The organism is Streptomyces sp. NPDC046900 (genome assembly GCF_040644975.1).
Lineage (GTDB): Bacteria > Actinomycetota > Actinomycetes > Streptomycetales > Streptomycetaceae > Streptomyces.
In genome coordinates, this window is record NZ_JBEYXD010000061.1 from 1 (window position 1) to 53,549 (window position 53,549).

At 71.3% G+C, this 53,549-nt stretch carries 44 protein-coding genes and 2 pseudogenes; 21 read left to right on the forward strand and 25 right to left on the reverse strand.

Annotated features, from left to right (window positions below):
* Positions 1 to 117: 117 nt before the first annotated feature.
* Entirely contained in the window at positions 118 to 1,020 is a 903-nt protein-coding gene (locus ABZ904_RS36660) for a D-alanyl-D-alanine carboxypeptidase (RefSeq protein WP_359390288.1), read from the reverse strand.
* 204 nt (positions 1,021 to 1,224) lie between these two features.
* On the opposite strand from ABZ904_RS36660, the gene ABZ904_RS36665 reads away from it, so the two are divergent.
* Together ABZ904_RS36665 and ABZ904_RS36670 are read left to right on the forward strand one after the other, a co-directional pair.
* Positions 1,225 to 1,908 carry a GntR family transcriptional regulator gene (locus tag ABZ904_RS36665; RefSeq protein WP_360991167.1) on the forward strand — a complete coding sequence of 228 codons (684 nt, stop codon included), beginning with the start codon at positions 1,225 to 1,227 and terminating at the stop codon, positions 1,906 to 1,908.
* Entirely contained in the window at positions 1,905 to 3,215 is a 1,311-nt protein-coding gene (locus ABZ904_RS36670) for an MFS transporter (RefSeq protein ID WP_360991170.1), read from the forward strand. Before ABZ904_RS36665 ends, ABZ904_RS36670 begins: the two co-directional genes overlap by 4 nt.
* A gap of 49 nt (positions 3,216 to 3,264) precedes the next feature.
* Here ABZ904_RS36670 and ABZ904_RS36675 read toward each other — a convergent pair whose 3' ends face one another.
* The gene (locus ABZ904_RS36675) at positions 3,265 to 4,065 is read right to left on the reverse strand and encodes a carbon-nitrogen family hydrolase (protein ID WP_361828437.1); all 801 of its coding nucleotides are present in this window, start codon (positions 4,063 to 4,065) and stop codon (positions 3,265 to 3,267) included.
* Positions 4,066 to 4,243: 178 nt separating this feature from the next.
* Between ABZ904_RS36675 and ABZ904_RS36680 the strand changes: the two genes are divergently transcribed.
* Complete coding sequence (locus ABZ904_RS36680; protein WP_361828440.1) at positions 4,244 to 5,068, forward strand: maleylpyruvate isomerase family mycothiol-dependent enzyme; 825 nt, start codon at positions 4,244 to 4,246, stop codon at positions 5,066 to 5,068.
* Between the two features lie 330 nt (positions 5,069 to 5,398).
* On the opposite strand, the gene ABZ904_RS36685 is transcribed toward ABZ904_RS36680, so the two are convergent.
* Positions 5,399 to 5,893, reverse strand: a complete 495-nt coding sequence (locus ABZ904_RS36685) for an LURP-one-related family protein (protein ID WP_359390272.1) — start codon at positions 5,891 to 5,893, stop codon at positions 5,399 to 5,401.
* A pseudogene (locus ABZ904_RS36690) lies at positions 5,890 to 6,886 on the reverse strand (helix-turn-helix domain-containing protein). The gene ABZ904_RS36685 and the pseudogene ABZ904_RS36690 overlap by 4 nt, the downstream one beginning before the upstream one ends.
* 51 nt (positions 6,887 to 6,937) lie before the next feature.
* Here ABZ904_RS36690 and ABZ904_RS36695 point away from each other — a divergent pair.
* Complete coding sequence (locus ABZ904_RS36695; RefSeq protein WP_359402962.1) at positions 6,938 to 7,351, forward strand: cupin domain-containing protein; 414 nt, start codon at positions 6,938 to 6,940, stop codon at positions 7,349 to 7,351.
* A 277-nt stretch (positions 7,352 to 7,628) separates the two neighbouring features.
* Here the strand turns inward: ABZ904_RS36695 and ABZ904_RS36700 are convergent, their stop codons facing one another.
* The gene (locus tag ABZ904_RS36700) at positions 7,629 to 7,838 is read right to left on the reverse strand and encodes a hypothetical protein (RefSeq protein ID WP_360991183.1); all 210 of its coding nucleotides are present in this window, start codon (positions 7,836 to 7,838) and stop codon (positions 7,629 to 7,631) included.
* A 150-nt stretch (positions 7,839 to 7,988) separates the two neighbouring features.
* On the opposite strand from ABZ904_RS36700, the gene ABZ904_RS36705 reads away from it, so the two are divergent.
* Positions 7,989 to 9,815, forward strand: coding sequence for a thioredoxin-like domain-containing protein (locus ABZ904_RS36705; RefSeq protein WP_359402956.1), 1,827 nt, complete (start codon positions 7,989 to 7,991; stop codon positions 9,813 to 9,815).
* Between the two features lie 619 nt (positions 9,816 to 10,434).
* On the opposite strand, the gene ABZ904_RS36710 is transcribed toward ABZ904_RS36705, so the two are convergent.
* From ABZ904_RS36710 to ABZ904_RS36720, 3 genes are all read right to left on the reverse strand, one after another.
* A complete protein-coding gene (locus tag ABZ904_RS36710) occupies positions 10,435 to 10,674 on the reverse strand; it encodes a DUF6458 family protein (RefSeq protein WP_359402953.1) in 240 nt (79 codons plus the stop codon).
* Positions 10,675 to 10,817: 143 nt separating this feature from the next.
* Positions 10,818 to 12,167: a M18 family aminopeptidase gene (locus tag ABZ904_RS36715; protein ID WP_360991188.1), complete on the reverse strand. Its 1,350-nt coding sequence runs from the start codon at positions 12,165 to 12,167 to the stop codon at positions 10,818 to 10,820.
* Positions 12,168 to 12,325: 158 nt separating this feature from the next.
* On the reverse strand, positions 12,326 to 14,152 hold the full coding sequence (locus tag ABZ904_RS36720; RefSeq protein ID WP_360991283.1) for an acyl-CoA dehydrogenase: 1,827 nt from the start codon (positions 14,150 to 14,152) through the stop codon (positions 12,326 to 12,328).
* 142 nt (positions 14,153 to 14,294) lie between these two features.
* Between ABZ904_RS36720 and ABZ904_RS36725 the strand changes: the two genes are divergently transcribed.
* From ABZ904_RS36725 to ABZ904_RS36740, 4 genes are all read left to right on the forward strand, one after another.
* Positions 14,295 to 14,798, forward strand: coding sequence for an SseB family protein (locus ABZ904_RS36725; protein WP_360991191.1), 504 nt, complete (start codon positions 14,295 to 14,297; stop codon positions 14,796 to 14,798).
* 298 nt (positions 14,799 to 15,096) lie between these two features.
* Positions 15,097 to 17,037 (forward strand): Ig-like domain repeat protein, encoded by a 1,941-nt coding sequence (locus ABZ904_RS36730; protein WP_361828446.1) that lies wholly within the window; start codon positions 15,097 to 15,099, stop codon positions 17,035 to 17,037.
* Positions 17,038 to 17,159: 122 nt separating this feature from the next.
* The gene (locus tag ABZ904_RS36735) at positions 17,160 to 18,140 is read left to right on the forward strand and encodes a pirin family protein (RefSeq protein WP_361828449.1); all 981 of its coding nucleotides are present in this window, start codon (positions 17,160 to 17,162) and stop codon (positions 18,138 to 18,140) included.
* Between the two features lie 91 nt (positions 18,141 to 18,231).
* Positions 18,232 to 19,320: an AI-2E family transporter gene (locus ABZ904_RS36740; RefSeq protein WP_360991198.1), complete on the forward strand. Its 1,089-nt coding sequence runs from the start codon at positions 18,232 to 18,234 to the stop codon at positions 19,318 to 19,320.
* Between the two features lie 294 nt (positions 19,321 to 19,614).
* Here ABZ904_RS36740 and ABZ904_RS36745 read toward each other — a convergent pair whose 3' ends face one another.
* Positions 19,615 to 21,783 (reverse strand): SpoIIE family protein phosphatase, encoded by a 2,169-nt coding sequence (locus ABZ904_RS36745; protein ID WP_361828452.1) that lies wholly within the window; start codon positions 21,781 to 21,783, stop codon positions 19,615 to 19,617.
* Between the two features lie 285 nt (positions 21,784 to 22,068).
* On the opposite strand from ABZ904_RS36745, the gene aspS reads away from it, so the two are divergent.
* Complete coding sequence (gene aspS / locus ABZ904_RS36750) at positions 22,069 to 23,832, forward strand: aspartate--tRNA ligase (RefSeq protein WP_361828455.1); 1,764 nt, start codon at positions 22,069 to 22,071, stop codon at positions 23,830 to 23,832.
* Between the two features lie 232 nt (positions 23,833 to 24,064).
* On the opposite strand, the gene metG is transcribed toward aspS, so the two are convergent.
* On the reverse strand, positions 24,065 to 25,780 hold the full coding sequence (gene metG / locus ABZ904_RS36755) for a methionine--tRNA ligase (RefSeq protein ID WP_361828458.1): 1,716 nt from the start codon (positions 25,778 to 25,780) through the stop codon (positions 24,065 to 24,067).
* Between the two features lie 179 nt (positions 25,781 to 25,959).
* On the reverse strand, positions 25,960 to 27,873 hold the full coding sequence (locus ABZ904_RS36760; protein WP_361828461.1) for a VWA domain-containing protein: 1,914 nt from the start codon (positions 27,871 to 27,873) through the stop codon (positions 25,960 to 25,962).
* A 323-nt stretch (positions 27,874 to 28,196) separates the two neighbouring features.
* On the opposite strand from ABZ904_RS36760, the pseudogene ABZ904_RS36765 reads away from it, so the two are divergent.
* Positions 28,197 to 30,268 (forward strand): annotated as a pseudogene (locus ABZ904_RS36765) (PhoX family protein).
* Between the two features lie 182 nt (positions 30,269 to 30,450).
* On the opposite strand, the gene ABZ904_RS36770 reads toward ABZ904_RS36765, so the two are convergent.
* Positions 30,451 to 30,624 carry a hypothetical protein gene (locus ABZ904_RS36770; RefSeq protein WP_359402919.1) on the reverse strand — a complete coding sequence of 58 codons (174 nt, stop codon included), beginning with the start codon at positions 30,622 to 30,624 and terminating at the stop codon, positions 30,451 to 30,453.
* A 627-nt stretch (positions 30,625 to 31,251) separates the two neighbouring features.
* Here ABZ904_RS36770 and ABZ904_RS36775 point away from each other — a divergent pair.
* Complete coding sequence (locus ABZ904_RS36775; RefSeq protein ID WP_359402916.1) at positions 31,252 to 31,497, forward strand: winged helix-turn-helix domain-containing protein; 246 nt, start codon at positions 31,252 to 31,254, stop codon at positions 31,495 to 31,497.
* Between the two features lie 258 nt (positions 31,498 to 31,755).
* Here the strand turns inward: ABZ904_RS36775 and ABZ904_RS36780 are convergent, their stop codons facing one another.
* The 4 genes from ABZ904_RS36780 to ABZ904_RS36795 form a co-directional block, all read right to left on the reverse strand.
* A complete protein-coding gene (locus ABZ904_RS36780) occupies positions 31,756 to 32,649 on the reverse strand; it encodes a replication-relaxation family protein (RefSeq protein WP_361828466.1) in 894 nt (297 codons plus the stop codon).
* A 779-nt stretch (positions 32,650 to 33,428) separates the two neighbouring features.
* Complete coding sequence (locus tag ABZ904_RS36785; RefSeq protein WP_359402911.1) at positions 33,429 to 34,439, reverse strand: endonuclease/exonuclease/phosphatase family protein; 1,011 nt, start codon at positions 34,437 to 34,439, stop codon at positions 33,429 to 33,431.
* Positions 34,440 to 34,557: 118 nt separating this feature from the next.
* Positions 34,558 to 34,980 carry a hypothetical protein gene (locus ABZ904_RS36790; RefSeq protein WP_361828469.1) on the reverse strand — a complete coding sequence of 141 codons (423 nt, stop codon included), beginning with the start codon at positions 34,978 to 34,980 and terminating at the stop codon, positions 34,558 to 34,560.
* A 106-nt stretch (positions 34,981 to 35,086) separates the two neighbouring features.
* On the reverse strand, positions 35,087 to 35,866 hold the full coding sequence (locus tag ABZ904_RS36795) for an alpha/beta hydrolase (RefSeq protein ID WP_359402905.1): 780 nt from the start codon (positions 35,864 to 35,866) through the stop codon (positions 35,087 to 35,089).
* Positions 35,867 to 35,945: 79 nt separating this feature from the next.
* Here ABZ904_RS36795 and ABZ904_RS36800 point away from each other — a divergent pair, with 79 nt between their 5' ends.
* Complete coding sequence (locus ABZ904_RS36800) at positions 35,946 to 37,286, forward strand: PLP-dependent aminotransferase family protein (protein ID WP_361828472.1); 1,341 nt, start codon at positions 35,946 to 35,948, stop codon at positions 37,284 to 37,286.
* Here the strand turns inward: ABZ904_RS36800 and ABZ904_RS36805 are convergent.
* Both ABZ904_RS36805 and ABZ904_RS36810 read right to left on the reverse strand, forming a co-directional pair.
* Positions 37,201 to 38,100 (reverse strand): hypothetical protein, encoded by a 900-nt coding sequence (locus tag ABZ904_RS36805; protein WP_359402899.1) that lies wholly within the window; start codon positions 38,098 to 38,100, stop codon positions 37,201 to 37,203. The two genes, ABZ904_RS36800 and ABZ904_RS36805, sit on opposite strands and share 86 nt — an antisense overlap.
* A gap of 311 nt (positions 38,101 to 38,411) precedes the next feature.
* A complete protein-coding gene (locus ABZ904_RS36810; RefSeq protein WP_359402896.1) occupies positions 38,412 to 38,885 on the reverse strand; it encodes a hypothetical protein in 474 nt (157 codons plus the stop codon).
* 103 nt (positions 38,886 to 38,988) lie between these two features.
* Here ABZ904_RS36810 and ABZ904_RS36815 point away from each other — a divergent pair, with 103 nt between their 5' ends.
* The 3 genes from ABZ904_RS36815 (at position 38,989) to ABZ904_RS36825 (ending at position 42,219) form a co-directional block, all read left to right on the forward strand.
* On the forward strand, positions 38,989 to 39,423 hold the full coding sequence (locus tag ABZ904_RS36815; RefSeq protein ID WP_361828476.1) for a hypothetical protein: 435 nt from the start codon (positions 38,989 to 38,991) through the stop codon (positions 39,421 to 39,423).
* Positions 39,424 to 39,878: 455 nt separating this feature from the next.
* The gene (locus tag ABZ904_RS36820) at positions 39,879 to 40,982 is read left to right on the forward strand and encodes a PP2C family protein-serine/threonine phosphatase (protein WP_359402968.1); all 1,104 of its coding nucleotides are present in this window, start codon (positions 39,879 to 39,881) and stop codon (positions 40,980 to 40,982) included.
* A 94-nt stretch (positions 40,983 to 41,076) separates the two neighbouring features.
* Positions 41,077 to 42,219 (forward strand): hypothetical protein, encoded by a 1,143-nt coding sequence (locus tag ABZ904_RS36825; protein WP_360991227.1) that lies wholly within the window; start codon positions 41,077 to 41,079, stop codon positions 42,217 to 42,219.
* Positions 42,220 to 42,282: 63 nt separating this feature from the next.
* Here the strand turns inward: ABZ904_RS36825 and ABZ904_RS36830 are convergent, their stop codons facing one another.
* Together ABZ904_RS36830 and ABZ904_RS36835 are read right to left on the reverse strand one after the other, a co-directional pair.
* Complete coding sequence (locus ABZ904_RS36830; protein WP_360991230.1) at positions 42,283 to 43,524, reverse strand: amidohydrolase; 1,242 nt, start codon at positions 43,522 to 43,524, stop codon at positions 42,283 to 42,285.
* Between the two features lie 49 nt (positions 43,525 to 43,573).
* On the reverse strand, positions 43,574 to 43,741 hold the full coding sequence (locus ABZ904_RS36835) for a hypothetical protein (protein WP_359402884.1): 168 nt from the start codon (positions 43,739 to 43,741) through the stop codon (positions 43,574 to 43,576).
* Positions 43,742 to 43,915: 174 nt separating this feature from the next.
* Here ABZ904_RS36835 and ABZ904_RS36840 point away from each other — a divergent pair, with 174 nt between their 5' ends.
* Positions 43,916 to 45,259 (forward strand): helix-turn-helix domain-containing protein, encoded by a 1,344-nt coding sequence (locus ABZ904_RS36840; RefSeq protein ID WP_359402881.1) that lies wholly within the window; start codon positions 43,916 to 43,918, stop codon positions 45,257 to 45,259.
* A 46-nt stretch (positions 45,260 to 45,305) separates the two neighbouring features.
* Here ABZ904_RS36840 and ABZ904_RS36845 read toward each other — a convergent pair whose 3' ends face one another.
* Positions 45,306 to 47,150: an alkyl sulfatase dimerization domain-containing protein gene (locus tag ABZ904_RS36845; protein WP_360991235.1), complete on the reverse strand. Its 1,845-nt coding sequence runs from the start codon at positions 47,148 to 47,150 to the stop codon at positions 45,306 to 45,308.
* Positions 47,151 to 47,226: 76 nt separating this feature from the next.
* Entirely contained in the window at positions 47,227 to 48,171 is a 945-nt protein-coding gene (locus ABZ904_RS36850; protein WP_360991238.1) for a L,D-transpeptidase, read from the reverse strand.
* 137 nt (positions 48,172 to 48,308) lie between these two features.
* Here ABZ904_RS36850 and ABZ904_RS36855 point away from each other — a divergent pair, with 137 nt between their 5' ends.
* Together ABZ904_RS36855 and ABZ904_RS36860 are read left to right on the forward strand one after the other, a co-directional pair.
* Complete coding sequence (locus ABZ904_RS36855) at positions 48,309 to 48,812, forward strand: SigE family RNA polymerase sigma factor (RefSeq protein WP_360991241.1); 504 nt, start codon at positions 48,309 to 48,311, stop codon at positions 48,810 to 48,812.
* Positions 48,802 to 49,542 (forward strand): L,D-transpeptidase, encoded by a 741-nt coding sequence (locus ABZ904_RS36860; RefSeq protein WP_359402869.1) that lies wholly within the window; start codon positions 48,802 to 48,804, stop codon positions 49,540 to 49,542. Before ABZ904_RS36855 ends, ABZ904_RS36860 begins: the two co-directional genes overlap by 11 nt.
* Before the next feature lie 127 nt (positions 49,543 to 49,669).
* On the opposite strand, the gene ABZ904_RS36865 is transcribed toward ABZ904_RS36860, so the two are convergent.
* Positions 49,670 to 50,092 carry a MarR family transcriptional regulator gene (locus ABZ904_RS36865; RefSeq protein WP_360991245.1) on the reverse strand — a complete coding sequence of 141 codons (423 nt, stop codon included), beginning with the start codon at positions 50,090 to 50,092 and terminating at the stop codon, positions 49,670 to 49,672.
* 62 nt (positions 50,093 to 50,154) lie between these two features.
* Here ABZ904_RS36865 and ABZ904_RS36870 point away from each other — a divergent pair, with 62 nt between their 5' ends.
* On the forward strand, positions 50,155 to 50,925 hold the full coding sequence (locus ABZ904_RS36870) for an alpha/beta hydrolase (RefSeq protein WP_359402863.1): 771 nt from the start codon (positions 50,155 to 50,157) through the stop codon (positions 50,923 to 50,925).
* Between the two features lie 93 nt (positions 50,926 to 51,018).
* Complete coding sequence (locus tag ABZ904_RS36875; protein ID WP_359402860.1) at positions 51,019 to 51,303, forward strand: ribosomal protein L7/L12; 285 nt, start codon at positions 51,019 to 51,021, stop codon at positions 51,301 to 51,303.
* Here ABZ904_RS36875 and ABZ904_RS36880 read toward each other — a convergent pair.
* Positions 51,300 to 52,316 (reverse strand): sporulation protein, encoded by a 1,017-nt coding sequence (locus ABZ904_RS36880; RefSeq protein WP_360991250.1) that lies wholly within the window; start codon positions 52,314 to 52,316, stop codon positions 51,300 to 51,302. The two genes, ABZ904_RS36875 and ABZ904_RS36880, sit on opposite strands and share 4 nt — an antisense overlap.
* A 213-nt stretch (positions 52,317 to 52,529) precedes the next feature.
* A complete protein-coding gene (locus ABZ904_RS36885) occupies positions 52,530 to 53,273 on the reverse strand; it encodes a DUF4142 domain-containing protein (RefSeq protein WP_360991253.1) in 744 nt (247 codons plus the stop codon).
* Positions 53,274 to 53,549: the final 276 nt, after the last annotated feature.

Consider the following 53,549-nt stretch of genomic DNA (forward strand, 5'->3'; position numbering starts at 1 on the left):
GGCCGGCCGGGGCCGCACATCGCCGACGGCGCACTACGACGGTCTGTGCCTCGCCGCCTGACCGGCACCCGGCCCGCCGGGGTCAGACGAGCGCCCCCTTCTGCGTGAGCGTGGGTGTCAGCCCAGCTTCGCGAAGCCGTAGTTCAGGAGCTTCGTCGCGTCCGTGGCGCGCTGCGCGTACGTGGACGAGGCCAGAACCGTGCCGATGACGGTCTTCCCGTTGCGGGTGGCCGCGAAGACGAGGCAGGCGCCGGCCTCGGGGCCGGAGCCGGTCTTCACACCGATCGCGCCGCTGTAGCTGCTGAGCAGCGTGTTGGTGTTGGTCCACGGCGCCATGGTCCGGGTGGTGCCCGACTTGGTGATGGTCTTCGCCGTGTACGACTTCGTCTTCACGATCGTGCGGAACGTGGAGTTCTTCATCGCGCTGCTCGCGATCTTCGTCAGGTCGCGCGGCGTCGAGTAGTTGCTTCCGTTGCCGATGCCGTCGAACGAGTCGAAATGCGTGTTCGTCAGGCCGAGGCTCTTGGCGGCGCTGTTCATCTTGCCGATGAACGACTTCACGCGGGCGGCACGCGTCGTGCCGGAACCGAACTTGTCCGCGAGTGCGTAGGCCGCGTCGCAGCCGGAGGGCAGCATCAGCCCGTACATCAACTGGCGGACGGTGACCTTGTCGCCGACGATCAGGTGGGCGGACGAGGCGTTGTTGGCAACGATGTAGTCGCTGTACGCCTTCTGGATCGTCACCTTGGCGTCAAGGTTGAGGTTCGACTGGGCGAGCACGACCTTCGCAGTCATGATCTTCGTGGTGGAGCCGGTGGAACGCCTGGTGTCCGCGGCCTTCGTGTACAGCGTCGAGCCGTTGGCGTTGTTCATCACGTAGCCGCCCTTGGCCACGATCGAGGGCGCTGTGACGGCCTGCGCGGGCGCCGCAGTGAGGGCTCCGGTGGTGAGCACGGCTCCGGTGGTGACCACTGCCGCGACTGCCCTGCGAACTCGCGTGCCCTTAATACCGGTAATCAAGTTAAACGCTCCGATGCGTCTCTTATGCGCCTGAAAGCATCCAAATGCCCCTGGAGTGCGGCCAGATGGCAAGGCCGCCTTCCCCTGAGACTCGTAAGTGGCAGAAATGGATGTGCGGTTTTCGGGGGAAATTTTGAGGCGGCCGTGCGGTCCGCATCGTGGACGTTCATCGGCATGCGTACGCGTTGTATCTATGATGTGCGCATGTCTTCACCGCCCTCGCCCGCCCCCGCTCCCGAGAAGCCGTCGGTCAAGCAGCCGCCTGCCGCCGACCGTGTGTACGCCCACGTCAAGCAGGGTGTCCTCGGACGCCGTTACGAAGGCGGGACGCTGCTCACCGAGGGCGAGCTGGCCGACGAGGTCGGCGTCTCCCGGACGCCGGTGCGCGAGGCGCTGCTGCGGCTGGAGGCCGAAGGGCTGATCCGGCTCTACCCGAAGAAGGGAGCGCTCGTCCTGCCCGTCTCCGCCCAGGAGATCGCGGACGTGGTCGAGACGCGTCAGCTCGTGGAGGAGTATGCGGCCCGCAAGGCGGTGCCCGCCCCGCACGCCTTGATCTCCCGTCTCGAGGAGCTTCTCGCCCGGCAGAAGGAGCAGGCCGCGGCCGGGGACCTGGCCGGGGCGGCGGTCACCGACCGCACCTTCCACGCCGAGATCGTGCGCAGTGGCGGCAACGAGATCCTCTCCCGCCTCTACGACCAGCTCAGGGACCGGCAACTGCGGATGGGCGTCGCGGTCATGCACTCGCATCCCGACCGGATCGCCAAGACGCTCACCGAACACGCGGAGATCCTGCACGCCCTGCGGTCCGGCGACGCCGAGGCGGCGGTCGAGATCGTCCACCGGCACGTCAGCTGGTTCTCCCACCTGGCGCGGGGTGAGGTGCGATGAGTGCCGAGGCCCGTTCCGTGTCCCTGCCCGGCGATCCGCCCGGCGGCCGTCGCGCCGTCGCCGTGTGGGCCGTCGGCGTCTCGGTCTACTTCGTCGCCGTCATCTTCCGAACGTCCCTGGGCGTCGCCGGACTCGACGCCGCGGACCGCTTCCACGTCGGCGCGTCGGCGCTGTCCACCTTCTCCATCCTCCAGCTCCTCGTGTACGCGGGCATGCAGATACCCGTCGGCCTGCTGGTGGACCGCCTCGGCACCAAGAAGGTGCTGGCCATCGGAGTGGTCCTTTTCACAGCCGGTCAGCTGGGGTTCGCCTTCGCCTCCTCGTACGGCACGGCGCTCGCCTCGCGTGCGCTGCTCGGCTGCGGTGACGCGATGACGTTCATCAGCGTGCTGCGCCTCGGCACCCGCTGGTTCCCGGCCCGGCGCAGCCCGCTGGTCGCCCAGCTCGCCGGTCTGGTGGGCATGGCCGGCAACCTGATCTCGACGCTCGTGCTGGCCCGGCTGCTGCACGGGGTCGGCTGGACCGCGGCGTTCGGCGGCAGCTCGCTCGCCGGCGTCGTCGTGTTGCTCCTGCTCCTGTTCTTCCTGAAGGACCACCCCGAGGGGCACGAGCCCGAGCCGTTCCCGCACCACGGAGCGGCCTATGTGCGGCGGCAGATCGTGGCGTCCTGGAAGGAGCCCGGGACGCGGCTCGGCATGTGGGTGCACTTCACCACACAGTTCCCGGCGATGGTGTTCCTGCTGCTGTGGGGACTTCCGTTCCTGGTGCAGGCGCAGGGCCTGTCGCGGGCGACGGCCGGTGAGCTCCTCACGCTCGTGGTGCTGTCGAACATGGTCGTCGGCCTGGTGTACGGGCAGATCGTCGCCCGCCACCACACGGCGCGGCTGCCGCTGGCGCTCGGCACGGTCACGGCCACGGCGGTGGTGTGGGCGGCCACGCTCGTCTACCCGGGCGCGCACGCGCCGATGTGGCTGCTGATCGTGCTGTGCACGGTGCTCGGCGCCTGCGGTCCGGCCTCGATGATCGGCTTCGACTTCGCGCGTCCGGCGAACCCGCCCGAGCGTCAGGGCACCGCCTCGGGCATCACCAACATGGGCGGTTTCGTCGCTTCCATGACGACACTGCTGGCGATCGGCCTGCTCCTGGACGCGACGGGAGACGACTACACCGTGGCGTTCTGCGCGGTGTTCGTGCTCCAGGCGCTGGGGCTGAGCCAGATCCTGCGCCTGCGCGAGCAGGCGGCGCGCAGGGAGCGGGAGCGGCTGGTCGCGAGCCGGGTGGAGACGGTGCACGTGCCGGCGGCGTAGATGCCGGCGCCGTGTCCCGTGGCTTCGCCGTCGCCGTCGCCGTCGCCGGTTACGGACGGCGGCGCGGCCGCTCCAGGCCCAGTACACGGTCCTTCAGCGCCGGGAACTGCTCCCGGGTGGCCGCGACCCTCGCCGGATCGAACTCCACCGCGAGGACCTCCTCGTCGGCGTCCGCCTCGGCGAGGACGTCGCCCCAGGGATCTACCACGATCGAGTGACCCGCCTGCGGAACCCCGGCGTGCGTCCCGGCCGTTCCACAGGCAAGGACGTACGCCTGGTTCTCGACCGCCCGCGCCTGGGCCAGCAGCGTCCAGTGGGACCGGCGGCGCTCCGGCCAGCCCGCCGGGATCACGATCGTCTCGGCCCCCGCGTCCACGAGCGAGCGGAAGAGCTCGGGGAAGCGGAGGTCGTAGCAGGTGGCCACGCCGACGGTCGTCTCCGGCAGAGGCACCGTCACCGGCTCGGTCCCCGCGCCCATCAGGACGGCCTCGCCCTTGTCGAAGCCGAAGCGGTGGATCTTGCGGTAGAAGGCGGCCAGGTCACCGGAGGGGGAGAAGATGAGAGACGTGTTGTAGATCGGGCCTTCGGGGTCGCGCTCGGGGATCGACCCGGCGTGCAGCCACACGCCCGCGTCGCTCGCCGCCTTGGCCATGGCCTCGTAGGTCGGCCCTTCGAGCGGCTCCGCCTCGGACCCGAACTGCTCGTAGGCGAACGCCCCGGTCGTCCAGAGCTCGGGCAGCACCACCAGATCGACTTCGGCTTGATCCCGTACCAGTGAGGCCGCCCGTCGGCGGCGTGAATCAACCGATTCGTTGTCTTCTACCCGGAATTGGATGAGGGAGGCGCGCACACTACCACCGTCCTGGCATTCGAGCCGTCTTTTCGGGCCTACGATCGTCACACGAAAGCCCTGCCGGGGTGCCTCAGAGCAGCGTAACTTAACGTTCCAAGACACCCGCGACAGTCGCCGCCCATCGCCACTGCCGTCACAACCGCCCGTGCACCGACCGCCCGAGGGGCCCCGTTCTGTGAGCCTGCATCCCACTCTTCAGCCCTACGCCAACGCCTGGACCCACTCCATCGAAGCGATATCCGAGCTGGTGCAGCCGCTCGCGGACAGCGAGTGGAACCGGCGCACGCCCTGCCCCGGCTGGTCGCTGCGCGACGTGGTGTCCCACGTCATCGGCATGGACTGCGAAATGCTCGGGGATCCCCGGCCGATCCACACGCTCCCGCGCGACCTGTTCCACGTCAAGACCGAGCACCAGCGCTACATGGAGATGCAGGTCGACGTCCGCCGCCACCACACGGCGCCCGAGATGACGTCCGAGCTGGAGTACACGATCATCCGCCGCAACCGCCAGCTGCGGAACGAGTCGCGGGACCCGGGCACCAAGATCCGCGGCCCGATCGGCACCGAGCAGACCCTCGAAGAGGCCATGCGGTACCGCGCGTTCGACGTGTGGGTGCACGAGCAGGACCTCCGCACGGCGTTGCGTCGGCCGGGGAACCTGGACTCGCCCGGCGCGTACATCGCGCGGGACGAGCTGGTGGCCGCGCTGCCGAAGGTCGTCGCCGAGGACGCGAAGGCGCCCGCCGGTTCGGCGATCGTCTTCGATGTGCACGGCCCCGTCGAGTTCATGCGCACGGTGCGGGTCGACGCGGAGGGCCGCGGTTCGGTCGACGGCACGCCCTCGCTGGGCCCGAGGGTGGCGCTCACGCTCGACTGGGAGACCTATGTGGGTCTCGCCTGCGGCCGGATCACCGCGGACCTGGTCGCGGACCGGATCAAGGCGGAGGGCGACCCGGAGCTGACGGCGGCGATCCTGATGGCGTTCGCCGTGACGAAGTAGACCCGGGCCCACGGGAGCGGTCCCAGCGTCGGCCGGGCACGGGGAGAGCTGGGAACAGCCAGGGCCGGGCACGGATAGGGACGTGCCGGGCCCTGACAACGCACGGGCCGGTACACCGTGGTGGCCGCACATCGGCGGGGCCTGCACATCAGGCGGGCCGGTCTTCGTGTCGCCCGATCGCTGTGAGGGCCTGATCGCTGTGTGGGCCCGAATACAGCATGGGCCCGGACGCCGTGTGGGCGCGGCTCCGGGCCGTGGGAGATCGCGTGAACTCAGGCGCCCACGGCCGAGCGGCTCAGTCCCCCTCCGGCTCGCCCACGGCCGTGCGGCTCAGTCCTCCTCCCGCTCCTTCTCCGCCAGGTGGATCACGCACACCGCCACCGCGATCATCAGGGCCGGGTCGGCGTCGTCGCGCACGATGTCGAGGCCGTACGTCTCGCGGACGTGCAGCCAGCGGCGGGAGATCTGCGCGAGCAGCTCCCCGTCGTAGTCGATGGCGAACTCGCGGTCGAGGATCTTGCCGCTGACGTCGAGTTCCGTCCCGTCCACCAGCGAGACGCGGTAGTGGTTGCGCAGCAGGGACAGGCGCTTGCGCTTGATCGTGGCCAGCGGGTCGCCGTTGCGTTCGATGATCATCGTGTCGCGCAGGGCGAACATCTTCTGATGGATGTCGATCAGGACCCGCCCCTGCGTGTCCTTGAGCTCGAAGGTGTCCCGCAGCCGCATCGCCTTGCCGTCGACCAGGAACACCTTGTTGCCGTGCTGGTCCTCGATCCAGTAGTCGTCACCGAAGCCGAGGAGCCGGTCGCGTACCAGGAGTCTCATACGAGGAAAGGTTCCCCCGTGGCGGGCCCGAAACGCCGTCGGTAGGCCGATGGGCTGAGCCCGGTCTCGCGCCGCAGCCGTGCCCGCAGGTTGGCGGCCGTGCCGAGGCCGCTGCGCGCGGCGACCACGTCCAGCCGCTCCTCCCCGCGCTCGATCAACCGGCACGCGAGGGCGACCCTCTCTCCGGTCAGCCAGGCCAGCGGGGTGGTGCCCAGTTGCGCACGGAAGCGGCGGTGCAGGGTGGCGGGGCTCACCGCGGCGCGCCGCGAGGTCCGCGACGCTGAGCGGCTCACCCAGGCGCTCCTGCGCCCAGGCGAGCAACGGGGCGAGCGACTCGTCCGGCACCTCGGGTACCGGCCGCTCCACGAACTGCCGCTGCCCCCCGTCGCGATGTGCCGCGAAGACCAGCCGGCGGGAGACGGCGTTCGCGATCTCGGCGCCGTGGTCGCGGCGCACGACGTGCAGCCCGAGGTCGAGCGCCGAGGCGCTCCCGGAGGCGGTGAGGATGTCGCCGTCGTCCACGAACAGCACATCAGGCTCCAGCCTGACCTGCGGAAACCGTATCCGGAACGCATCGGCCCACATCCAGTGGCAGGCCGCCCTGCGTCCGTCGAGCAGCCCGGCCTCCGCGATGGTGAACGCCCCGGAGCAGAAACCGATGAGCCGTGCGCCCCGCGCGTGCGCCCGGCGAACGGCGTCGAGGACCTCCGGGGAGCGCGGGGTGTCGGTGTCCGGCCGGTTCGGCACGATCAGGGTGTCCGCCTCCTCCACCGCGTCCAGCCCGGCGACATCGGTGAGCGTGAAGAAGCCGTCCCGCATCCGGGTCATGGGCGCGGCCGCGCACACCCGGAAGTCGTACAGAGCGCGGCCCAGTTCGGGCCGGTCCAGCCCGAAGACCTCGATGGCGCAGCTCATCTCGAAGGGGTTGGAGTTCTCTTCCACGACGAGGACGACACGGTGCACCGACGACACCTGAGAGGATCCTTGCGGCATATGTGATTTCTAGCACTCGTGCGGTGGTCGGGGCATCCGCACGATGGAGGCATGGAACCCAAGGAACCGACGGAAGCCCATGAACCCGTCTCCCTCCCCGCGGCCCTCGCCTCCTTCTCCGAGCTGTGGAGCCCGCGCATCGTCACCGCCGTCAACGACTATGACGTCCGCGTCGCCAAGGTCCGCGGCGAGCACCTCTGGCACACCCACGACCACACCGACGAGTTCTTCCTCGTTCTGGACGGCGAACTGCGGATCGCGCTGCGTGAGGCGGCCGGCGAACGCACGGTCACGCTGGCCAAGGGCTCGGTCTTCACGGTCCCGCGCGGCACGGAGCACAAGCCGTCCGCCCCCGCTGGAGCGTCGATCCTGCTGCTCGAACCCACCGGCACCATGACGGTCGGTGACCGCCACGAGGACGTCCCGGACCACGTGGACGCGACGACGGGACATGCGCTGACCTGAGTGGGAGCGGGGCCGCGACCGGCACCGGGTCTGGAGCCGAAGGCCAAGGGCCAAGGCCCGGGTGGGGAAGGCGAACTGGTTTGGGCCCGGAACGCGTGCGAACCCGGAAACGGGGCGGAGCCCAGGACGCGTAAGGACCGGGAGCGCGAGACCGGCACGGAAGCGGCCTGCCGGGTGCCGAGAGTGGACGAGTGAGTCCCCCGCCGGAGCGGCGGGGGACTCGTGTGCGGGCCACTGTGGGGCCGCTGACGGTCCGCCGAGGGACCGGGGGCCGGGTCTACCGGTACCCCTCCTGCATGTCGTCCTCGTCGTCGTCCCACGACGCGCGCCCGTCGTTGCGGTCACGGCGCATGTCGGGGTCCGACAGGTGGGACCCGTTCATCTCGGGGTCGCGCCGGTCCCGGTTGCGCTTCTCCTCGCCGGAGATCTCACCGTGCTCGCGTTCACGGTCGCGGCGGTGCGTCTGGTCGTCGGTGTCTCGTGGCATGGAACTGCTCCCTTGCAGTGGCCCCCCTGTATGCGTCGAGCATCTCTCGGTGATGGCGTGAACGCATCCCGTGATCCTGTGGCCACCGTACGTCACCGGAGTTATCCACAGGCTCCGCGGCTTCACCGGCGTGGATGGCACTCTTGACGCATGAACGACTCCACACCGCGTCGCGTCCGTGTCCGCGCCCCCGAGCTGATCGGCAAGGGTGGCTGGCTGAACACGGGCGGTGAACAGTACAGCCTCGCCGACCTGCGAGGACGCATCGTCATCCTCGATTTCTGGACGTTCTGCTGCATCAACTGCCTGCACGTCCTGGACGAGCTGCGCGAGCTGGAGGAGAAGCACCGCGACACGGTGGTGATCATCGGCGTGCACTCACCGAAGTTCGTCCACGAGGCGGAACACCAGGCGGTGGTGGACGCGGTCGAGCGGTACGGGGTCGAGCACCCGGTGCTCGACGACCCCGAGCTCGCCACCTGGAAGCAGTACGCCGTCCGTGCCTGGCCGACGCTCGTGGTCATCGACCCGGAGGGGTATGTGGTCGCGCAGCACGCGGGCGAGGGTCACGCGCACGCGATAGCGCGGCTCGTGGAGGAACTGGAGGAGGAGCACTCCGCGAAGGGCACCCTGCGCCGCGGCGACGGCCCCTACGTGGCGCCGGAGCCCGAGCCCACGACCCTCCGGTTCCCGGGCAAGGCGCTCCTGCTCCCGTCCGGAACCTTCCTGGTCAGCGACACCACCCGGCACCAGCTGGTGGAGCTGGCGGCGGACGGCGAGACGGTCGTGCGGCGGATCGGTTCCGGTGTGCGGGGCTTCGCGGACGGCCCGGGGGACGCGGCGAGCTTCAGCGAGCCGCAGGGCCTGGCGCTGCTGGAGGAGGGCGCGGTGGTCGTGGCCGACACCGTGAACCACGCGCTGCGCCGCCTGGACCTGGCGACCGGCGAGGTCACCACGCTCGCGGGCACCGGCAAGCAGTGGTGGCAGGGCTCGCCGACGTCCGGTCCGGCCCGGGAGGTGGATCTGTCCTCGCCGTGGGACGTGGCGGTCTTCGGCGACCAGGTCTGGATCGCCATGGCGGGGGTGCACCAGCTGTGGACGTACGACCCGCGGACGGCCGCGGTCGCGGTGGCGGCGGGCACCACCAACGAGGGGCTGGTGGACGGTCCCGGTGCCGAGGCCTGGTTCGCGCAGCCTTCGGGACTCGCGGCGTCCGTCGACGGGGAGCGCCTCTGGCTGGCCGACTCCGAGACGAGCGCCCTGCGCTGGGTGGACCGGGACGGCGCGGTGCACACGGCCGTCGGCACGGGACTGTTCGACTTCGGGCACCGCGACGGCGCGGCCGGACAGGCGTTGCTCCAGCACCCGCTGGGTGTGACCGCCCTGCCGGACGGTTCGGTGGCGGTCAGCGACACCTACAACCACGCGCTGCGCCGCTACGACCCGGCGACGGGAGAGGTGAGCACGCTGGCGACGGATCTGCGGGAGCCGTCGGACGCCGTGCTGGTCGGCGAGGACATCGTGGTCGTGGAGTCGGCCCGCCACCGGCTGACCCGGCTGCGACTGCCCGAGGAGGCGGTCCAGGTCGCATCGGTGGCCCACCGCACCCAGCGCGCGGCGACCGAAGTCGCGCCCGGCAAGCTCCGGTTGGACGTGATCTTCCAGGCGCCGGCCGGTCAGAAGCTGGACACCCGCTACGGCCCCTCGACCCGCCTGCTGGTCTCCTCGACCCCGCCCGAGCTGCTGCTGAAGGGCGAGGGCGCGGACACGGACCTCGGGCGCGACCTCGAACTGGACCCGTCCATACCGGAGGGTGTCCTGCACATCTCGGCGATGGCCGCGTCCTGCGACGACGACCCGGCCAACGAGTACCCGGCGTGCCACGTCCACCAGCAGGACTGGGGCGTCCCGGTCCGCCTCACGGAAGGCGGAGCGACCCGGCTCCCGCTGGTGCTGGCGGGCATGGACGAGGAGTAGGCCGCCGGCGCGCCCGGTTCAGGCCCCGCCGAGAACCGGGGTAGGCCGCCGGTACCCGGTTACGGCCCCGCCGCGACGTGGCGCGGGCCAGCCGATATGCGAGTTGGCCCGCCGGGACGGGCGCGGGCCGTCAACACGCGGGGCAGGTTCGCTGAAAAGTGGCCCAGGCCGCCGACATGCAGGACTGAGCCGCCGGGATGTGGCACAGCCCGCCAACACGCGGGGCTGGACTGCCCGGACGCGGCGCAGTCCGCCGACGTACCGGGTTCACGCCTGGCTGGGAAGTGGTGCAGGCCGCCGACATGCGGGTGTGGCGCTGGCCGCCGACTGCGGGTCTGGCGCCGGCACGCGATGCGGGCCGCCAACAGGCGGGGCTGGCCCGCCGGGAAGCGGCGCACGTCGGCGACGTACCCAGTCCACGCCCGCTGGGAAGTGGTGCAGGCCGCCGACATGCGGGTCTGGTGCCGACCGCCGACTGCGGGTCTGGCGCCGGCACGCGGTGCGAGCTGCCAACGCGACGCGCGGGGCCGGCCCGCCGAGACGTGGCGCAGGTCGCCAACACGTGCGGCGGGCCCGCCGGGAAGCGGCGCGGGCCGGGTGGGGCCGGCCTGGTCCGGGACTAGATTCCGTACCCGTCGCCGTACTCCCGGCGGTGCCGTTCCTCCTCGACCACCGGAGCGGACGGCACCACCACCCGCCGGCGGCGGTAGATGCTGCTGAAGGTGGCGACTCCGATCAGTCCGGCGATCATGAAGATGACGCCGACCAGATGCAGATTGACCCCGTTCATGTGCCAGTCGGTCGCGAACGCGAGGATGGCCCCCACGGCGATCAGGATGATGCATCCGCCCAGGCCCATGAGTCCTGCCCTCCCTGTGGGTCCGGTCCTTCCGTCCCCGCACCCGGGTACCCGGGCGAGTGGAAGGCATGCCGGACCGATCGCTCGGGTGGGCGAGGGCCATCACCCGGAGTCCGGGCCGGGGCCAGGGCGGCTGCGGGGTGTCAGCCCTCCAGGAACGCCACCAGCGCGTTCGCGAGCAGGAACGGGTCGTCGGCGGCGCACAGTTCGCGGGCGCTGTGCATCGAGATGATCGCCGCGCCGATGTCGACCGTCTTGATGCCGTGGCGGGCCGCCGTGATGGGGCCGATGGTCGTACCGCAGGGCATCGAGTTGTTCGAGACGAACGACTGGAAGGGGACGCCGGCCTTGTCGCAGGCCGCGGCGAAGATGGCGCGTCCCGAACCGTCCGTGGCGTAGCGGTTGTTGACGTTCACCTTGAGGATGGGGCCGCCGCCCGCTCGCGGATGGTGCGTCGGGTCGTGCCGTTCCGCGTAGTTGGGGTGGACGGCATGCCCGGTGTCGGAGGACAGACAGATCGAGCCGGCGAAGGCGCGCGCCCGGTCTTCGAACGAGCCGCCCCGGGCGAACACCGAGCGTTCCAGCACGGATCCGAGCAGCGGGCCGTCGGCGCCGGTGTCCGACTGGGAGCCGTTCTCCTCGTGGTCGAAGGCGACGAGGACCGGGATGTACGAGAGGGCGACGTCGGAGGTGGCCACGGCCGCCAGCGCCGCGGCGGCCGCGTGCACGGACAGCAGGTTGTCCATCCGCGGGCCGGCCACCAGCTCCTTGTCGCGGCCCAGGTAGGACGGCGGTTCCACGGAGTGGGTCATCAGGTCCCAGCCCGCCACCTCGCCGGCGGCCAGGCCGAGTTCCTCCTCCAGGAAGGCGATCAGATCGCCGTCCCGTACGTCGTCGCTCAGGCCCCAGATGGGCTGGAGGTGGCGCTGCTTGTCGAGCTTCAGGCCCTCGGTGGAGACCGAGCGGTCCAGATGGACGGCCAGCTGCGGTACGCGCAGCAGCGGTCTGTCGATGTTCACCAGGCGGGTCGAGCCGTCGCGCAGCGACAGCCGGCCCGCGAGGCCCAGGTCACGGTCCAGCCAGGAGTTGAGCAGCGGGCCGCCGTAGATCTCCACCGCGACCTGCCGCCAGCCGTGCGCGCCGCTGTCCGGTCGGGGTTTGACCCGCAGGTTCGGGGAGTCGGTGTGGGCGCCCAGGATCCGGAAGGGGGTGTGCGGGTCGGCGCCCTCGGGGACGTACCAGGCGACGATCGCGCCCCCGCGAAGCACGTATTTGCCGCCGCTGGTCCCGTCCCAGGCGTCCGTCTCGGCGACCTGCCGGAAGCCGGCCTTCTCCAGCCGCTCGGCGGTGTTCGCCACGGCGTGGTAGGGCGAGGGGCTCGCGGCCAGGAAGGACATGAGGTCGTCGGTGTGGGCGCGATCGAAGGTGAGAGATGCGCGCGAAGCGCCACGCGCCGGGGTGGCGGCGGGCGACGGGCGGGAGCTGCTACTCATGTCTTCACCTTAACGACGGACGAGGGCCCGCTCCCGGTGATCGGGAGCGGGCCCTCGTAAGGAGGATGTGGAGGGCCGGGACTGACCGGACGGTCAGTGTCCGGTCAGTCCCTCACCGGACGCCGGCGGTGCGGGGATCCGCGGCCGGCGGATGCGTCCTAGAACGCGGCCTCGTCCAGCTCCATCAGGTCCAGGTCGACGCCCTCGGCCACCTTGCGGGCCAGGGTGACGCCCGGCAGGACGTTGGCCGCGAAGAACTTCGCCGCCGCGATCTTGCCGGTGTAGAACGTCTTGTCCTTGGCGGAGGCCGTCCCGAGCTTCTCGGCGGCGACCGCGGCACCCTTCAGCAGCAGGTAGCCGACGACGACGTCACCGCAGGCCAGCAGCAGGCGGGTGGTGTTCAGACCGACCTTGTAGATGTTTTTGACGTCCTGCTCGGTGGCCGCGAGGTCGGTCAGCATCAGGCCGACGATGGCCTCCAGCTCGACGGCCGCCTTGGCGAGGTGCTCGCGCGCCGTGGCCAGCTCCTCGCCGCCGGTGCCGATCGCCAGGAACTTCTTGATGTCCTCGGCGAGCGAGTTCAGCGCGGCGCCCTGGTTGCGGACGATCTTCCGGAAGAAGAAGTCCTGGCCCTGGATGGCGGTGGTGCCCTCGTACAGGGTGTCGATCTTGGCGTCGCGGATGTACTGCTCGATCGGGTACTCCTGCAGGAAGCCGGAGCCGCCGAAGGTCTGGAGCGACTGGGCGAGCTGCTCGTAGCCCTTCTCGGAGCCGTAGCCCTTGACGATCGGCAGGAGCAGGTCGTTCAGGGCGTGCTCGGTGGCGGCGTCCTCGCCGTTCGCCTCCTTGACCGCGATCGCGTCCTGGACGGAGGCGGTGTAGAGGACGAGGGCGCGCATGCCCTCGGCGTACGCCTTCTGCGTCATCAGCGAGCGGCGGACGTCGGGGTGGTGCGTGATGGAGACCTTGGGGGCGGCCTTGTCCATGAAGTTGGCCAGATCCGGACCCTGGACGCGCTCCTTGGCGTACTCCAGCGCGTTCAGGTAGCCGGTGGACAGGGTGGAGATCGCCTTCGTGCCGACCATCATGCGGGCGAACTCGATGATGCGGAACATCTGGCGGATGCCGTCGTGCTTGTCGCCGATCAGCCAGCCCTTGGCGGGGTGGCGGTCGCCGAAGGTCATCTCGCAGGTGTTGGAGGCCTTCAGGCCCATCTTGTGCTCGACGTTGGTGGCGTAGACGCCGTTGCGCTCGCCCAGCTCGCCGGTCTCGAAGTCGAAGAGGTACTTCGGGACGAGGAAGAGGGACAGGCCCTTGGTGCCGGGGCCGGCGCCCTCGGGGCGGGCGAGGACGTAGTGGAGGATGTTCTCCTCCATGTCGTGCTCACCGGAGGTGATGAAGCGCTTCACGCCCTCGATGTGCCAGGAGCCGTCCTCCTGCTGGATCGCCTTGGTGCGCCCGGCGCCGACGTCCGAGCCGGCGTCCGGCTCGGTGAGCACCATGGTGGAGCCCCAGGTCTTCTCGACGGCTATCGACGCGATCTTCTTCTGGGCCTCGGTGCCCTCCTCGAAGAGGATGCGGGCGAACGCCGGGCCGGAGGAGTACATCCAGATCGCCGGGTTCGAGCCGAGGATCAGCTCCGCGTACGACCAGATCAGGGACGGCGGGGCGGTGGTGCCGCCGATCTCCTCCGGCAGGCCGAGGCGCCAGTACTCGGAGTCCATGAAGGCCTTGTAGCTCTTCTTGAAGGACGCCGGGACCGGGGCGGTGTTCGTCTCGGGGTCGAAGACGGGCGGGTTGCGGTCGGCGTCCGCGAAGGACTCCGCCAGCTCGTTCTCCGACAGACGGGTGAGCTCCTCGAGGATGCTCTTCGCGGTGTCCGTGTCCATCTCGGCGAACGGGCCGGTGCCGTACAGCTTGTCGCGCCCGAGTACTTCGAAGAGGTTGAACTCGATGTCGCGGAGATTCGGCTTGTAGTGCCCCATGGCGACGGCTCCGTAGAGGGATCGGCGAGGCACTTGATCCTCGCATCTTGTTCACGTACCAACTAGTAGCACCGATGATGCTACCCGTCGGTAATAAGAATCAACCCCCGACGGCCTTATGTGGCCCACTACTCTTTGGGGCATGTACGGCTATCAGAACGCGGGCCAGCAGCAGTACGCTCCGCCGCAGCAGCAGATGCCCGGGCAGCAGATGCCCGGGCAGCAGATGCCGGACGGGCAGATGCCCGGCGGATACGGCCAGCAGCCGCCGCTGTATCCGGAGCCGTCGCCGCCGTCGCTCGCGGACGCGGTCCGGGCGTTCACCACCGGGTCGATGGCCGCCGAGGACTTCCAGCAGATCTTCGCGACGTCCAAGGTGTACTGCCCGCGCGGTGACAACCCGGGATTCCTGGCGCTGCACAACACCCAGCAGCCCGTGATCCCGATGTTCACCACGCTCAAGGAGCTGCGCCGGTACGCGGGCAAGGAGTCCAAGTACTTTGTGATCACCGGCGCCGAGGTCATCGACCTGCTGCCGACCGGATACGGGTTCGTCCTCGACATGGAGGGGGAGCACCGGATGGTCTTCGACGCGAAGGCGGTCGAGCAGATGGTGGAGTTCGCGATGCGGCGCATGTACGGCTAGACGCCGTCATTGCTGCGCGGACGGCTGGATGCCGTCATTGCTGCGCGGACGGCTGGACGCCGTCATTGCTGCGCGGACCGCTTGGATGCCACTGCTGAGCAGACGTCCGCGCCGGGCCGAGCGGCTCGGGGCTCCCGGATAATCCCCTCGGCGCTTGTCACAGCCATGCCATACAGTTCCCTCCGGCAGCCGCGCCCCGCACGCCACCGCCCTCATGCGGTTACGTCCGGGTGCCGCGCGGCGCTCTCATCTCCCGGCGACCCCGGGATCTCATGTGGGGGGTTCCATCACTGTGCGTATGCGCAGCACCTCGGCCGCGACGGCGCTCGCGGTCCTCTTCAGCTCGGTCGTGCTGAGCGCTGTCGCGGCGGGCTCCGCCTCGGCCGCCGCCGCCACCGTCTCCTCGCCCGGCGGCATCGTCGTGGACGGCGCCCTCGGCCGGGTCTTCGTCGGCGACAGCGCGTCCGGGACCGTCGTGGCCGCCGACTTCTCCGGGACCGCCGTCGACTCGGTGAACGGCCTCGGCACGGTCTCCGATCTGGCGGTGTCCGACGACGGCGCCACCTTGTATGCGGCGGTGCCGAGCAGCCACGAGATCGTGGCCCTCGACGCGGCCACCCTCGACGTCAAGGCGCGGTACACCGTCGCCACCGACACGGGCCCGCGCCATGTCGCCTTCGCGGGCGGCAAGGTCTGGTTCACCTACGGCGACCAGTGGGACGGCGACCTCGGCTCGGTCGACCCGGCGGCGGACCCGGCGAGCGGAACGGACCCGGTGACGCTCGGGCAGTTCCCGCAGCCCTACCCCGGGGTCTGGGGCCAGGCACTCCTCGACACCGACCCGAACACGCCCGGGCTGCTGGCCGTCGGAGAGACCGGCCTCTCCACCGACTCGATGGCCGTCGTCGACGTCTCCGGCGGCACACCGCAGCTGACCGCCTGGTACCAGGGCGACTACACCTTGAACGACGGCATCGGGGACATCGACCTCGTTCCCGGCGCCCCGCAGGTGCTGGTCAACGGCACGCAGCGGGACGCCTACGCCGACGGGAAGTTCACCGCCGCCGGCGCCTACCCCTCGGGGCAGCGCGCCGACGTCTCCACGAGCGGCCTGGTCGCCCAGGTCGCCGGTGACAAGGTGGCGGTCTACCGCGCCAACGCCGCCCAGCCGGTGCGTACTTACACCACCAGCAGCTCCGACACGGCCGACCTCGCATGGGCCCCGGACTCCTCACGGATCTTCGCGCTCGTGGGGACGGGCAGCGGCTACAGCCTCAAGGTGCTCACCCAGCCGACGGTGAACAACCCGACGCTGACGGTGAACGCCCCGTCCACGGCGACCCGTGCCAAGCAGCTCACCGTGACCGGCAAGCTGTCGGCGACGGTGCCGCTGCCGAGCGGCGTGAAGCTCGCGGTGACCCGCACCGATCTGGAGAGCCCCAGCGGCAAGGCGCTCACGCCCGTCGCGGTGAAGGCGGACGGTACCTACTCCTTCACCGACACCCCGCCAGCCGGCGGCACCGTCACGTACAAGGTCACCTACGCGGGCGACGCCGAGCACTTCGCGGTCACGGCCTCCGACAAGGTCGCGGTCTCCCGTGCCACGCCGACGCTGACCCTGAACAACAACGGCAAGCTCTACAACTACGGCACCGACGTCACCTTCACCGCGCACCTCGGTTCGACGTACAAGAACCGCACGGTCGAGATCTGGGCCGACCCCTTCGGCGGCGACAAGCCGAAGAAGCTGCTGAAGACCGGCAAGGTCAACTCCAGCGGCAATATCTCGGCGATCGTGGACATGACGCGCGACACGGCCGTCACCGCGGTGTTCAAGGGCGACGCCCGCTTCGCGCCCAGGACGGTGAAGTCCACGGGGTACGCCAGGGTCAGGATCTCCACCGCCGTCTCCCGGCACTACAAGACGGCCAAGATCGGCTCGACGACGTACTACTGGTTCCACAAGAGCACCGACCCGCTGCTCACGACGACCATGACCTACTACCCGGGTCGCAAGCAGCGCTTCGACCTGCAGGTCTACTACCAGGGCCGGTGGTACTCGGCCGACTCCGAGTACTTCCCGCTCGGCACGAGCGGCAAGTCGGCCGTGCGGCTGGGGGCGCCCGGCGAGTCCGGGATCAGGGCGCGGATGCGGTCGGTGTACGTCAACGGCTCGTCCGGTGACACCGTGAACTCCACGACGTACGGCGCCTGGAAGTACCTGTACTTCAGCAACTGAAGCGACTGACGCACTCGCGTGACGACGGGAGCCCGGAGGGAATGCCCTCCGGGCTTTCGGCGTTGTGGGGTGGCAGAAAGTTCAATCGTCAACTAAAGTGGAAGCACAAAGGAGGTACCGACATGCCTGCAGTGACCGTCGAGAACCCGCTGACCCTGCCCCGTGTGGTCACGCCCGCCGACGCGGTGTCCCGTCCCGTGCTCGGTGTCACGACCGCGCCCAGCGGCTTCGAGGGCGAGGGTTTCCCGGTTCGCCGGGCGTTCGCCGGAATCCACTACCGCCACCTCGACCCGTTCATCATGATGGACCAGATGGGCGAGGTGGAGTACGCGCCCGGCGAGCCCAAGGGCACGCCGTGGCACCCCCACCGCGGCTTCGAAACCGTCACGTACATCATCGACGGCATCTTCGACCACCAGGACTCCCAAGGCGGTGGCGGCACCATCACCAACGGTGACACCCAGTGGATGACAGCCGGCTCCGGCCTCCTGCACATCGAAGCCCCGCCGGAGTCGCTCGTCGTGTCCGGCGGCCTGTTCCACGGCATCCAGCTCTGGGTCAACCTGCCCGCCAAGGACAAGATGATGGCCCCGCGCTACCAGGACATCCGTGGCGGTCAGGTCCAGTTGCTGACGACTCCCGACGGCGGCGCCCTCCTGCGCGTCATCGCCGGTGAGCTGGACGGTCACCAGGGCCCCGGTGTCACGCACACGCCGATCAGCCTGATCCACGCGACCGTGGCGCCCGGCGCCGAGGTCACGCTGCCCTGGCGCGAGGACTTCAACGGCCTCGCGTACGTCCTGGCCGGACGCGGCAGCGTGGGCACCGAGCGGCGGCCGATCCACGTCGGGCAGACCGCCGTGTTCGGCGCGGGTTCCTCGATCACCGTCCGCGCGGACGAGAAGCAGGACTCCAACACGCCGGACCTCGAGGTCCTCCTGCTGGGCGGACAGCCGATCCGTGAGCCGATGGCGCACTACGGGCCGTTCGTGATGAACACCCGTGAGGAGCTCCAGCAGGCGTTCGAGGACTTCCAGAAGGGGCGCCTCGGCACGATCCCGACGGTGCACGGGATGGACGAGAAGGGGCCGCAGGGCGCCTGACCTCTCCTGCCTCCACCGGCCCTGACGTCGCGTCACCCGGGCGGGCCGTCCGCACAGGACAGCCCGCCCGTGCGCGTGGTCGGCTGGTGGGGTGCAGCTTCTCCCCGAGCCCGTACGCCGGCTGGCTGCCTGGTGCGCCGTCCTTCTGCTGGTCGCCGGGGTCGGCTGGGTTGTGATCAGGCTGTGCGGGGAGTTCCGTACGGCTGTCGTGCCCGTGCTGCTCGCGCTCCTCGGGACCGCGCTCCTCGGGCCGCTGCACCGGCAGCTCGTGCGGGTCGGGGTGCACCGGTCCCTGGCCGCCGTGATCACCTGCGTCGCCGTGGTGGCCGTGGTCGGCGGCGCGGTCTACATCGTCGTCACCGCGCTCATCGACACCGGCGACCAGATCGTCGCCTCGCTGAAACGGGCCGGGAAGTCGGTCGCGCAGTACTTCGGAGCCGCCGGGACCTCGCTGGACGACCTGGCCTCCCACTCCAAGGAACTGCTGACCAAGTTCGGCGGGACCGCCGCCTCCAACGTCCTCAGCGGGGTCAGCGTGGTCGGCGAGGCCATCGCCATGGCCGTCCTCGCCCTGCTGCTCGTCTTCTTCTTCCTGCGCGACGGCCACCGGGCCGCCGGACTGCTGCGCTCGCTGACCCCGCGGGACGCCGGGGACACCGTCGAGGCGATGGCGCGGCGCGCCTACGAGGCGGTCGAGGGGTTCATGCGCGGGACCACGCTCATCGCACTCATCGACGCCTTCTGCATCACCGTGGGGCTGCTGATCCTCCAAGTGCCCGGCGCGATCGGGCTGGGTGCGCTCGTCTTCGTCGGTGCGTACGTCCCGTATCTCGGCGCCTTTCTGTCCGGCGCCGTGGCGATCCTGGTCGCCCTCGCCGACCGCGGGTTCGTCATCGCACTGTGGGCGCTCGGTGTGGTCGTCGCCGTGCAGATGCTGGAGGGACATGTGCTCCAGCCGGCGATCCAGAGCCGGACGGTGCAGATGCACCCTGCGGCGGTACTGCTGGCGATCACCGCGGGGGCCTCGGTCGCGGGGATCCTGGGGATGCTGCTCGCGGTGCCGCTGACGGCGGCGGCGTTCGGCGTGGCGCACGAGCTGCGGACGCGGTACGGGCACGAGGAGACAGCCGTCGTCCCGCCGGAAGCGGAGGGTGGAGAGGAACGGCCGCCGGCGACTTGACGCGAACCGGGGTGCCTGGCGGCGGCGGTGGTCCGGGGCCTCGACGCCTGCCGAGACCTGCGTGCCCCGGGGAGCGGCGGCCGGGGCCGGGTGCCGACCGCCGAGCCGCTGAGCCGACGGCCGGGTCGCTGCGCCCGTTGGGTCGCTGGGCCAGGGCCGACTCGCCGGGCCGCTGGGCCCGGGGCCGACCGCCAGGTCGCCGCCCCCAAGCCCAGCCCCGCGCCAAACCTCCGTCAGCGCACCCCGCCCGTCATCGCATTCACGTCACCGCATCCGCGGCCCCGTAGCCGCCGCCTAGACCTTGCTGTCGTCCTTCGTCGGCTCCTCGTGCAGTTCGAACCAGATGCTCTTGCCTTCACCCCGGGGATCCACCCCCCAGGCGTCGGCGAGCAGTCCGACCAGGACCAGGCCGCGGCCTGAGGAGGCGAGCTCGCCGGGGCGGCGTTTGTGGGGAAGGTCGTCGCTGGCGTCCGTGACCTCGACGCGGACCCGGCGTCCGCTGCCGCCGTCCAGGCCGTCCCCGTCCTGGAAGACCTCGGCGACGAGGAGCGCGTCCGTGTCGGTGTGCACGAGGACGTTCGTCAGCACCTCGGAGACCAGGAGCACCGCCGAGTCCACCTGGTCCTCGGAGGACCAGTCGTGCAGCAGTTCACGCAGCTGGTGCCGGGCGCTCGCGATCCGCTCCGGTTCCGCCTGCGCGATCGTCAGCATCATGCGGCGCACGGGCTGCCGTATCTCCGTGGCCGGTTCGCAGCCGCACCCCGGGGCCACCCGGCACAGCAACACCACGGCTATGTCGTCCTCGCGCCGGTCGGTCAGCGGCCCGGTGGCGTGGTGGGAGGAGGGCCCGTGCACGGCCTGGACCAGCGCGTCGGCCAGCCCCTCCATGTCGCCTTGGTGCTCCTCGAGGATCCGCCGGATCCTCCGCCAGCCGGTGTCCAGGTCGTGCCCGCCGGTCTCGATCAGCCCGTCCGTGCAGAGCAGCAGGGTCTCGCCGGGTTCCAGGACGAGCCGGGTGGTCGGGTAGTCCGCGTCCGGGTCGATGCCGAGCGGCAGTCCGCCCGCTGTCGGCCGCATCAGCACGGTCCCGTCGGCCATGCGGATCGCCGGGTCGGGATGGCCGGCGCGGGCGATCTCCAGCGTGCCCGTCGCGGGGTCCACCTCGACGTACAGGCAGGTCGCGAAGCGCAGGTCGGCGCCGTCCTCGCCGTGGGTCATCCCGTGCAGGAAGCGCGAGGCGCGGGAGAGGACGGCGTCCGGACGATGGCCCTCGGCGGCATAGGCGCGCAGCGCTATCCGCAGCTGGCCCATGAGGCCCGCGGCGCGTACGTCGTGGCCCTGGACGTCGCCGATGGTGAGCGCGAACCGGCCCCCTGAGGAGTTCGTCCCGGAGGTGCCCCCGGGCAACTGGATCAGGTCGTACCAGTCGCCGCCCACCTGGAGCCCGCCGCCGGTCGGCACATAGCGCGCGGCCACCGTCATGCCGGGTATCCGGGGGCCCAGCGTGGGCAGCATCGAACGCTGCAGCCCGTCCGTGAGCTCCCGCTCCGTCTCGGCGGCGCCCGCGCGGAACAGTGCCTGAGCGAGCATGCGGGCGACCGTGGTGAGCACAGCGCGCTCGTCGGGTGTGAAGGTGACCGGGTGCTTGAACGCCGCCATCCAGGCGCCCATCGTCCGCCCCGACACGGTCAGCGGCAGGAACGCCCACGACTGGCGTCCGAAGTGCGCGGCGAGCGGCCAGGAGACGGGGTAGCGGGCCTTGTACTCCTCGGGTGAGGACAGATAGACGGCGCGGCCGGTACGGACGACCTCGGCGGCCGGGTAGTCCGTGTCCAGCAGCATCTGTGTGAAGGGGCCCTCGGCCCCCGGCTTGTGCCCGTGGTGCCCGACGACGGTCAGCCGGTCGCCCTCGACCCCGAACACGGCGAGTCCGTCCGGGGAGAAACCGGGCATGGCCAGCCCCGCCGCGACCCGCAGCACCTCCTCCGTCGACCGCGCCTCGGCCAGGGCGCGCCCCGCGTCCAGCAGGAACGCCTCGCGCGAGCGGCGCCAGTCGCCGGTGACGGGGGAACGCACGGCGCTCGGGGAGGGATCCGTGACCTCCTGGAGGGTGCCCACCAGTTCGTACGCACCCGTGTGCGGGTCGATCGAGGGCTTCGAGCGGCTGCGGACGGTGCGCACCACCCGTCCGTGCGCGTCCATGATCCGCATCCGCATCTCGGCGATGGTGCCCTCGGCCAGCGCGAGCTGGACGATTCCGTCGACCTCGTTCCAGTCGACGGGGTGGAAACGGGCACGGATACCGGCCTCGCTGAGGATCGCCGGCTCGGCCGGCAGCCCGACCAGCCGCGCGGCCTCCGCGTCCAGAGTGACGAGCCCCCCGGCGGCGTCGTAGCGCCATAGACCGGTCGCGAGAGCGGCCAGGACATCCCCCATGGCGGGCAGGGGCTCACCAGTACGCATTGCCCCACTGTAAGAAGCGGGGATCGACGGATGCCACCGAACGCGGGAAAAGGGGATCTTGAAATGATTCGTGGTGATCTCCGACAGGTTCCATGCCCTCAAACTGGTTCGACGTGGTTCTGCGCGTCCGGACGCATCCGCGCCCCCGATCAGGGCGCGCCCGTAATCAAGGGGAGGCGATCTTGAGGCGGCCGGTACCCTTGGAAGGTCCCGGGCCGTGCCCGCCCGGAGGCGCCGGGGCGAGCGGCCCCGGAAAGTCCCCGATCCGCGAAGACTGGATGAACGATGCATCGGTACAGGTCCCACACCTGCGGCGAGCTCCGCGCTTCTGACGTCGGCAGCGACGTCCGGCTGAGCGGCTGGCTGCACAATCGGCGCGACCTGGGCGGCATCCTCTTCATCGATCTGCGCGACCACTACGGCATCACGCAGCTCGTCGCCCGCCCCGGCACGCCCGCGTACGAGGCGCTCGACAAGCTCTCCAAGGAGACGGTCGTCCGCGCCGACGGCAAGGTCGTCTCCCGCGGCGCGGAGAACGTGAACCCGGACCTGCCGACCGGCGAGATCGAGATCGAGGTCGGCGAGGTGGAGGTGCTGGGCGAGGCCGCCCCGCTGCCCTTCACGATCAACACCGAGGACGGTGTGAACGAGGAGCGGCGCCTGGAGTACCGCTTCCTGGACCTGCGCCGCGAGCGCATGCACCGCAACATCATGCTGCGCACCGCGGTCATCTCCGCCATGCGCCAGAAGATGTCGGCGATGGGCTTCAACGAGATGGCGACGCCGATCCTCAGCGCCACCTCCCCCGAGGGCGCCCGCGACTACGTGGTCCCCTCGCGTGTGCACCCGGGCCGGTTCTATGCGCTGCCGCAGGCCCCGCAGCAGTTCAAGCAGCTGCTGATGATCTCCGGCTTCGACCGCTACTTCCAGATCGCGCCCTGCTTCCGCGACGAGGACGCCCGCGCGGACCGCTCGCCGGGCGAGTTCTACCAGCTCGACGTCGAGATGAGCTTCGTCGAGCAGGAGGACGTCTTCCAGCCGATCGAGAAGCTCATGACGGAGCTCTTCGAGGAGTTCGGCGGCGGGCGTCACGTCACCTCGCCCTTCCCCCGGATCCCGTTCCGCGAGGCGATGCTGAAGTACGGCTCCGACAAGCCGGACCTGCGCGCCAAGCTGGAGCTGGTGGACATCACCGATGTCTTCGAGGGCTCCGAGTTCAAGGCTTTCGCGGGCCGGCACGTGCGCGCGCTGCCGGTGCCGGACGTCTCCGCACAGCCGCGGAAGTTCTTCGACCAGCTCGGTGAGTTCGCGGTCTCGCTGGGCGCCAAGGGCCTGGCCTGGGTGCGCGTCGCCGAGGACGGCTCGCTGACCGGCCCGATCGCGAAGTTCCTGACCGAGGGGAACGTCGCTGAGCTGACGAAGCGGCTGTCCCTGGCCCCTGGCCACGCCGTGTTCTTCGGCGCCGGCGACTTCGACGAGGTCTCGAAGATCATGGGCGCGGTGCGGGTGGAAGCCGCCAAGCGTGCCGGCCACTTCGAGGACGGCGTCTTCCGCTTCTGCTGGATCATCGACTTCCCGATGTACGAGAAGGACGAAGAGACCGGCGCGATCGACTTCTCGCACAACCCGTTCTCGATGCCGCAGGGCGGCCTCGAGGCGCTTCAGACGCAGGACCCGCTGGACATCCTGGGCTGGCAGTACGACATCGTCTGCAACGGCGTCGAGCTGTCCTCCGGCGCGATCCGGAACCACGAGCCGGACATCATGCTCAAGGCCTTCGAGATCGCGGGCTACGACCGGGAGACCGTCGAGGAGAAGTTCGCGGGCATGCTCCGCGCCTTCCGCTTCGGCGCCCCGCCGCACGGCGGCATCGCCCCCGGCGTCGACCGCATCGTGATGCTGCTGGCCGACGAGCCGAACATCCGCGAGACGATCTCCTTCCCGCTCAACGGCAACGCCCAGGACCTGATGATGGGCGCGCCGACGGAGCTGGACGAGCCGCGGCTGCGCGAGCTGCACCTCTCCATCCGCAAGCCGCAGCCGAAGTAAGGCGCGACACGAGAGCGGGCCCGGAACCCCGAGAAGGGGTTCCGGGCCCGTCCGTCTTTCCCGTGGGCATCGCCCGTGGACACGGCGTCAGGACCGGGCTTTGTACCCGCCCCGAGCGGTCGCGATCTTCACCTGCGCGGCGAACGGCCGCTTTGCTCACCGGGGATCTCGGAAATGCCGCGGGGCCCCGGGAACGCATCGTTCCCGGGGCCCCGCGGAGCGGCCGACGTGCTTACGCCGTCTCGCCGCCGAAGCGCTCCTTGTAGTTCTCCAGGTCCTCTTCCGTGAGCTTGGCGAAGAGGACCGGCGGGACGGTGAAGGGCGTGCCGGGGGCGACGGTGGCGAGGGACTTGGCCTCCTCCTGCGTGACCCAGGTCGCCGTGTCGTCCTTCAGGTCGAAGGCGCCGCGCATGGCCGCGGACGACGTCGGGATGAACGGCTCCGAGACCACCGCGTACAGGTGGATCAGGTTCATCGCCGTGCGCAGGGTGAGGGCCGCGCCCTCCTTGTTCGTCTTGATCTCCAGCCAGGGGGCCTTCTCCTCCAGGTAGGAGTTGCCGGCCGACCACAGGGCGCGCAGCGAGGCCGCCGCCTTGCGGAACTGGATGGCCTCCATGTGCTCCTCGTACTCCGCGAGGAGGCGCCCGATCTCCTCGCCGAGCTTCGCCTCGGCCTCGCCCGGCTCACCGCCCTCCGGGACCGCGTCGCCGAAGCGCTTGCGGGAGAAGGACAGTACCCGGTTGACGAAGTTGCCGAGCGTGTCCGCCAGGTCCTTGTTCACCGTGGCCGTGAAGTGCTCCCAGGTGAAGGAGGAGTCGTCGGACTCCGGCGCGTTCGCCATCATGAAGTAGCGCCAGTAGTCGGCGGGCAGGATCTCCAGCGCGTCATGGGTGAAGACGCCGCGCTTCTGCGAGGTGGAGAACTTGCCGCCGTAGTAGTTGAGCCAGTTGAAGGCCTTGATGACGTCGACCTTCTTCCACGGCGAGCGGGTGCCCAGCAGGGTCGCCGGGAACATCACGCTGTGGAAGGGCACATTGTCCTTGCCCATGAACTGCGTGTAGTGGACGTCCGCGTCCGACTCCCACCACCACGAGCGCCAGTCGCGGTTCTCCGGGTCCTGGTCCGCCCACTCCTTTGTGGCGCCGATGTATTCGATCGGGGCGTCGAACCACACGTAGAAGACCTTGCCCTCGAGGGCCAGGTCCGGCCAGGTGTCGGCCGGTACCGGCACGCCCCAGTCCAGGTCACGGGTGATCGCACGGTCGTGCAGGCCCTCGGTGAGCCACTTGCGGGCGATCGAGGAGGCCAGGATCGGCCAGTTGTCGGCGCGCTCGTCGACCCACGCCTCGACCTCTCCGGCCAGTGCGGACTGGAGGAGGAAGAGGTGCTTGGTCTCGCGGACCTCCAGGTCGCTGCTGCCGCTGATCGCCGACCGCGGGTCGATCAGGTCCGTGGGGTCGAGGACGCGCGTGCAGTTCTCGCACTGGTCGCCGCGGGCCTTGTCGTAGCCGCAGTGCGGGCAGGTGCCGATGATGTACCGGTCGGGCAGGAAGCGGCCGTCGGTGTTCGAGTACACCTGGCGGATGGCCCGCTCCTCGATGAACCCGTTCGCCTTCAGCTCGCGGGCGATCTCCTGGGTGATGTCCCGGTTCTGCGTGGAAGAGCTGCGGCCGAAGTAGTCGAAGGCCAGGCTGAAGCCGTCGTACACAGCCTTCTGCGCGTCATGGGCCTGGGCGCAGAACTCGTCGACCGGCAGGCCCAGCTCCTTGGCCGCCAGCTCGGCGGGGGTGCCGTGCTCGTCCGTGGCGCAGATGTAGAGCACGTCGTGGCCGCGCTGGCGCAGATACCGGGAGTACACGTCCGCCGGGAGCATGGACCCCACCATGTTGCCCAGGTGCTTGATCCCGTTGATGTACGGAAGGGCGCTGGTGATGAGGTGTCGAGCCATCGCGGGCTGCTCCCAAGTTGTTGCGTGGAGTGACGGGCGTCGGCTTTTCGGGCCGTCTGCGTCGTCTGCGAACCTTGAAATCGTAGCCGAAACAGGCGGGCCGCCCGCTTCCCGTTTTATGTCGTGGGAAGGGGCGGCCGGATGCCGTTGCGCCGGTCGGGCGGATCTTCGGGCGTACCTTACGGGCGCCAGGCCGCCAGTACGCCCTCGTAGACCTCCGTGTCCGTGAGCTCGCGGGGGGTCTCGCCGGCCAGGAAGTGGGCGGTGTTGTCCGTCTTGAGCTTGCGGAGGTAGTCGAAGGCCTTGTTCTCCGGGTCGCCGAAGGCGATGAAGGAGAAGAAGAGGCCGGGGTGGCTCTTCGCGGCGTTCGTGAGGGACTGGGTGGCGGGGGTCTTGGCGTCCGGGGCGCCGTCCGTCTGGAAGATCACCAGGCCCGGCAGAGCGGGGTCCGAGGACTTCTCGTGCTGGGCGATCACCGCTTCCACGGCCGCGTGGTAGCTCGTGCGGCCCATGCGGCCGAGGCCCGCGTGGAGGTCGTCGATCCGGTTCTCGTGGTCGGCGAGGGTGATTTCGCCGGTGCCGTCCAGTTCCGTGGAGAAGAAGACGACGTGCACCGTCGCCTCGGAGTCCAGGTGGGCGGCGAGGGCGAGGGCCTGCTCGCCGAGGGCCTGGGCGGAACCGTCCTTGTAGTACGGGCGCATGGAGGCCGAGCGGTCGAGCACCAGGTAGACCTTGGCGCGGGTGCCGGTGAGGTCGAACTTCTCGAGGGAGGTCGCCGCGGCCTTGTAGGCGGTGGCCAGGCCGGGGGCGAGGGAGGTGAGCCCGTCGAGGGTCAGCGCGGGCAGGGCAGCCTGCGGCTCGGGCGTCTCGGCCTGCTCCTCGGGCGCTTCGGCCTGGGGCTTGCTTGCTTCGGCCTGCTCCTCGGGCGCTTCGGCCTGGGGCTTGCTTGCTTCGGCCTGCTCCTCGGGCGCTTCGGCCTGGGGCTCGCTTGCTTCGGCCTGCTCCTCGGGCGCTTCGGCCTGGGGCTCGGCTTCGGCCTGCGGTTCGGCCGTCTCGGCTTCGCCTTCGGCGGTGTCGTTCCCGTTCTGGGCTGCCTCGCTGTCGGCGGGCACGGGCTCGGCCACCTCGGCCACGGGCTCGGAAGTGGGGGCTGCCTCCGGCTCCGGTTCGGTCTCGGGGGTGGCTTCGGCGGCGGGCTCGGGCTCGGGGGTGGCTTCGGGCTCCGGCTCCGCCGTGACCTCGGCCGTCGGCTCCGGTTCGGGGGCCGCCTCCGGCTCCGGTTCGGCCTCGGGGGTGGCTTCGGCGGCGGGCTCGGGCTCAGGGGTCGGCTCGGGCTGCGCCTCTGCCGCGGCCTCTTCGGCCGGTTCCGGCTCCGGTGCGACTTCCGCGGCAGGCTCCGGCGCCGTCTCGGCCTCCGGTCCTTCCGTCACCTCGGCGGCCTCGGCCTCCGGCTCCGCAGCAACTTCAGCCTCGGCCTCGGCAGCCTCGGCCTCGGCAACCTCAGCCTCCGCGTCGGGCGTCGCCGCGGGCTCGGCCTCTGCCTCGGCGGGCGTCTCGGCCTGAACCGGCTCCTCGGCCTCGATCTCGGTCGTCGCCGCAGCGTCAGTCTCCGCGTCGGGCGTCGCCGTAGGCTCGGCCTCCGCCTCAGCGGGCGCCTCCGCCTCGGCCGGCGTCTCCGCCGTCGCCTGCACCAGCGTCTCCGCCTCGGGCTGCACCGAAGCCTCCGCAGGCGCGGAAGCCTCCTGCAGGACCGACGTCTCCGCAGGCGCGGAACCCTCCTGCGGCGCCGAACCCCCCGCCGGTGCCGAAGCCTCCGGCTCCTCCGTCGGAGTCGCCTGCCTCGGGACCGTCACGTTGTCGAACGCGGCCGAGACCAGTTCGTGTTCGTCCACCCAGTCCGACGACTGCTGGGCCGGGATCCCGGGTGTCGCGGCCGGCGCGGTGGTCTCCGTGGCGGACGGTTCCGGCTGTGTCGCCGGTGCCGAAACCGCCGGTTCCGTGGGCGTCGCCGTCTCCCGCGAGGGCTCCTCCTCGGCGGAGCGACCCTTGCGTGAGCGGCCGAACGCGTTCCGCAGGAGAGTGAGAATGCCCATGTGCGCAACCCTTCGCATGAGTTGATGCCCGTCAATCCCTGGCCAGGACGGACACGTAAGGTTAGCGGTCACAGGCGGCGATCTTGGGCAGGGTCCGGCTATCGGAAGCGCCCGGTGTCAACGGCGCGATCCCGCCATCACCTGCCGTCCGGCCAGGCGGTCTGACCGCCGTGCCCCCCGCGTGGACCGCGCCTCGCCGACCGCTGCTCCAACCCCCGTACGGCTCCCACTGATTCACCCATCGTTCATCAGTCCGCCTGAATCTCGCACATCCACCCCCCTAAGGTCACGCCCCCACCAAGAGATCGCATGGGGAGAGTAAAGTGCGCAAACCGCTGCCGCTGATCGGAACGCCGTCCGACTCGCACCCCGGCGGCCGGTCCGCCCTGACCTGCCGTTTCCGGTGTGGTGACGCCTGTTTCCACGAGGTGCCCAACACCACTACCAACGAGTACGTCGGCGACGTCATCGCCGGAGCCCTCAGCCGCCGTTCCGCCCTGCGTGCCGCCGCCGTCGTCACGGTCGCCACCGCCACGGGAACGGCAGCCGTCGCCAAGGCCCCGCAGGCCTCGGCCGCCGACGCCCGGGGCACCGCCGCGAGCACCGCCGGCGGGGCCCGCGGTCTGCGGTTCGCCTCCGTCGCCCCCGACACCACCGACGCCGTGGTCGTGCCGGAGGGCTACCGGCAGAACGTGGTCATCCGCTGGGGCGACCCGATCCTCCGCGGTGCCCCCGCCTTCGACCCGGAGAACCAGACCGCCGCCGCCCAGGCCGGCCAGTTCGGGTACAACAACGACTTCCTCGCCCTCCTGCCCCTCCCGGGCGAGCGCGACCGTCAGCTCCTCGTGGCGAACCACGAGTACACCGACGAAGTGATCATGTTCCGCGGGTACGACCCGGCGAACCCCACCCGGCAGCAGGTGGAGGCGGCCTGGGCCACCCACGGGCTCGCCGCCGTGGTCGTCGAGGAGGACAGGAAGACGGGCCGCCTCACCGCGGTGCCCCGCCACCACCTCAACCGCCGTGTCACCGCCACCAGCGAGTTCCGTCTCACCGGCCCCGCCGCCGGATCGGACCTCCTGAAGACCTCCGCCGACCCGACCGGCCGCACGGTCCTCGGCACGCTCAACAACTGCTCCGGCGGCACCACCCCGTGGGGCACCACCCTGCACGGCGAGGAGAACTTCAACCAGTACTTCGCCAACGGGTCCAGCGCCACGGACAAGCGGTACGGCATCGGCACCTCCGCCACCGAGCGCAAGTGGGAGCGGTTCGACAAGCGCTTCGACCTGGCCCAGGAGCCCAACGAGGTCAACCGCTTCGGGTACGTCGTCGAGTTCGACCCGTACGACCCGACGTCCACGCCCCGCAAGCGCACCGCGCTCGGCCGCTTCAAGCACGAGGCCGCGACCGTGCGGCTGACCGAGGACGGGCGGCCCGTCGTCTACTCCGGTGACGACGAGCGGTTCGACTACTTCTACAAGTTCGTCAGCAGCAAGCGGATGCGGCACGGGAACTCACGGTCCGCGCGCGAGCACAACCTCACACTCCTCGACGAGGGGACGCTCTACGTCGCCAAGCTGACCGGCGACTCCCCGGCCGCCGACATCGACGGCAGCGGCAAGCTCCCGGGCGACGGGAGTTCGACGGTTCCGGCACCTGGATCCCGCTCGCCACCGCCACCGCCACCGCCGACGGCGCCGTGTCCCACGTCGAGGGCATGAGCGCGGACGAGGTCTTCGTGTTCACCCGGCTCGCCGGGGACAAGGCCGGTGCCACCAAGATGGACCGGCCCGAGGACATCCAGCCGTCCCCGCACACCGGCAAGGTGTACGTCGTCCTCACCAACAACACCAACCGAGGCAAGACCGGCTCGCCGGCCGCCGACGAGGCCAACCCGCGCAGCGGCAACAAGCACGGGCACATCCTGGAGCTGACCGAGGGCCGCAACCGGCCCGAGAGCACCGTGTTCGCCTGGTCCGTCTTCCTCGTTGCGGGTGACCCCGCCGACTCCTCCACCTACTTCGCCGGCTTCCCGAAGGACCGGGTCAGCCCGATCTCCTGCCCGGACAACGTGGCCTTCGACCCGCACGGCAACCTGTGGATCTCCACCGACGGCAACCAGCTCGGCTCCCACGACGGGCTCTTCGGCGTCGCCGTGCGCGGCGAGCGGCGCGGTGAGCTGAAGCAGTTCCTGACCGTGCCGAACGGCGCCGAGACCTGCGGCCCGATCGTTCAGGACCGGCGCGTGATCGTGGCCGTGCAGCACCCGGGCGAGATCGACGGCGCGAGCGTCGAGAAGCCGGCCAGCACCTGGCCCGACGGACCGGGGAAGATCGTCCGCCCCGCCGTCGTGGCGGTGTGGCGCGCGGACGGCCGTGACGTAGGGGTCTGACCCTCGGGTCGGACCCCTGACGGGGGACGAGGGGGCGGCGCCCGGCTGGCACGGCCCCCTTTGCCGCGAGTGACGGGATGCCCCAGGGCAGCGACAGCTCCACCAGCGATTCCCTGTTGCCGCGGAAGCAGACCTGGGCCGGCCACTCGCCCTCAGCCGCACACCACATCCGTGGACGTGAGCTAGGCGCGGCGCGTGGCCACCGAGAGCACGTCCTCCAGCGCGTCAGTGACCGGCCGCAGGAACACAGCTAACTCATCGGCCGTGGGCTCGGTCTCGCTGTCCAGGACGGCCCGCACGAGGACCAACAGCGCAGCGGCGGCTTCCAGCGAGGAAAGGTCGGTCGGCCTGTTCATGAGGTTGCGGTGGTTCGGCCGTGCGGATGCCTGCGAATCGTCCGCGCTGCGTCGAATCGTGCCCACGCCTTTCCGGCTCGCTTGGCGGCGGCCAGCGCGATGGACGCTTCTTCGCACGTCGCGCAACCGGCGATGGGACGCGCTTCGTACAGCCAATCGTCTAGGGGTAGCTCAACCGGCGCTTGCGGGTAGCGAGTCGGCTCGATCATGCAGCACCCCTGGCGTAGGTCTGGCCCATCCTCGCCAGTAAGGCCGCCCGTCGCCTCCCGCGCTGTCGACGCTGTTCTTGCTCCCGCTCCCATGCGATCACGTACGGCCAGATAACCGCAGCCTCTTCGCCCACCAGCTGGGCTGACTCTTGGAGCCTGCGGCAGCGGATGGGTACGGATTCCGGCTGCCGAGTCTCCCGAATCGGTTCGGGCCAGTGCTTTCGGGCGGGCATGACCAATGCGAGGCGCAGCGCAAATAGAGTGCGCATAGCGGAACCTCCTCTGTTCCGTTAGCCCCTGGGAAACGGCCCTTGCCCGGCCGTCCTGGGGGCGCTTTCTTTCCTTGGCCCACAGTACTCGCGGTTGTCTGCAGTTATCTACGGATGCACGGAAACCTGCGGTCATCCACGATCGGATCATGGAACTTGACCGCACGCGCCCGCTGTGGAGGCAGATTGCGGCGGAGATCATCCGACGCATTGAAAGTGGCACCTATCCGCCTGGTAGCCGAGTACCCAGCACGCTGGAAATCGCACAAGAGTTCGGTGTAGTCAATGCCACAGCGGCCAAGGCCATGCGGCACGTGCGGGAGCAGGGGTACACGCGCGGGGAAGTCGGGTTGGGCACCTTCGTCGCTGACTCGCTGCCGACCGGCGGCAGCTGACCACATCAGATTTGCGAAACCCTGACAGCACGAGCATCGGTGGTAACTCGAGCCTCGACTTCGCAAAGGGTTTCGGCTGTTCACACCTGCCTCACTGCTTCTGGCTTGCGCCCGTCCTGCGCAATCCCGTGGCGGCGACTGCGCAGGACGGGGCGATGGCTGCGCAATGCCTGCCCCCTGCGTACTTTGGGTGCGCAACGCCGTGACCTGCTGTGGTCGGGCCCATGGTCGGGTGTGCGCAGCCGCTGCGTGGGCTGGCTACTGCATCCAGCTGGCTCTCTGGTCGGGGTCCTGGACGGGGCGCCATACGGGCGCTGACGGGCCGTGTTGGAGGAGATCGGTTAGTGGTGCCGCCAGGGCGGGGACCTCGCAGAGGAAGGCAGACACCGCCCAGTTCGCGGCGGCCGCGCGCAGGGCCCTGATGCGGGTCTCGACACCAGCGGGGCCTGTGCCGTCCAGGACGAACAGCAGCCGTGGAAAGAGCGGGTAGTGCCGCCGCCATTCCTCCTGCAGCGGCTCGGCAGGCTGGCGCCGTCCGAGGGGCGCGGGCGTGTAGCGGTGGAGGCGGGCGTAGGCAGCGAGCTTCGCAGCCAGGCGCTCCGGGCCCATGGTCGCCCGGTCCACCTCCACGAATGCCCGCAGCATTGCACCGTCGCCGCCTTCACTGCCGCGCCGGTAGAACAACAGTGCGTCGGGGATGACAGCCTCGCCGCTTCCGAGCGGGTGGTAGACCTCGGGCATCCAGTCCAGCGGTCGGCACACCTCGTCGTGGCGGCGGGCGTCCTGGACAAAGGAGAGCCCGGTCTCGGTCACCACGAGCGCGTGTGCGAGCCGCAACCGCGCGGCGGTTCGATCGGACACCGTCTTCGGCGGCCGCCGCCCTCGCAGCTCCGGCCACTCGGAGGCGACCTGCACGCCGTACTGAGTGGAGAACCACACTCTCAGCCGTCCGGCTTGCGGCAGCGTGATGCGGTCGACCAGCCCCTCGGCACACAGCTTGGCCAGCCGCCGCCGGGTCTGCTCGATGCGCACCTCGGGGGCGAGTATCCGGTGCATCTGCTCAGTGGTGGCCATCCGGTACTGCGTCAGCACCGCCAGCGCCAACCGGTCACCACTGCCCACATCCACGTTCGTCATCATCGGCTGCTCCACCTCCTCTACGGTGCGACGCCGTCCTGCCTGGCGCCGCGCGTACCGGATAGAGCAGCAGTCAGCCCCGACCAGACCACCGACCCGGAAGCCCCGACCACGGTCACAATGCGACAACAGCGCACCCGACCGGGCTGACATCCCGCCCGACAACCTCGCCGAGTGCCGCCCGCACCGTGCAGCGCCTGGGTTGCGAAGCCGCAGATCACCATGCCTGTCGGGCCATGGTCGGGAGCCCGACAACCCTCTTCCCTCTCCCCTTGCCTGTCTGTCTGTTTGTTGTGTGGGTGGGGGCGGCATGTGTGGCAGGGGAAGCTGCGAGGGTTGGGGCGGCCGCATGTCGTGTTGCGCGTCGGCGTGGCCTCCGCGCTTCGCACCGGACGGCACCGGCGCGGCCCGACGAGCGCACGAAAGCCGTCGGTGCCGTCTCGGCTGCGTCCGGCTTGGGCCTGCCCTTCGGAAGAACGTCCTCACCGAATCCTCTCCCCGGCAACTGTCCTGCAGGTTCCGCGAGGACCTCGCTAAGGAAGCGGGCCCGCTACTTGGAGACTGTCGCCATGCTCACCCAGGGCCACCGAGCTCGCCGACTGGGACAGGCCGCCCGGATCAACTGCGGCGCACGCCTACACGATCCGCGACCGCGGCGCGAGGGCCTGCGGCATCGAGAAGGGTTTCCCACCGCTGTAGCACCTGCCGCTCGTTACCCGACAACAACAACTCGGCCCACTTCGGCTTCGGACACCCCATGACCCCATCAGGGAAAGAATCACGAACTCAGGACACTAGGCCGTGCGCCGGCGGAGGGTGATGTCCACGATCAGCGCCCGGTGGTCGGTGTCGGCGATGTCCAGGAAGCGGGCCGAGTTCACGGAGAAGTCCCGCGAGAGGAGGACATGGTCGATCTGGGCGCCGAACGGCGGGGCGGTCCTGGCGGGCCAGGAGGGGATGCGCGCGTCGTCGGCGAGACGGGCTCCGTCGTGCAGGCCTGTGCCGAGGATGCGGCGGAAGGCGGCGTGGTCCTGGGAGGCGTTGAAGTCGCCGGCCACGATGGTGGGCGTGTCGCCGCCGGCCGCCGCGTAGGCGCGCAGCTTCCCCAGTTCGTGGCGCCAGAGGGAGACCTGGCCGGGGAGCGGGGGCATGGGGTGGGCGAGCTGGACGCGTACGGCGCGGCCGTGCACGTCGGCGACGGCTCCGGGCATGCCCATGGTGCCGGGCACGCCGGGCGCGGCCTTCAGCGGGAACCGGCTGAGGATGAGCGACCCGTCCGAACCGGCGCCCTCCACGGCCTGCCGGTAGGGGTAGGGGCCGGCCGGGCCGCCGAAGGCGTGCTGCAGGGTGGCGGAGCAGCGGTACTCGCACTCCTCGACGAACACGAGGTCGGGGCGCTCGCGGCGGATGGCGGGCGCGAGGGAGTCGGTGCCGCGGCCGAACTCGACATTGGAGGTCAGCACCCGCAGTTCGGCGAGCGGGGTGCCGGAGGGCTCGTCCGCCCTGCCGTACGGCTCGCTGTACCAGGCGAGCGCGGCGAGGACGAGGACGGCCCAGAGCATGCCGGTGCGCCAGCGGGCGAGCAGGGCGAGCAGGAGGGCCAGCGCGGTGGGGGCGAGCAGCCAGGGCAGAAAGGCGAGCAGCTGCGGTACGGGCGTGACCGCGTCGGTGTCGGCGGCCCGGCAGCCGACCACGACGCTCACTGCGGCGAGGAGCAGTCCGGCCGCCCAGGAGCCCGCGCCCCGTCCTCGGGACCGGTGCGGGACCTCGGTCTGCCCGATCCGCCTCGCGGTCGCAGTCTCCACGTACTGCCGCCTTCCCCTCGGTGGACCCCGGTGCCCGAATCCTCCCTCGAAGACGGGGGCGGCGTGGAGAGGGTCGCCGGTACGCCGCCGAAGGGGGACGGCCGCGGCCCCGAACGGGCTACGGTGCCGGCTCGGCGCGGTCTCCCGTCACCAGGGACCAGATCACGAACCCGCCGATCGCGATGGCGATGAACGACCAGACCGGGGCGTACGGCAGGAACATGAAGTAAAGGATCATGTAGAGGGCGGCCAGGCCCACGCCCGTCCAGCGCGCCCACTCCATGCCCTGGAGCACTCCCCAGCCCGTGATCATGAGCAGGGCCCCGACGACCAGGTGGATCCAGCCCCAGGTGGTGAGGCTGAACTGGTAGACGTAGTTGCCCACGCGGACGTAGACGTTGTTGGTGGCGATGCCCGCGATGCCGTTCAGCACGCCCACCACTCCTCCGACCATCATCAGGACCCCGGCGAACGCCGTGCCGCCGGTCGCCCACGCCGTACGCTTCGGGGGCGGCGCGGTGCGTGTGGTGTGCTGGACCATGGGGTCGCCTCCTCGGGGACGGGACGTTCATCCGCAGGTTCGCCCGGGAGGAGGAGCCGCGCAGGGGGAACGGGGCCGAACGGGTGACGGCCGGCGCCCTGGTGCGTCAGGTGTCCACGCGCTTCAGGAACTCCTCCAGGGCCTGGTTGAACTCGGCCGGCCGTTCCAGGTTGGGCAGGTGCGCGGCGCCGGCGACCACCCGGAGCGTCGCGTCGGGGAGGGCCGCGTGCAGGGCGCGTGCGTCCGGGACGGGCGTATAGGTGTCCTCCTCGCCGACCACCACCAGGGCCGGGACCGTGACTGTGGGGAGCAGGGGGCGGTAGTCGGGGCGCAGCGCCCTGCCGCGCAGGGCCGCGGCCGCGCCCTCGGGGGGCGTCGACGTCATCATGCGGTGGACGTGCGCCGCCACCTCCCGGTCCGCGGACGGCGCGACCATCCGGTACAGCACCTCGTCGGCGTACCCGCGCATGCCCTCGCTCAGCAGCCGGTCGGCCATGTCGGACCGGGCCCGCCTGCCCTCCTCGGTCTCCGCCGCCGGGGAGGTGTCCGCGAGCACGAGACCGGCGATCCGCTCCGGGAACCGCGACCAGCACTCCATGGCGATCTGGCCGCCCATGGACAGTCCGGCGAGCACGAAGCGGTCGACGCCCAGTGCGTCGAGGAGGTCCGCGAGGTCGTCGGCGAACACCGGCAACGGGGTCACACCGGGGACGACCGGGGAGGCGCCGTAGCCCCGCAGATCCGGCACGATGACGCGGCGCGTACGGGGGAACTCCGCAAGCTGCGGTGCCCACATCGTGCGGTCGAAGGGGTGGCCGTGGACGAGGACGAGCGGCATCCGGTCGGTACCGGCGCCTTTGTCCTCGTATGCGAGGAAGGGTGCCATGGCTCCGACCCTAGGGGCCGCCAACTGCTCGGTGCAATAAGGTCTTTGCTCTCGGTGCAATCGAAGGGGGAGCGGAATCGTGCAGGACTACCGGCGCATAGCCGACGGGATCGCCGCGGACATCGCCGCGGGACGGCTGCGACCCGGTCAACGTCTGCCTCCGCAACGGGCGTTCGCCCGCCGGCACGGGTTGGCCCCGTCGACGGCGGGGCGGGTGTACGGCGAACTCGTACGGCGCGGCCTCGTGGTCGGCGAGGTCGGCCGGGGCACCTTCGTACGGGCCTCGCCGGTGCCGACGGGCCGCGCGCTCGCCGAACCGGCGACCACGGCACCCGTCAACCTGGAACTCAACTACCCTTCCGCGCCCGGCCAGTCGGAGCTGCTGTCGGCCGGGCTCGCACCGCTGCTGCGGCCGGACGTCCTCGCCGAGGCCACCCGCACGGCGGCCGCCGCCGGAACACCCGAGGTGCGCGAGGCCGCCGCGGGCCTCCTCGCCACCGCGAGCTGGCGTCCGGACCCGGACCGGCTGCTGTTCGCCGGCAACGCACGGCAGGCCGTCGCGGGCGCCCTCGCCGCCCTGGTACCGCCCGGTGGCCGGGTCGGCGTGGAACGGCTGACGTATCCGCTGGTCAAGGAGATCGCGGCGCGCCTCGGCATCGTTCTGGTGCCGATCGCCACCGACGAGGAGGGCTTGCGCCCGGACGCGCTCGCGGCCGCGCACCGCTCGCTACCCCTGTCCGCGGTGTACGTGCAGCCGACCCTGCACAATCCGACGTCGGTCACGGCGGGACGGGAGCGGAGGGGACTGCTCGCCGGCGTCCTGCGCGAGGCGGGCCTTCCGGTCGTCGAGGACCGCATCTGGTCCTTCCTGTGCGGGGACGAGGGCGGCGAGCCGCTCGCGGCATACGCGCCCGAACGCACGTACGTCGTCGACGGGCTGTCCAAGCGCGTCGCGCCCGGCCTCACCGCCGGGTTCCTGGTGGTGCCCGAAGGCCACGGCGAGAAGGCGGCCGCGGCGCTGCGCTCGGGCGGGTGGACGGCCGGGCGGTTCGCGCTGGAGGCGGCGGTGCGGTGGATCGGGAACGGAACCGTGGCGCGGTTGGTGGCCGCCAAGCGCGAAGACGCCCGGGCGCGTCAGCGGCTGGTCGCCGAGCACCTCGACGGCTTCGCCGTACGGGCCGATCCGCGTGCGTACTTCGCCTGGTGGGAACTGCCGCGGCCGTGGCGCGCCGATGTCTTCACGGCCGCCGCGGCGCAGCGCGGGATATCGGTGACACCGGGACCCGCCTTCGCGGTCGGCCGGAGCGGGGCGGAGGGCGAGGCCGCGGACTGCGTCAGGCTCGGACTTGCGTCGGTTCCTCCGTCGCTGCTTGCGGGGGCGCTTCGGACGCTCGCCGGCGTCGCGCGTACAGGCCTGTGAGCCAGGCGGCCAGCGCGACCGTGAGACCGAGCGCCATCAGCACCCAGGCGGCCATGCGCAGAGTCTCGGTGAGCGCGTCGTAGACCGCGCCCGCCGCCGGGTGGGAGACATCCGCGGGAAGATCCCTCAGCGTCATCCGGCGGCCTACCGCGATCGCGATGGCGAGCAGTGCCGCACCCAGTGCCGTGCCGAGCCCGGTCGCCAGCACGGCGCGGCGGCGGCACACCGAGACCAGGATGCCGGCCACCGCGGAGACGACCGCCGCGACGGGCAGCCAGAAACCGGTGATCTCGAGCACGTGGAACCCCTTCCGGAGGTTCGTCAGGTCCTTCGACTGCAGCAGGGTGATCTCCGTGTGTGCGACCGGGATGCGGCCCGCGAACGGCACGTGCTGGTCGGCGAGTTGCTGCTTCATGCGCTCGGTGGCGGGTGCGAGGTCGATGGTGACCGGCATGTCGCCGTCGTCGCGCAGGGCGCGCATCACGGCGTCGTGGGCGGTGAGGTTCGCGGTGTCCCAGGCGGTGCGGAAGGCCTCGGTGGAGGTGAACGAGCGGACCGCGTCATGGACGAAGGAGTGGACCGAACCCTGAAGGGGCGGGCCGACGTGGACCTCGCGCATGATGCCTTCGGTGACGGCGGCGGCGATGGCGTCCTGCACCTGGGAGTCCGAGGCGAGCGGCGCGGTGGTGGCGGCGTAGCGGGCGCCGTCCTCGATGCCGTACTTCGCCCACGTGGCAAGTACGCCCAGCGGCACGAGCAGGCACGCGAGGCCGACCAGGACGGCGGAGAGCACGCTCCGGGCATGTCGGGACACGTCACCAGAGAAGCGTGTCCTTCGGCGATCGGCGAGCGGCTTGCCTGCAAATGGGTGGATATGACAATCCGATGGGTGAATGCAGGGCGCTCCGAGTGGGTCGGGTCCGCGATCTTGTGATCGCGCCCTCCGGTGGAGGGTTCACCCGAAGGGGTGTTATCTGGTGGTGGGGAGAGACGACTCGGGCTCCTCGACCGGCTCCCGGGAGCACATCCCGGGTGACGGGTGAGTGAGGGAGACGCACGAGGCCCCGGTGTCGGCGTGTGCCGACGGCCGGGGCCTCGTGCGCCGGAACGGGCGCCGGCCGGCGGTCAGACGGCCGGCCAGGGCTCTCTCACCTGTTCCTCGTGCGTGTAGTACCGGTAGTAGTCGAACACGAACGCCGCCACGGCGACCGCCAGCGAGATCCCGATGCTGCGCAGCACGGTGTGATCGGTCTGGCTGTACAGGAAACCGAACGCGACGCCCGAGAACACCGCCCACAGCAGCGCCCGTGCCTCGCGCCGCAGATGGGGCGCCACCGTCAGAACGCCGATGCACAGCGCCGCGAACACGATCACGGACACGAAGCCGAACAGCACGTTCCATCCGGTGATCGGGCCCCCGCCGCGTCTGATCGCAGCGGCCCAGTAGCCGTAGACGAGTCCGACGGCGACGGGCCCCAGGATCCGCGCGATCCCGTGCGCACGCCTGTCGAGGACATCGGGCGGACGAGGGGCCGTCACCGGCCCCTCGGGCCTGGTGGCGGGTATGCGCCCTGTCGCCGGTATGGGTCCAACAGCCATGGGAACGCTCCTCTCTCGTCGCCCCGCATTCCAGCGCACACCTGGCCAGGACGGCTGGCAAGTCGGGATGCGCGGCCCACGGGGCCGTGTTTCGCTGGGGCTCATGAGGATCGTGCTGTTCGGGGCGACAGGGCTGGTGGACAGCCGGGTCACAGCCGTCAGCCGGTCCGGACGGGCGCCCTTGCCCACGGTGACCGCCACAGTGGCCGATGCCTTGGCCCCGAGTGCGCACTTCCGCGCCGTCAACCGCTCGCTCCGGCACGGCGCGTGTGAGGTCCGGACGGGCGCGGGTCGCCCGACGGCGCGCAGGCAGGAGCTGTGCGACCAGGCCGGATTCCCCAAGGCGCGCGCCCACCGGGGGGCGCCGGAGCACCACCGCACGGTCGCCGCCCTCGGCCGGACGCGCAACTCCCCGGCCGCCGAGGTCGCCCCGGCCGACGGCTCAGGCCGGATCAGGGCCGAGGGCCACACCGTGGCGTCCCCCGACGAACGGGACCAGGGCATGCACGTGCGCGTCCGCATGCCGGCCGGGCACTGACCGGGAGACGGGCGGCGGCGCCGGTGCCCACCAGGCCATCACCCCAGGACCGGACCCGGCAGGGCCGGGAGGAGGACGGCGGAGCCGTCCGCCGATGGTGGCGCGGCATCTCACGGCCCGGTATCCCCCGTACCGGCCCCGACCACGGGCACACCGCCCTCGGCGCCTCGCCCACGGGCCCCTCGGTCGCCGAGGAGTCCCCGCCGGCGGGCCCCGTCCGGGACAGATCCGCGCCGGCCGGTCGTACCGGTCCCGCCAGGAGTGCGGCTCCCCCTACCGTCAGAGACGGGTCCGCCGGCCCGGAGGTGAAGGGATCCGGCCCCGCCGTCCGGGCCGAGCCCGCCGGACCCCTGGGCGGTGGACTCGCGCGACCCGAGCGCGGCCGGCCCGCCGGGCCCGAGCGCGACCAGCTCCTTCACCCCGGCGTCTCCGGTGCCCGGACCCCCAGGCAGTCGCTGCTGCGCGTGCGCGGGCGCAGTGTCGCCTGGGTGCCGCCGCTCGTGCTGCTCATCGCCATCGCCGGGATCGACTGGGCGACGAGCGGCGATTTCCGCACCATCTCCTGGGTCGTCCTGGTCCCCGGTATCGCGGCAGCGATCTGCGGGCTGCGGGGCACGGCCGTCATCGCCGTGCTGGCCGTCATCGCCTACGAGCTCGAGGACCACGCCTGGCCCCACCAGTACCGGACCGGGCTGCCCGATTTCATCCTGGTCGTCATGGGCAGCGCGCTCGCCGTGCTGGCCTGCGTGGTCCGGCTGCGCGGGGAACGGCTCATGCTGCACATGCAGGACGTCGCCGACACCACCCGACGGGCGGTGCTGCGCCCGCTGCCGGCCCGCTGGGGCGGTCTCGACCACGCCGCGATCTACCTCGCCGCGGACAGCGTCGCCCGGGTCGGCGGCGACTTCTACGACATCCAGCCCGGCCCGCAGGGCACCCGGGTCCTGCTCGGCGACGTCCAGGGCAAGGGACTGGGCGCGGTCGAGGCGGCGTCCGCCCTGCTCGGCACGTTCCGCGAGGCGTCGTACCACGATCCCCTGCTCACCACGGTCGCCGAGCGGCTGGAGACCCGGATGCAGCGGCATGTGCGCTATCGCATCGTGATCGGGCGGCACGACGACACCGAGCGTTTCGCCACGGCCCTGCTGGTCGGCTTCCCGCCGAGCAACTCCCACTACGTGGACATCGTCAACTTCGGGCACGAACCGCCGCTGGTCGTCGCCCCCGGCGGCGTACGGTCGCTGCCGCCGGGTGAGCAGCTGCCGCTCGGCCTCGCCGCACTGGGCGCGGGACCGCCGGTGGCGCAGCGCGTGCCGCTCGCGGACGACGAGACATTGCTGCTGGTCACCGACGGGGTGAGCGAGGCGCGTGACGCCGAAGGGGAGTTCTTCCCGCTGCGGGACCAGGTGGCCCGCGCAGTCGCCGAGGATCCGCGTGTCGCCGACCCCGGGCGGCTGGTGAACTTCGTCAGGGACGGCACGCTGCGCCACAGCGGCGGGCACCTGGACGACGACACGACGATCTTCGCGGTGCGGCGACGCCCGGTCGGCGCCGACTGAGCCCGAGCACCGGGGTGTTGGATCTCCTCCGTCGCACCTTTGCAGGCGCAGCGGTTACGGTGCTGACGTGGCTGATCGATCGGGGGAGGGAACCATGCCCGGAACCGCGCTGCTGATCGCGGCGTCACCGGCGGGCAAAGGGTGTCTGGTGGACGCGGCCTCCGTGCTTCCGGTGCTCGCGGCCGTCGCCCCACCGGTGCTGTCGGGCACGGACACGGCGAACGTAGTCGAACTCGCCGACCCCGTCGAGCCGCAGGCCGTCCTCACCCGGCTGCGGGCCGCGGCGGCCGCCCCCGGTCCGCTGACGGTGTTCCTCACCGGGCAGCTCCAGCTCGACCGCCGCCAGCGCCTGCCCCACTTCGCGCTGGCGCGCACCACCCCGGCCACGGTCCGCTACACCGGTTTCCCCTGGCACTGGATCCCCGAGGAACTGCGGCTGCGCCCGCCGGGGACGACGACGGTCTTCGCGGACCTGCACGCGGATCCGGAGATGTGGCGGCACCTGCCCACAGGGCCCCTCGACTGCGGCCCCGCCGTCTCGCTCTACGGCCGCGTGGCCCCGCCGCCGGGACGCCGGGCGCCGGCGTCCCCGGCGTACATGAAGGCCCTGGCGACCCTGCTGCGCAGCGGCCACCGCCCCGATCCGGCGGCCCTGCACGAGCAGGCGCTGACCCGGGCGCACACGGAAGCGGGTGCAGCGGGGGACGTCGTCCTGACGCCCGGGCAGCCCACGCACCACCGGATGTGGCTCACGCCTCCACCCTTCACTCCCGTACCGCCCCCGGCCGTCGCCCCGGCGCCCCCGGACCCGCACGCCGCGCTCACCGCCGCCGTCCAGGGCGGCCGGCACGCGCAGGCGGACACCCTCGCCGCGCAGTGGGAGCAGGCCGCCCTGCGGGAACACGGACCGGGTTCGGAGGAGGCGCTGCACTGGATGGAGGTCCGCGCCGACCTCGCGATGCTCGCGGGCGACGCCGGCCGTAGCTGCGAGACCTGGCTGGCGGTCGCCGCCGCCCGGCTGTCGGCCGGCCGGAGCCCCGGGGATCCGGCGGTAGAGGCCGCCGTGGACCGCGCCCACCACCAGTGGGGCCGCATGCGGGACGCGGGCCGGGCCCGCGAGCTGGGACCGGCCCTGGCCGCGTTGCGCGAACGGGTGCCGGGACGGCGCGCGGGCGCCCTCGACCACGTCCGCGAACACCTTCGCCACCTTCAGCGTCAGCTTCAGAGCCAGCCGTGAGGGTGCGGGGCCGGGCGGGGCGTCAGCCCGTGTGCCGCGTGGAGTGAGTGGTCGCCGGCCAGGTCATGCCACGGACAGGTGCGCCAGGGCACCCGACACGAGCGTCCGTACGCCGGGGACGAGCGTGGACGTGTCGGGCGCGAAGCGGGGGCTGTGGTTGCTCGGGACCGCCGTGAACTTCTCCATCAGGTCGGCGCCCGGAGCCGCCTCCCAGACGTCGGCCGGGGTGCTCGTCACGAACCAGTACGCGTACGGGACGCCGTCCGGCGCCAGGTGCGGGAAGTCCTCGCTGCCCATGGCCGGACCGGGGTCGAAGACCGCACCCGTGCCGAACACCTCGCCGTGCACGGCGGCGACGCGGCGGTCGGTGCCGGCGTCGTTCACGGTGGCCGGGAAGTCGGCGCCGACGATCACCTCGGGCTCGCGCGGGCAGCCGGCGGCCAGGCACTCACCGGCCGCGATGCGCCGGATCGCGGCGATCATGCGGTCGCGGACGGCCATCGACTGCGTGCGCAGGTTGAGGGCGATGCGGGCTTCGGAGGGGATGACGTTGTGCCGGGTGCCCGCCTCGATCCTGCCCACGGTCAGCACCGCGGAGTCGCGCGGGGCGACCTCCCGGCTGACGACGGTCTGCAGCCGGGTGACCAGATAGGCGGCCGTGACCACGGGGTCCACGGTCGACTCGGGGCGCGAGCCGTGGCCGCCCTGGCCGTGCACGACGATGTCCACGTCCGTCGACGCGGACAGGATGAGGCCGGGGGAGTGCGCGTAGAGCCCGGCCGGACCCGGTGCCGCGTGCTGGCCGAGCAGGACGTCGGGGCGCGGGAAGCGCTCGTAGAGCCCGTCCGTGACCATGGCCTGCGCGCCCTGCCCGGTCTCCTCGGCGGGCTGGCCCACCATCAGCAGGGTGCCCGACCAGGCGTCGCGCCCGGCGGCCAGCGCCCCGGCGGCGCCCGCCAGCCAGGCGACATGCAGATCGTGTCCGCAGGCGTGCATGACGCCCGGCACCTCGGAGGCGTACGGCAGACCCGTCTCCTCGGCGACCGGAAGGGCGTCCATGTCGGCGCGCAGCAGGACGGTGGGACCGTCGCCGTTGCGCAGCACCCCGACGACCCCGGTGCCGCCGACGCCTTCGGCGGTCTCGTACCCGGCCTTGCGCAGCTGCTCGGCGAGCTTCCCGGCGGTCCGGTGCTCACGGAGGGAGAGTTCCGGATGGCGGTGCAGATCCCGGTAGCAGTCCTCCAGGCCGGCGACCGGGAGGTCGGCGGTGAGGTCCAGCGCGGTACGTGCGGCGGAGGAGGTCACGGGCCCAGAGTAGGCGCAGGGACCGCCCACCGGTACGGCGCCGCCCGGCTCAGCGCGGGGTGTGCGCGACGTGCTCGGCGGGCAGGGGTGTCGCTGCCCTGGCCGGTCCCGCGTTGGCCGCCGTGACCAGGGCGGCCACAGCGACGACCGCGGCGGCGAAGCCTCTGGCGTAACGCGGCGATATGCGTCCGTGGCGTACGGAAGGGCGTACGAGCACTGCAACCGACCTCGCAATTACAGCGATGGATTAAGCACGCTTAATGCGCTTCTAACGTAGGGGGTGAAGCGGCCTGACGGGAAGGCCGTCAGGGAAACTTCAGGCCCTCAAGACAAAGATTGACGAAGGGTCAAGAGGCAGCTTCATTACTGTGCTTACTGGCATGATTAATCCATGGCGGAGCGAGATGATCCGGAGACCATCGGGCGCAGGGTGCAGCAGTTGCGGCGCCAGCGGGGCATGACCCAGAAGCAGTTGGCCGAGCCCGCGTACACGCCTGCCTACATCTCCACCCTGGAGGCCGGACGCGTCCGGCCCTCCGACGACGCTCTGCGCCATCTCTCCGAGCGGCTCGGTGTCGCCTTCGACGAGCTGGCCACCGGGCGGCCCGCCCACCTCGGCACCGCTCTGCGGCTCAGGCTGACCGACGCCCAGCGCACCCTGGCCACCGGTGAGGCCGAGGCCGCGGCCGAACAGTACGGCGCGCTGCTCGCCGAGGCCGAGGCGAACGAGCTCGGCGCCGAGGAGGCCGCCGCGCTGCTCGGGCTCGGCGAGTGCGCCCTGGACGTCGGCGATCTGGCGACGGCACGGCGCTACTTCGAACGGTCCGAGAAGCGTCTGGCCGACGCCCCGCTGCCCAGCCGGGCCCCGGCGCTGCGCGGCCGTGCCGTCTCCCACTACCTGGCCGGCGAACTCCGTTACGCCTGCTACCTGCTGGAGTCCACGCTCGACGAGCTCAACCGCTCCGGACTGCACGACCCCGACGCCCTGCTGCTGCTCTACGCGAGTGCCATAGGCCCGTACATGGACATGGGCGCGCACGTGCGGGCGGCGCAGGCGGCCGAGTTCGCCCTGGCCCTCGCGCCCCAGGTCCAGGACCCCGCCCTGGTGGCCCGTATGCACCGGTCCGTGGCCCGCACGCTCCTCGCCGAGGGCCGTGTCGCCGAGGCGGACGCCTCCCTCGCCAAGGCCGCCGAGCTCTACCGCCAGCTGCAGATCCGCACCGAGCTGGCCAACTGCCACTGGATGCGCGGCTACCTCTACGCCCAGAACGGCGAACTTGGGCGGGCTGAGGGCGAGTTGCGCGAAGCCCTCGCCATGCTCTCGGAGAAGCGGGCCGCCCTCTACAGCAGCCAGGTCGCGGTGGAACTCGCGGACGTGCTGCACCGGCGCGGGAAGTCCGCCGAGGCCGCGGAACTGCTGCACGGTGTCCTCGGCGACATCGGCCCGGAGCGCGGCGCGGTGCACTCGGCCGCCGCGCACCGCCTCCTCGGCATCATCGCGGAGGACGCCCGTGACACGGAGGCCGCGGAGGAGCACTACGTGCGTGCGCTCAGCCTGCTGGAGCGGGCGGGCGCGGCGGGCGACCTCGCGGACCTGTGCCGGCTGCTCGGCGATCTGCTGCGCCGCACCGGCCGGGTGGAGGCGGCTCTGGACGCCTACCGCACGGGCCTCGGCCACCGCACCGCCCCGGGCACCACGACCCTGGGCCCGGCACCCGCCCAGCCGCCCCTCTGACCTGTGAACCGGCCGGCCGGGGAGCCCTCGGATCCCGCGGAACCCGTCAGGGCGTGACGACCGGGAACCGCCGGTCCGGCTGCGTCACATACGAGAACAGCCGCTTCAGCAGCCCCCGGTCGCCGTCCGTCTCGATGCCCGCGAGCCCCCGGCCCGCGAGCAGGCCGAGCAGTTCGGGACGGGTGAGCGTGAGCGTCAGGCCCGCATGCGGCTTCGGTGTGCGGTGCAGCGGCAGACTGCGGTGGGTGAGCGCGCCGTGCTCCAGGTTGATCCGGTACCGGCGCTCCTCGTCGATGATGATCAGATCGATGATCAGCCGCGGCTCGCGCGCCGCACGTGGCCCGTCGATGCGGACCGCGAGGGAGTCGAGCAGCATGCCGACGCCGAGCGCGGACGTGATGCCGGCCGTGTCCGTGGCGACGGCGGGGCCGCCCGCGTCGCCGACCAGCTCCCGGGCCCCGGTCAGGTAGATGTTCCGCCAGGTCCCGTTCTCGGCGCCGTGTCCGAGCCCCTCGTACACGACCGCGAGCGTACGCCTGGCCTCCTCGTCGTCCGGGTCGGCGAAGACCAGGTGGTTGAGGAGGGTCGCGGCGAAGCGCAGGTCCCCGGCGTCGGCGTACCGGCGCGCCGCCGCGAGCATCGGGTCGCGGCCGCCCGCGACCTCCACGTACCGCTCGGCGAGCTGGACCGGCGGGTGTTCCCACAGATGGGCGGGGTTGCCGTCGTACCAGCCCAGGTAGCGCTGGTAGACCGCCTTGGCGTTGTGGCTGAGGGACCCGAAGTAACCGCGTGCGTGCCAGGCGCCCTCCAGCGCGGGCGGCAGCCGCAGCTCCTCGGCGATCTCCGCTCCCGTCAGACCGCTGTTCAGCAGGCGCAGGGTCTGGTCGTGCAGATAGGCGTACAGGTCCCGCTGCTCCGCCAGTAACCGCACGACGTTCTCGTGCCCCCAGGTCGGCCAGTGGTGCGAGGCGAACGCCACGTCGTAGGCGTCGCTGAAGAAGTCGATGGCCTCGTCGAGGTAGCGGGACCAGACGCGGGCGTCGCGGACCAGGGCCCCGCGCAGGGTCAGGATGTTGTGCAGGGTGTGGGTGGCGTTCTCGGCCATGCACAGCGCGCGCCGATGGGTGACCAGGAAGTTCATCTCGGCCGGTGCCTCGGTGCCCGGTGTCAGCTGGAACAGGATCCGTACCCCGTCCACGATCTCCGTCTGCCCGCTGTGCGTGACGTCGACGGTCGGCGGGACGAGGCTGACCGTGCCGGTGGACATGGTCGTGCCGAGGCCGGTGCCGATCTGTGCGTCCGGCGCCTTCGGCAGCCGGGTGCCGTGCATGAACCCGGCGCGGCGGGCGACCGCGGGCCCGGCGAACACGTTCTCGCTGACCGCGTGCTCCAGGAACCCGACCGGTGCGATGACCGGCACGCCCGCCTCCGCCTCGCGCGGCAGCACACCGCGGGCACCGCCGAAGTGGTCGACGTGGGAGTGGGTGTAGACCAGTCCGGTGACGGGCCGTTCCCCGCGGTGCCGCCGGTACAGGGCGAGGGCGGCCGCGGCACACTCCGCGGAGATGAGCGGGTCGACGACGACCACCCCCCGGTCGCCCTCCAGGAGAGTCATGTTCGCCAGATCGAGCCCGCGCACCTGGTAGACGCCCTCGGTCACCTCGTACAGCCCCTGCCGTGCGCACAGTTGCGACTGCCGCCACAGACCGGGATGCGCGCTGTCGGGGCAGTCCCCGGCGAGAAAGGCGTACGCGTCCCCGTCCCACACCACCCGTCCGTCCCCGGCCGTCACCACGGCGGGCACGAGGGCGGCGACGAACCCTCGGTCGGCGTTCTCGAAGTCGGTCCGGTCCTCGAAGGGGGGAAGACCGTCGCGGGGCGCGGCGTCCATGGGGCCAGCCTCGGGGCAGGGGACACCGCGGGCCAGCGGTGGGGGACCGTTCGAGGACCGGCAACCGCGCCGCTGTTCAGCCGGACGCGGACGCGAGGGCGCTGCCCGCTCGCCAGTCGGCCCAGCCGACGTTCCAGTCGCCGTAGCCGTTGCCCGGCGCGACCGTCTCCCGGGAGCCGACGACCGTCACCACGTCACCGGGGACGACCTCGTCGTAGAACCGCTTCGCCGTGCCGTCCGTGGCGAGTCCCACGCAGCCGTGGGTGACGTTCTGGTGGCCCGCGTATGTGTCCGCCTTCGGGTTCTGGTGCAGATACGTGCCCGAGGCGGTGAGGTGCACGGCGTAGAAGTAGTAGCCCGCGTAGGCGTCGCCGTAGCCGACCGTGCGCGAGTTCATGAAGACCCTGCGGGCCTTGTCGGACACGACCATCGTGCCGTTCCAGGTGTCCATGCCGGGCGCGCCCGCGGTGATCGGCACGGTCCGGGTGGAGCCGTCCGTGACGACCTTCATGGTGTGCGTGCGCACGTTCACCGTGGCCACGAGGGAGCGGCCGACGCTGAAGTGCCGGGTGATGCCGGAGCCCGCGTGCACGGTCACCCGCGTCCCGGGCCGCCAGTAGGTGCGCGGTCTGAAGTCGACGCGCTGACCGTCGAGCAGATTCCGGTCCCTGACCCAGCTCCAGGAGCCCTCCACCTGTGCGACGACCTTCAACTGCCGCTCTGTCTCGGCGCGTTGGTCCCGTGGTACGGGACGGCTGAAGGTGACGGATATCGGCATGCCGACGCCGACGGTCTGCCCGTCGGCGATGTTGATGTGCGCGCCGTGCAGTCGCTTCAGCGGCTTCGGCGTGGGCTTGGGCGTCGGGTCCGCCGTCGTGCCAGGCTGCCCCGTCGCCGCGTGCACCTGGGCGCCCGCGTGCGGTGCGGCCGTCTGCGCGCAGCCCGCGAGCGCCGCCAGCGCGCACACGGCAGCGGCCGTCCGGGAAAGCCCGCGGCGCCCGCTCCTGGTTCTGCTGCTCATCGTGTCCCCCCTGTGGTGTGTTTCGATGTGCGGCGTACGGGACGTGTACGCACGGGGGAGACGACCCGGTTGCGAGCCGACTCCGGGAAAGGCGCGGGACGTTGTGGCGGGGCGATGAGGGAGCACGTGGCGGGGGCATGACGGAGGAAGAGTTCGACGCGTTCTACGCCACCGCGTTCCCCAGGCTGACCGGGCAGCTCTACGCGTTCACCGGGGACCACGGTGAGGCGCAGGACGTGGTGCAGGAGGCGTTCGTACGCGCCTGGGACCGGCGTCGGGAGTTCCTCGCCGACGGGGCGCCCGAGGCCTGGGTGCGGACCGTGGCGATGCGGCTCGCGGTCAGCCGCTGGCGGCGGGCGCGACGCTGGGTGGAACTGGTGCGCCGTACTCCGCCGCCCGAGCACACACCGGGTCCGGACCCGGAACGGGCCGCGCTGGTGGCCGCGTTGCGCAAACTGCCCGAGCCGCAGCGGATGGCCCTGGTTCTGCACCATCTGTGCGACCTGAGTGTGGAGCAGGTAGCCTCCGAGACCGGCGCTCCGGTGGGGACGGTCAAGGCACGGCTGTCCCGGGGCCGGGCGGCCCTGGCGCGAGAACTGGCCGTCGGCGACGAGGAGAGGGAGGACGACCGTGTCCGATGACCTCGCCGCGGGGCTGCGCGAACTGGCCGCTTCCGGGCAGGCCCCGCCGTCCGTCCCCGGCCCCGAGATCCGCCGCCGGGCGGGCGCGCGCCGACGCCGCCGCCGTACGGTCACCGCGGTCACCGGCGCCTCTGCCGCCGCGGCTCTGGGTGTCGTGCTGCTGCTGGGGCTCACCGGCCCGGGCACGGAGGACCGCACCTCCCCGGCCGCGACCCCGGCGAGCGTGCCGAGCACCCGGGCGGCGGCCGTCGCGACGGTGGACCTCAGCCGGCGGATGCTCATCGTCGGCTCCCGCGCCGTGCCGGTCTCCGCGGGCGCACGGCGCACTCCCACGCCGACCGGACGGATGACGGTCACCGCCCTTTCGGACATCAGGACGCTGTCCGGCAAGGAGGTCGGCCTCACGGGCGCCTACGGCATCAAGGTGCCCTGGGTGGTCGAACTCAGCGCGGACGACGGCACGACCACCTACTTCGGCGGTCTGGCGTACGACGCCAAGGCGCCCGGTCGCTACGACACGACGAGCGGCTGGATCGGCCTGGGCCTCAGTGACGCGAAGTGGCTCTACAAGCGGTTGAGCGTGGGCGACGTGGTCGACATCGAGAGCGGCGAGGTCTCGCCCTCACCGGCAGGGACGTCCAAGGCGGCCGACCGCCACTTTGCGGGAACGACGGCGACGGGACCCTCGTCCCCGCCGGCCGGCACGGGGGCCGGTACCGGCCGGCGCTAGGCGCGTCCGCCGTCTCGGCACGCCCGGTTCCCGGCCACGGCGGATGCGGTGGCCGGGGAGGGCAGGAGCCGGGGTGTCCCCGCCGACGCGGGACGCCCGGAGTGAACGAGCACCTCCGTGACCGGCCTTAATCGTCCTCCGGTTCCTCGGTCAGGCGTCGGAGCAGGGCGAGCAGGGCCGTCCGCTCGGATTCGGACAGCGGGGCGAAGCACTCCGCGAGGACCTCGTCGGCCACCCGGTGACCCGCCCGCAGCGTCTTCTCTCCGGCCGGTGTCAGGTGGTGCTCGATACGCCGGCCGTGACCCGGCCGCCGCTCGACCAGGCCCTGGCTCACCAGCCGGCCGGCGAGTGTGCCGAAGGCCTGCTCGCTCTGGAATGTCGCGGTGGCCAGCGATCTCGCGGTCGCCCCCGGCGAGCGGCTGATCGCCCGCAGTGCGTCCCACTGGGCGAGTGTCGTCCCGACGGCCGAGAGCCGGCTGTCCAGCGCCCGGTGCTGTCGGTACTGGACCTGTTTCACGGCTCTTCCGAGGATCTGCAGTTCAGCGGCCATGAGTGCAGGCTAGCATCTGACTAAGCTTGCTTATATAAAGATGTTTAGTTAGCGTGATGGCCATGACGACATCACCGGCACTCGCCCAGCCCGAGCCCGTCCTCACCCTCACCGAGTCCGGTACGGGACGCCCCGTACTGATCCTGCACGGCGGCGGAGGCCCCGCCACGGTCGCCGGACTCGCCGCCCAGGTGGCGCGGAACGCCCACACCCTCGTCCCCACCCATCCCGGCTGGAACGGCACCCCGCGCCCCGACTGGTTCACCGGCGTCGACGATCTGGCCCTGGCCTATCTGCACTTCCTCCAGGACAGGCAGCTGCGGGATGTGCTGGTCGTCGGCTCCTCGCTCGGCGGCTGGATCGGCGCGGAGATGGCCGTGCGCGACCAGGCCGGAATCATCACCGGGCTCGTCCTGATCGACGCCGTCGGAGTCGCGGTCGAGGGGGAGCCGATCACGGACTTCTTCGCCCTCGACGCCCGCGGTGTCGCCCAGCACGCCTACCACGACCCCGACCGCTTCTACGTCGACCCGGCCGACGTGCCCGAGACGCAACGCGCCCTGCGTCAGGGGGACATGGCGGCCCTGCGCACCTTCGCGGGCGACCCGTACATGCACGACCCGAAGCTCTCGCGCCGCCTCGGGCGCCTTCGTCTTCCCGCCCTTCTGCTGTGGGGCGAGAGCGACCGCATCGTCACGCCCGCCTACGGTGCCGCGTACGCCGCCGCGTTCGGCAATGGCCGCCTCGAGATCATCCCGGAGGCGGGCCATCTGCCCCAGATCGAGCGGCCGGAGACCACGTTCGCCCTGATCGACGCCTTCCTCAAGGAGTGAGCCGCGGCGGGCCGAAGGAGTGATCAACCGCACGCGCACGGCCGGGCGCGCCGGACCGGGTCCGGACGGGACGCGCCCCTAGGGTCGCCGCCCATGAACATATGGGGTCTTCTCGTCGTCTACGCCCTGCTCCTGGTCGGGTACACCGGTGTCGAAGCGAAGCTCAGGCGCAGCGACCGCCGAATCGCCCGGGTCGAGCGGAAACTCGACCTGATCCTTGACCACTTGGGGCTCCGCCACGGCGACCCGGATCTGGCCCGGGTCGCCGCCCTGCTGAACGACGGCAAGAAGATCGCGGCGATCAAGGCGTACCGCGAGATCACGGATGCCGACCTGAAGGAGGCGAAGGAGGCCGTCGAGCGGATGACTCAGCCCTAGTCCTCGTCGCCTTCGAAGAAGTCGCCGATCTCGTCCACCACCTCCGCCGCGACCAGCCCGCCGACGACGCCCATGGCCAGTCCCGCCGCACCCGCGGCGACCGCCGTGCCGAGGCCGGGGCCGGAGCGATGGCCGTCGTGGTGGTCGTCATGGTGCGGACCGTGGTGGCCGTGACCGGCGTACGGGTCATGTCCCGCGTAGTGGCCGTGTTCCGCGTGGGTCCACTGCGTTCCGTACGCGGCCCGGTGCTCGACCAGCTGTCCGACCCAGCCCTCGACGGTGGCGTTCCAGTCGCGGGTCGGGACCTCGTGGTGGGCGGCCGTGAAGCGGGCGAGTGCGTCATGGCCCGACGAGAAGAGGCCGCCGCGCTTGTCGGCCTCCAGGACGACGTCGACGCCGTCGGGGGTGGCGAGGAACGTCAGCTCGATTTCGTTGACCGCGTGCGCGTACTGCGGGGCCGGGGTCAGCTCGATCTCCTGGTAGAAGGGCAACTGCTGTCCCGTACCGCCGATGCGGCCGTACTCGAGGTCGGCCGAGCGGAAGCCGAAACCGAGTTGGCCGAGAGCTTCGAGGACGGCCTCCTGCACCGGCAGCGGCCTGACCGACAGCGGGTCCAGGTCGCCCTTGTCCTTCGCGCCGGCCACCGCGAGCTCGGTGCGCACGCCGAGCAGGACGCCCAGCTGCTGCCCGTACAGCTCGGTGATCGGTGTCTCCCACGGCAACGTCACCGCGAACGGCACGCTGAGCTGCTCCTCCACGTCCAGCCTGAAGCCGCCGCCGACCGTGAACCGGGCGAAGGTCGCCGTCCCGTGGCTCTCCCCCTCCCCGTGCTCGGCCTCCACCCGCGCGACCAGTTCGAGCCCGATGTGCTCGATCTCCACGGGTGAGTCGCCGCCGCGCAGGTGCACCTGGCCGGAGAGGGTGCCGCCGGGCAATGCCACGACGGTGTCGAGGACCGAGTCCACCGAGGGGCCGCCTACGCCCATGGCCCCGAGCAGCCGTTTGAACACCATGCCGGTGTCGCTCCTTCACTGATCGCACTCGCCGCCCGTCCCCACGGTCGGCGACCGCCGGCACCGTACGCCGGTCCGATGCCAGTTGAACCGGCCGAAGCGGCGGCGGAGTTCCCGAGCAGCGAAGTCATGACGCAAGCCACCCGTACGGACGACGAATTCCCGCCGATGGCCGGAGCAGGGTGGCTCGTGAAGCCGTCCTGCTCCGCGGGATCAGCCCGTGGTCGGTACCGGTGAGGGAGTCGTCGAGGGCGGCGGGGTGAAGCCCGGCGGCGGGGAGAGGATCACGGTCGGCTCGCCGGGCGCGGGGGCCGGCGGAGTCATGCTGCTCTTGGGGAGCTTCGGCGGGGTCGTCTCCTGGAACAGCACCGAGTCGAAGTTCACCAGACCCGTCTGCTCCATCACCGTGATGTGGTCGAGCACCGTGTCGTTGGCCTGGTCGGCCAGCTGGCGGACCAGGGTGTTCTGCGTGGTGGCGCGGATGTTGGCGATGACCGGGAAGATCTGGCCGTGGGTCACGCGGAGGATGTTCGCGAGGTCGTGGTCGAACTGCTTGCCCTGGTCCGCGGTCAGCGTCGCCACGAACCCCTGCTGCTGCGGGCTCGGCTGGTTCGGCAGCGCGATGCCCAGCTGCGCGGCCACCTTCCGGCACGTCGCGTCGAGATTGGCGTGCCCGTTGATGAGGTGCTGTCCCGCGGTGCGTACGGCCGGGGTCGTGCCCTTCTTCACGGCCAGCTCACCGGAGGGGAACTCCCACAGACCGGCCGCCCGCACCTTGACGACGAAGTCGCGGTCCGCCTCGGTCAGCGGTCCGGACGAGGTGTTGGCGATCACGCGCGTCGGAGCGCTCGACACGGTCTGCACGCCCAGCATCGAGGGATAGACAAGAGCCGTCAGAGTCAGCGTCAGAGCGCCGGCCACGAAGAGGGTTCCCGCCGCGTTCCGTGATATGCGCATGGCACCTCCTGGTTGTTCCTACGCCCAGGGATACGGGTGTGGCGGAGCTCGGCACCTTTTCGAGGGGCAAAATCGGCGGGGCCCGCACTGTGGCGGCCGTCACACAGTGAGCCGCGTCGGCCGAGGGACGGTGGCCGGCCGGGGGAAACGCTCCAGGAAAACGGCTGTCGCTTCGGAAAAGTGGCTCTCCTGTCGCTTCCGTGGGTCGCTGACCAGGGCTGATGCAGAGAACACGCCGTACCCGGGATACGTTTCGACTGCTGAAGGTACGAAACG

What these genes read in the sequence shown, in the direction of transcription:
- ABZ904_RS36790 (WP_361828469.1), bottom strand. Translation starts at nt 34,980, where the DNA reads ATGGTCCAGCACACCACACGCACCGCGCCGCCCCCGAAGCGTACGGCG.
- ABZ904_RS36865 (WP_360991245.1), bottom strand. Translation starts at nt 50,092, where the DNA reads ATGGCCGCTGAACTGCAGATCCTCGGAAGAGCCGTGAAACAGGTCCAG.
- ABZ904_RS36795 (WP_359402905.1), bottom strand. Translation starts at nt 35,866, where the DNA reads ATGGCACCCTTCCTCGCATACGAGGACAAAGGCGCCGGTACCGACCGG.
- ABZ904_RS36685 (WP_359390272.1), bottom strand. Translation starts at nt 5,893, where the DNA reads ATGAGACTCCTGGTACGCGACCGGCTCCTCGGCTTCGGTGACGACTAC.
- metG (WP_361828458.1), bottom strand. Translation starts at nt 25,780, where the DNA reads ATGGCTCGACACCTCATCACCAGCGCCCTTCCGTACATCAACGGGATC.
- ABZ904_RS36770 (WP_359402919.1), bottom strand. Translation starts at nt 30,624, where the DNA reads ATGAACAGGCCGACCGACCTTTCCTCGCTGGAAGCCGCCGCTGCGCTG.
- ABZ904_RS36725 (WP_360991191.1), top strand. Translation starts at nt 14,295, where the DNA reads ATGTACGGCTATCAGAACGCGGGCCAGCAGCAGTACGCTCCGCCGCAG.
- ABZ904_RS36855 (WP_360991241.1), top strand. Translation starts at nt 48,309, where the DNA reads ATGACGGAGGAAGAGTTCGACGCGTTCTACGCCACCGCGTTCCCCAGG.
- ABZ904_RS36745 (WP_361828452.1), bottom strand. Translation starts at nt 21,783, where the DNA reads ATGCGTACTGGTGAGCCCCTGCCCGCCATGGGGGATGTCCTGGCCGCT.
- ABZ904_RS36810 (WP_359402896.1), bottom strand. Translation starts at nt 38,885, where the DNA reads ATGGCTGTTGGACCCATACCGGCGACAGGGCGCATACCCGCCACCAGG.
- ABZ904_RS36700 (WP_360991183.1), bottom strand. Translation starts at nt 7,838, where the DNA reads ATGCCACGAGACACCGACGACCAGACGCACCGCCGCGACCGTGAACGC.
- ABZ904_RS36870 (WP_359402863.1), top strand. Translation starts at nt 50,155, where the DNA reads ATGACGACATCACCGGCACTCGCCCAGCCCGAGCCCGTCCTCACCCTC.
- ABZ904_RS36705 (WP_359402956.1), top strand. Translation starts at nt 7,989, where the DNA reads ATGAACGACTCCACACCGCGTCGCGTCCGTGTCCGCGCCCCCGAGCTG.
- aspS (WP_361828455.1), top strand. Translation starts at nt 22,069, where the DNA reads ATGCATCGGTACAGGTCCCACACCTGCGGCGAGCTCCGCGCTTCTGAC.
- ABZ904_RS36730 (WP_361828446.1), top strand. Translation starts at nt 15,097, where the DNA reads ATGCGCAGCACCTCGGCCGCGACGGCGCTCGCGGTCCTCTTCAGCTCG.
- ABZ904_RS36665 (WP_360991167.1), top strand. Translation starts at nt 1,225, where the DNA reads ATGTCTTCACCGCCCTCGCCCGCCCCCGCTCCCGAGAAGCCGTCGGTC.
- ABZ904_RS36670 (WP_360991170.1), top strand. Translation starts at nt 1,905, where the DNA reads ATGAGTGCCGAGGCCCGTTCCGTGTCCCTGCCCGGCGATCCGCCCGGC.
- ABZ904_RS36715 (WP_360991188.1), bottom strand. Translation starts at nt 12,167, where the DNA reads ATGAGTAGCAGCTCCCGCCCGTCGCCCGCCGCCACCCCGGCGCGTGGC.
- ABZ904_RS36735 (WP_361828449.1), top strand. Translation starts at nt 17,160, where the DNA reads ATGCCTGCAGTGACCGTCGAGAACCCGCTGACCCTGCCCCGTGTGGTC.
- ABZ904_RS36885 (WP_360991253.1), bottom strand. Translation starts at nt 53,273, where the DNA reads ATGCGCATATCACGGAACGCGGCGGGAACCCTCTTCGTGGCCGGCGCT.
- ABZ904_RS36815 (WP_361828476.1), top strand. Translation starts at nt 38,989, where the DNA reads ATGAGGATCGTGCTGTTCGGGGCGACAGGGCTGGTGGACAGCCGGGTC.
- ABZ904_RS36840 (WP_359402881.1), top strand. Translation starts at nt 43,916, where the DNA reads ATGGCGGAGCGAGATGATCCGGAGACCATCGGGCGCAGGGTGCAGCAG.
- ABZ904_RS36850 (WP_360991238.1), bottom strand. Translation starts at nt 48,171, where the DNA reads ATGAGCAGCAGAACCAGGAGCGGGCGCCGCGGGCTTTCCCGGACGGCC.
- ABZ904_RS36775 (WP_359402916.1), top strand. Translation starts at nt 31,252, where the DNA reads ATGGAACTTGACCGCACGCGCCCGCTGTGGAGGCAGATTGCGGCGGAG.
- ABZ904_RS36710 (WP_359402953.1), bottom strand. Translation starts at nt 10,674, where the DNA reads ATGGGCCTGGGCGGATGCATCATCCTGATCGCCGTGGGGGCCATCCTC.
- ABZ904_RS36695 (WP_359402962.1), top strand. Translation starts at nt 6,938, where the DNA reads ATGGAACCCAAGGAACCGACGGAAGCCCATGAACCCGTCTCCCTCCCC.
- ABZ904_RS36845 (WP_360991235.1), bottom strand. Translation starts at nt 47,150, where the DNA reads ATGGACGCCGCGCCCCGCGACGGTCTTCCCCCCTTCGAGGACCGGACC.
- ABZ904_RS36875 (WP_359402860.1), top strand. Translation starts at nt 51,019, where the DNA reads ATGAACATATGGGGTCTTCTCGTCGTCTACGCCCTGCTCCTGGTCGGG.
- ABZ904_RS36880 (WP_360991250.1), bottom strand. Translation starts at nt 52,316, where the DNA reads ATGGTGTTCAAACGGCTGCTCGGGGCCATGGGCGTAGGCGGCCCCTCG.
- ABZ904_RS36825 (WP_360991227.1), top strand. Translation starts at nt 41,077, where the DNA reads ATGCCCGGAACCGCGCTGCTGATCGCGGCGTCACCGGCGGGCAAAGGG.
- ABZ904_RS36760 (WP_361828461.1), bottom strand. Translation starts at nt 27,873, where the DNA reads ATGGGCATTCTCACTCTCCTGCGGAACGCGTTCGGCCGCTCACGCAAG.
- ABZ904_RS36720 (WP_360991283.1), bottom strand. Translation starts at nt 14,152, where the DNA reads ATGGGGCACTACAAGCCGAATCTCCGCGACATCGAGTTCAACCTCTTC.